Here is a 57,671-nt window from a genome sequence, read left to right as displayed (position 1 = left end):
CAGGTGTAGAGCGTTGCGCCGGCACGCTCCACCGAACCATCTGGCCCGCTGATTGCCAGCACTGGCCCGGTATACCCTGGCAGCGCGGGGAGAGTGCGCTGTTCGCCGGGGGCGAGTTCGAGCGGAAAGACGGGCAGCAGTTGCCGGAGGAGCAGCCAGGGTACGAGACCCGGTTGCGTCTGTGTCGGGTCGAGGTAGACGGGCCGCTGTTGCAGCGCCTGCGCCATGGCGAGGGCGACGGCTTTGCCTTCGGCGAGCGAGCCAGTGCGGATCACCAGGCCGCCCCTCGTAGCCTGGCTAAGCGCGAGCGCCTGGCGGTGGGCTTGTTGCTCGATCGCTGCGGGCAATTTGATTGGCGGGCCAGGCTCAAGGGTTGCCCCGGCCATCTCGGCATCGTGGTCGTGCAGCGCCAGACAGATCGCCAGCGGCACGCGCACCGGGCGCTCGGGCAGGGGCAGGTGCTCGTCGCCCATCACGAGCAGACCGCTGCGCATGGCTAGCCCGGTGACAAGGCTCGGGATAGGCGCGTGCTCAGGCGCGGAGTGCAGGGTCGCCAGCAGACTCATCGTAGGGCGACTGCCACCGATGGGGGCCTGCACATACGCGATGGTGCGGCCGATCATCATATCGTCTTCGACCGCTGCCGCCAGCGTGATCGCCAACATTTCGGCATCTGATAAAGCCATTGTTTTTGCTAGGCGCAACAGAGGCCAGTCTCCTCGCGCTGAGGCCTGGAAATATCCGGCCAGTTTGTCGCTCCAGCCCTCGCGGTGCGGATCGACCAGGTGCGAGGCGTAGAGCAACAAGCCATGCTCAGGCCGATCCGGCTGCGCTTCGAGCGCACCAAGCATGCGCGACGCAATGCCCGCCAGGGCGTAGGTGCGCAGCGTGACCGGGGGCAGTTCTTCACGCGGCCCGTGCTGCGTTTGTTGAGTTGTTGGTGCTTGAGTCATAGTTTAGCCGGCATACTTTTTGATGAAGAATTTTTCGCCCCCTCCCCAGCCCTCCCCCGCTGGGGGCGGGAGCCGGACGCCCCTTCCCCAGCCCTCCCCCGCTGGGGGCGGGTGTCTAGCCCCTCCCCCCAGCGGGGGGAGGTTGGGAGGGGGCAGCAAGGCCAGAAAACGGCGCTGACAGACTACTGATGGTCTTTACGCAATGAATCCGGTCTCGCCTGCCTGCGCGGGCTTCGCATCCCAGAGCCGAGCGCTTGAGCGCGGCGGTATCAAGCGGAGAGCGGAGAATATGTTCAAAGACCATAACGTAGCTCCTCCACGTTGGCATAATGAAAAGAGACGACTTTCCCTAACCACGGCACCCAGCCGGGATTGAAGTCGAGGCCGTGACGTCGCAGGCGCAGATCGGTCTGGCTGTGGTCGAAGGTGAGGTCGAGATGGGTTGCGGTGGTGCTGATCAGGGCGGGACGGGTGACGAGATCGTGGAGGCCGATATGGGCCGGGCTGCGCCGGAGCCAGCGACGGGTGGCGGTGAGCCAGGCGTGCGTTGGTGAGGGTAGGTTCGCCAGGGGTGTGCCCCGCCGCAGTTCTGTTGCCGCACGCAACTCGTGCAGGCCCGCCGGTCGCTGGTGTGACCACCGTGCGAGCAGCAGGCGTCCGGTGCGATCAATGATAACACGCTGCCCTGGCTGTTGCTCGACGCGATGGATCGTGGCGTATGGCAACGCCGCCGGGCCGTTGTGCCAGGTCGTGGGTGCAACGAAGGTGAGCGCGGGATTGTCGGGTGGTGCCTCGCCGAGAAGGTTGTGCAACGGGTCGCGCTCGGTGAGACCGAGGCGCGTAGCGACGATGCGCAGCAGCGCCCACCCCAGGTCGGCCTCGATCCAGTGTGGTTGGGCCGTCAGAAATGCTCGGATGCCGAGGCGCTCGAGCACAGGGAGCAAGAAGAAGAGGCCGCCAAGCCGGGTCACTGGTGGCATGGCGAGCGGTGGCGCCAGGGTGGACATTGGTTTGTCGGGTTGACCAGTGCGTGTCGGCGATGGCTGCGGCGTCACGGTCTGGTTGCCCTGCGGCCCTGGCCTGAGGTGCAACGAGCGCTCGATTGGTACACCGAGGGCCGAAACGGTCGTGCTGCCAGGCAGCGGCAGTTCATCTGAGGTTGCCTCGGCTGGATACGTCGCGGTGTGCGCGGCCTGAGCCTGGTGCCGGTCTTGGTCTAGTTCTGGGGAACTGCCAACTGGTGAAGGCTGTGTCGTTGGTGCGGCGGTCATCGTGCTGATGAGGAGCGCCGCACGTTGCGCCAGCGTCGGATCAAGCAAGCGGGGCGGATGGGTGGCAACAAGGGCACTGGTGGCGAGCCAGTGCGAGCGTGGATCGGCGCTGCCCCACTGCTTGAGCCAGCGTGTCAGCGGCACGCGCCACTTTGCGCTGAGCAGTGCGGTTGGCATTGTCGGCGACCCTGTGATGCTGTGTGTTGGCGCTGCCGCATTGAGGGGCAGCGCTGGCATGGCAGGCGCGGCTGGCGCAGGGCTAGGCCAATGACGCAGCGCTAGCAGCCGTGCGCCGTCAGTGGGTGTCAGGGTCGCCAGCAATGGATCGAGCGCCGTGCGATCAGCGAGTTCAGTGAGCACGCGCAGCAGCATTGCGGTGCCGACACTGGTGGCAGGGATCGCATAGAGCAGCGAACGCAACGGCGCACGCGGGTCGAGGGGCGGGACAACGAGCCGCCAGAACCAGGCGTTGATTGGCTGACGCGCCACGAGGCGCAGGGCCAGCATTGTGTAGGCCTCGGCTTCGTCGTGAAAATAGACCACCTGGGCCGTCGGTGCCCCTGCCGTCGCCGCATGCACCGCCGTTGTGCGCAACAGACGCATCCGTGCTTCGAGGGCCATCGCGAGCGCGACGGGATTGCGGGCAGGATCGATTGTGCCTACATGCAGATAGCGCACGAGCAGCAGACGCCCTGGCCCGGCCCCGGGCAGTGACGCGGTACGCAGGGCATCTTCAAGCAGGAACGCGCCCCGCTGCACTAGATGGGCAGCAGGGGCATGCAGACGAACGCGATGGACCAGACGTGACATAGGCTGCTATTTCCTATTTCCTTGTTTAAGTAGTCTGGGAAGTAAGTTTTCTGGTGTCGTTGGCCGACCACGAATGGGGGCCACGAATAAACGAATACGTGCGTCACCAAGCCCATATTCGTATATTCGTGATCAGTATTCGTGGTCGGCGGCGCGACCGGGACATGTACTTCACACACTACTACTAGTCTGTCAACAAAGTTTTCTGCTCTGCTGCCGAAGGTAGTGCCGACTTCAGTCGGCCCTCCCATATCTTGACGCCACGCGTGCGACGGATCGCTGTGCCAAAGGTGCATGGCGCTACAGATTTCTCAGCATCTGACTCGTCGCTTGACTCAACGCAAGCGTCGAAGGTTCGGCGAGTTGCACCCGTCCATTGACTTCGAGTTGCACCGTGGGTTGCATCGTCTTGATCACCTGTACCGACGCCACGCTGCCGGCGAGGTCATCAACGAGCGCCTGGGCGACCACGGTATTGCCCTGGTAGAGCAAGGCGATCATGCCGACATGCACCTTCGCCGGATCGATCTTCAGCCGCACACGACTTCCTTCGCTGGCTGTGGTGGCTTCTTCAATTGAGGCGGCAACCAGTTCATTGACGGGGGCGTGGCTCGCTAACAAAATGCAGACGCGCACAAGATCATTGATGAAACTGGTCGCCTCGGGCACCCGATCATCAACGCGCAGGAAGAGCCAGTCAGCCATCGTCTGCAACTCACGTCGTTCGAGCCGGTCGATCTCGCCCCAGCGCGGCAACGACGCAAGATTGCGCAGGTTCACCGGCTCATCGTACTGGCTCAGGCGTTCGGCCCAGGTCAGGCGCAGTGCTGGCAAGACCGCCGCAAAGCCGTTGTAGAGACAGGCAGCGACGTGCATGATCTGGTTGAGCGCAGTGGTGGCTTGATCAACAATGTCGCTGCGGCTATGCCTGGCATTGAGCAGATCGTTCAGCGTGACATGTTCTTCGGCGGTGACCCGGGTATGCTGCCAGCTTTTGCCGATCGTCGCTTGGTTTAGGTCGAGGCGGGCGGTTGCACTGCGCTGCTCGACCACGATCTGTTGTTGCGCGGTATAGACCCGACTGATCCCGCTCGCGAGCAGGTTTTGACTTTGGAAGGCCGGCTGGATGGCATATTGAGCCGGTTGGAAGAGTTGCGCCCGGTTGCGTGCCGTGAGGATCGTTTCGACCATTGTTTCGACTCGGTCGAGCCGCTGCAAGAGCGGGCGCAGATCGTTGAGCCACTTGAGCGGCGTTTCGCGCAAGAGTGCCACCATCTCGCGGAGCTCGGGGGCGATATAGGCGCGCCGGGCAAGGCAGGCCGGAATGGGTGCCGCGACCAGGCCATTATCAACGAAGCGTACCGGGACATCCTTGCGATGATCGCTGAGGCGTGGTCGGTAGTAGGCGAGAAAGGTGACGTGCTCGGCGATGATCTGATTGCGACGGTCGTTGATCGCCGCAATGCGGGCGGTCTCTTCTGCCAGCAGCGCCGTCGCTACGGCGACGTCGTGGCGCGCTTCGGCGAGCTCGTCGCCGATCAGCTTGAGCCGACGATCGGCCTGGGCCGCGAGATCGGTGATGGTCTTGAGCGTCTGCTCGCACCGGGTGATCACGGCCCGATAGGCGCGCATACGTCCTTCAACGAGGCGCAACACCGCGATGGTATGTTCCGTTTGCTGCACCGCAAGCGAGAAGAACTCGGCTTCGTCGGCGTCGGCGGGATCGGGGTCGCGCAGCAGATCGAGGAAATTGTTCGCGGCAAGATCGCGCAACGTGCGCGACTCGCGGCGGAGCCGTGTGCGCCCATCGCCTACCTCTTCGAAGACGGGACGGCCATCCTGGTAGACGGCGACACCCGGGACGCTGATCTCATCGAGGTTGAGGCCCATCTCGAGCAGTTTGTGGAAGCCGCTTGCAACATCAAACTTGGCCGCAATCGTCGCCTCTTTGGCCTCATTCGCCTCGGGTGCGCGCAGCCGTTCGGCAACGGTCATCGTGCGAAAATCGTAGCCTTTGCCCACCAGTTGGGCCTGGCCAATGATTGCTTCTTGGGGCGGCACGAGCGACGGTGTCGCAAAGAGTTTGCCGCCGCTGGCGGTGGTAGCCTGGCCGCGGACGCTGTCGAGGGCCAGTTCGCCGCGCCCCCCGCTGAGGTCGCGCCACCCAGCAGCGAGCTCGGCTGCAACCGTTGCGTCGGGGATGCTTCGCCCGGCCAGACTAGCGGTGAGCCGACTGACTTCGCCGGAGAGAAAGAGGTTGCGGGGCGTCGCGCCACTGAAGCCGGCGGGTGGCATCCCCGGGGTCGTTGTGGAACGGATCGTTGCCCCGGCCACGAGGCCGCGACCACCGAGATCACCTGGGGTCGGCGCATCGCCAATGATCGGCGTGCCCTGGGCTCGTTTCAAAACATCAGGCTGCACGACACTCCCCAGGTAGCGCCGAATCTCTTCGTTGGCAATAATGGCCGAGTCGCTTCGGGCAATCTCGGGGAGCGCGGTCGAGGTTGCGAGGCGCGTTGCGCCAACATTGCCCATCAGCAACTGGCGCAGGCGATACATATTAGTCTGCGCCTGAACAAAGCCCAGATCGATGCGGTCGTCGGCTTGCTTGACGCGTTCCTGCAGAAAGACAATGAAATTGCTGAGCCCCATCTGGTCAAACTGGGCCATTTCGGGCTCGCGTAGCAGGGCCTGTTCAGCCAGCCAGTCGCGTAACTCCTGACGTACGGTGACGACCGGCCCTCCGTCGGCCAGCGTTGTGCCATACGCCGCTTCGGGCTCGGCCAGCGCCGGATCATTCGCGTCGAGCAGGTCGTCCCCGGTGAGGATCGTCTCTTCGCCGACCGCATCGGGGTCGGGGTCAGGATAGACAAGGGCCTCGCCGGTGATCGCTTTGACGAGCGCACTGGTGATCTGGTGAACCTGGACGCGCCTTCCCAACCAGCGATTGCGCCGTAGCTCAAATGCAGCGAGCGTCGTTTGAAATTCGTCGTCAACCACCTCGACGCGCAGCAAATCGGGTTCGTACCAGACCTGGGGCACCGGCACGGCGACGCGCACCCGATCGGGGACGCGCAGATCAAATGGGTCGAGTGAGGCGCTTGCCTCAAGCACAACATCGAGTTGTTCGAGCACCACCGGCAGCGTCTCGACCACATAGCCCGGGGGAAAGAAATGGTTCTGGGCGCGCGTCGTGCCGTCGTCGGCAAGCAGACGCGGTTCCAGCGCACCTGCGGGCAAAATGCCTGCGGGAGGCATGAAGCGTACGCGGGCGGCGATCTGCTCAATCGGCATCTGCTCGAGACTCAACTCGGCCATGTAGGCGCTGAAGTGCTGCATCCGCGCTTGCCACAGAAACGGATTACCGTGTTCTGGTAGCAACGGTGTGCGACGACGCGGCTTGCCTCCCGCTCGCACGACGGCATAGCAGTCAACAAAGAGCGCGTTCCAGTTGGCGTCAAAACCGACCAGACCCACCGGAACGCCAAGGTGTTCCCAGGGCATGCGCTCTTCCGGCGCGAGCAACGCTTCGGCTGCAAAGATGGCGTGGGCCAGCTGATTCTGCCACTGGTTGGCATCGAAGGGGGGCAAGGGAAGCGCATGCAACGGCCAGATATACAAAGTCAGGGCAAGCCCATCGATCCACTGCCAATCAGCAAAGGCCTCGTCCTGCTCATCAAGGGCGCACGGATCAGTGCTGTCGGTCGCCGCGCTCAACGGGATGGTCACTGGTGTCAGCAGCAGAATGCATGCGCGTGGCAACGGCTCGGCGTCGGCGCTGGCGATCAGCGCGGCGAGCGAGCGCTGCGTATCGCCGCTGCCCAGGCCCGTCTCGGGCGGAATATAGACCTGCGGCGCGTGGATCGGTACCCGCAATGGTTGTGGCACGGTCACATCATTGCCATCGGGGGTTAGCCCGGTTCCAGGGTTGAGATGCAGAAACGTACCGCCTTCGCCGCGTTCAAGGCCGACCTCGAGACCCTCGATGACCCCGGACGAGACAACCTGACCGCGTAACGCAAGATGCGCCTCGCGGATCGTCTGTTCAGCCTCGAGTGCCCGGTGGCTCAACGAACGCCCGGTAAAAAAATTGAGCCGACGGCGCCAATCGCTGACGAGATCCGGACGTAGCTCGGGATCAACGGCGAGCAAGTGCTCATCGCGCTGCGGATTCCGTATGCTCTTGAGAATTCTCATAGTCTTCCTTTTTCGCTTACCTGGCGCAAACGGCACATCTCTGGCGTACCATGTTGCGCTGGCAGCGAGGGCGTCTCGCCCTCGCTGCCAGCGCAACAATTATTCCCCACGGCGCGGGAAGAAGGGAATCTCAGCCGGGTCAGTCCGTGTGACCCTGATCCCTGCCGCTTCTACTTGTTCAAGCATCGCCCGGAAGACCTCTTCGGGCGACAGATCGCCTTCGCGCAGGGACTGACCCATTTTGAGTAAGAATTCATTGATGGTTGCGAGGTCGTTCTGGTTGCTGAATTGCGTAATCAATTGATCGATCTCTGGAACAAGCAAGAAACGAGGCAACGTCGCGATCAATTCGGGGTGAAACCGAGTCAGCACGTCACCATCCTGGCGACGGATGATCGCGTAGCCATCGCCTACATTTTGATACCGGCGCGCCACAGTGCGCAGACCGGTGCGCTGCATCCCCTCCACAAGACTCATCTCGTGAAGACTGCCGGCGAGCAAGAACGCTTCACTGCGCCAGCGTGCATTGTCCAGCAGCGTGACGACACTCTCCCAGGTGCCGTTTTCGCGGGCAGCCGAGCGGAGCGCGGCAAAACGACGAAAATAGAAATTGGGCAGATCGCGTTCGCCAAGCGCATCAAGCAGGCGATTTTCGCTGATCAGGGTGCGATCGGGCACCTCGCCACCGCCGCCTTCGCCGCCGTCAACCGGTGGTTCGACCGGGAGCGGAATGACCGTGCCGACAAGCTCGGCTTTATAGTGAAAGTTGCGCCGCCGCACAAACCAGAGCTGCTCGGTACGTTGCAAAACCTCTTGCCATGCGCGATCGGCGAGACTCGCTGAATCAAGGATCGGCGGAGGCAGGCGTTGCGGCAGGCGTAGCGTGCGCAGGGCTTCGAGCGGTTTGCGTGCCGCAACGAGGCCGGGCGCAGCCGGGCGCAACAGGCGCGTTGTGCTTTCGAGTTGATTGATGCGCTGGCGTAACTCGCTGCGGGCGAGTGGAATAATGATCTGAATACTGGTGCTTGCGAGTTGATCGGCAGTGAGGGTCAAATCAAGCGGTGGCAGCACCAGACTCTCTTCGAGCAGGATATTCAATTCATCAACGGGCACCACCGCAAGATCGACCTCGATGCCAGGCGGGAAGTAGGTCTGGGTGAAATCATTGGGATTGACCGCCGAGCGAGGAAGGCGCCCAGCGGGCGGCAAAACGCGGAAATAGTCGCTCGCACTGAATGGACGCCCGCCCTGGCGCTCGAGCACGTCGCTGAGATGCTGATCGTACTGCAACAGATGCGCCTCGCGGGTTGCGCGGGTGGCAAAACCGAGCATTGGCCCCAGCCCGATCAGATCGGCATGTTCCGCCCCGATCTCGCGGCGCACCAAAAAGGGATCGATCCACTCGACTGCCCCCCGATTGAGCGCAACCATCGCCAGTGGGAGCGTGCCGACCGGCAGTTCGCGCTCGGCATGTTCAACAAACATCGCGTAGGCAACCTCGGCCCGGCGCTGGTCAAGCTCGATGCTCGTTGCACCGTCGCTGAAAGGAATCAGCGTCACCGCCGTCGCCTCGATGATGTCGCCATCCTCGACGCTGCGTTCGCCTTCAACCGCAGTTGGGTAGGAGACAATGGGATTCGCCGTATACTCGACCGCTCGGAGCGCCACAATGAAGAGTCCGGTCAGCGTGCGTGGCGGCACGGCGGGCACCCGTGACAACCCGAAGGTACGGTTGAGCCGCTCGATCTGTGGGATGTTGTTCAATTGCAAGGTCAGTTCACGCGGAATGATCACCATCTCGCCGAGCGAGGTGAGGCCAAAGCCGGGTTGGATGCGCAAGCCGCGTTGGTCAGCAACCACCTCGAGCCCGCGCACGACGCCGACCCCGCCAGCCTTGCCGAGATCGGCCTGCCGTGTGAGCACATAGTTCTGTTCGTTGGTCAGGTCGCGGGCAGCCAGAAAGCGCCCGTCGAACCACTGTGGGCGACGGCGGCGGTCGTCAACGACCATGATGCCATCGCGGGTCAGGCGGTCGGCATCATCCCGGTTAATGCGCAGCCGCATCAAGCGACGACCTGCATCAAGGTTGAGATCAAACATAGCCTGTCTCCTCTTTATAGACCCAACCATGCCAGCAGGGCTGCGGTCGTATAGGCAAAGAGCCGCCCACGATCACTTACGCTGACATCGCCGGGGGCGCGGGTCGCCGGTGGGCCAGCGGTGGCTGGAATGGTCACGCGAGCGAGAAACACCCCCGTGGGATCTTGCCCAAACACATATTCGGGCAAGCGATTCAGTTCATCCTGTGACGAAACGCGGGCGGCCACGTCCCACGCCGTGTAGATCGCCTCGCGCAGCGCCGCCGGGCGATCCGCCGGGTCAACGCCCTCAACGGCGCTGGCCCAGTGATCAAAGGGCAACGGCGCATCGGCGCGGTCGCGGACAATCAGATCAATGTCGTAGTAGTCACGTAGCCGCGAAGGCTGCACCGCATTGAGCGCGTCGTACGGCCCGGACGCCATCGCCGGGGTTTTGCCCTGCTCACAGGCGACATAGCGCAAATAGAGATCGACTTCAACCCGTGCGGGGCGTGGCGTACCGTCGCTGCTAGCATCGGCCACCAGGATCGGCAGGTCGGCGGCGTTGGCGGCGAACCAGCGCTGCACCCGCAGGCACACCGTACTCGGCACCTCGATCAAGCGTCCCAGCCGATCGACGGCGACTCCTGGATGCACCAGCAACCGCTCTTCGCGACCAGGGTTACCGTCAGCGGCAGGCACTTCAGCCTCGTAGACAACGCGCAGACCAGCCGCAGTCCCCGACCCATGCAAAAAATGAAGCGCCCTGGCTTGTCGCCCCCGGTGATAGGTCTGCTCATCAAGAAAATCCTGGGCATCCAGCAGCACGCCGGTCGCGTAGAAGAGGCGGTCGGTGGTGCGTCTGGACTGTGCCAGCGGATCTGGGTATGTGCTCATGTCTTTGTTCCTTCAGGGCTGCGCCCTGTCATCTGTTGCTTCGCTGGATTCCGTGTTTGCGTTGGGACATGCCAGCGTAGCTGGCGTGGTGTCCCAACGCAAACACTTCATATTCGCTGATCGAGGCGCGGATCAAGAGAGGGCGTTGCTTGGAGCAGATCCCGTACGCCAATCTGGCTTGCGCCAAGGCGGAGCGGCCCCGGTGGACGTTTCGGACTCAGATACGTGTCGATGCCAATCAGGGAACGTAAGGCGACCATGAGTGATCCAGTTGCGGTCTGTACATCGGTGATGATATGGGCCGGGGTTTCCAGCGCGGCGATGCGCTGGATCAACCCCTGCTCTTGCGGTTGCACATCGTTGTGAACCAGGATCGTCACGCGATAGGCCAACCGGTCGAAGAGCGCGGCGATGACGTCGGCCTCGGCTGCGGTAACATCGAGATCGGCGGCAAAGAGGGCCAAAAATTCCTTCTTCTCTTCGTCACCGAGTACAAGGGTGTCGCCAACATAGCTGTTGCCGCTGACTACCATCCCGGCCAGAAGCGGGTTTGTTTCGTCGGCAAGGTTGGCCCCCAGGATGGTGGCGACAACACGACGGAAGCGCCAGTTTTCAATGACGATGATCCGGCCATCGCGGACGCCGTCGCCCGTGGCAATGTCGAGCGCGAGCATGAGCCCGGCCAGCGTGCCGCGCTGCCGGTAGAGCGTCGGGGCCTCGGCGAGTAGGCGTCGGTGGCGCTCTTCGGGATAGGCTGCGTCGAGCGCGAGACCGATCCAGCTTGCCAGCCATTCCAACGCTTCGGGCGGGGTCGTCGCGGGCGCGGTGAGCAGATGCGCCGCAGCGACCCGGTCTTCCAGGATGGTCAGCACGCCTTCGAAATTGCCGACAAACCGTTCCAGAAAATCCGCCGGGGTGCTGCGTTCGCCAGGGGCTAGGTACGCATCAGCCTCAGGCCCAAAGACAGTCTCCTGGTAGAGTTCGGGCAGATAGTTTTCGACATAACTGAAGCGGCTGGCATAGACGCGAAGAGCCCAGACTTCTGGGGTGGTGCGACGATCGCCGTTGAGCACGATGCGGACGTGGAGATAGCGCCCGCGCAGGGTCTTCACTTTGCGCTGCGGGCGCTGGATCAGTGTCGTAAAGAGACCCGCTTTGCCAGGGGTACGGTCGCAGGTGAGCAGGCCTCGATGGTGCGGGATTTCGCTGGCGTGTGGTACCCACGCGCCGACCGGGATATTCTGTTCTCCCACAACGTTGAAGATCGGCCCAAACTGGTGCTCGTGCCATTCCAACTCGTCGGTCGGGGTTGCGCCTGTATCTTCGGCGGCCAGCAAGATCCGTACCCCACATGCGTCGGGCAGGTTGGCTTCGAGGTAGAGCCGGTGCCAGACGGTGCGTGCGCTGCCACTGTCGATGCTTGCCTGATTGCTTGCTTCGCCTTCGCTCGGGAAGCTGGGCAGCGAGAGGAAGTGTAACGGGAGGCTGCCCTCTTCGTCGCTGGTGGGATAGTGCGGCGGCAGCGTCAAGCCATGCACGAAGGGGCCGCCCCCAAAGCGATCAGGCCGCAAGGGGTAATAGTCACCCACCGGCATCACGCGCGCCGCGCCAGGGCTTGCCGAGTAGACCGGGGCTTCGTTGCTGAGATGGGGAACCAGCAGGGCGATGCGATCCAGGGTGACCCAGGCAAGGCTGAAGGGATGCACTACGCCTTGTAAGAGGCATGGCTCATACCATCCCCCGCGTGTGTCAAGATAACGCACAACGGCAGGTGCGCCGTCGGTTTGCCAGCAGAGCACGGCGACTTGCCCATCAGGGCTACACGCAAGGCTAACAGGTCTTGCGGTGGCGACGAAGGTGGCATGCGGATAGAGTTCCAGCCGGGGCGGGTTCGCGTTCTCTTCACAGGGACGCGGCGTATCCGGGTCATACTCAACCTGAACCCGCCTTCGCAATGGCAACCCTGTGACCCGCCCAAGCTGTGGCTGGTCGCGGTCAAGTACCCACACCCCGCCATCTGGCGCCGCTGCCAGTCGCCACGCCGCAAACCCTGGGAGGCTCAGGCTCACCGCATCCCATCGGTCGCGCAGATCGACCAGCGTGACGCCGCCGTTCACCGCAACATAGAGCACGCCGTCGGTGCCGACACAGAGATCCGTCGGCGCTTCAGCGGCGCTCGGGGCTGTCCAGATTGGCACCTGCCCAGCGAGGGCACCGGTTGCCATGATGCGCCCAGTTGCGGCATCCCACCTGGCCCTTGTTCCAAACGCATCGCGAGCTTGCGGAACGAGCTCCAGGCGGGCGGTCGCCTCGGCTTCGGTGCCAGCGGGCGCAACCGGCGGCAAGACCGCCGCCTGGCTGGTGAGCCGCAGCGCACGCCGCTCGCGATCATAGCGCAGCGCCGGTTGTTCCCCCGCCAGCACCCAGTCGTGGGCATCCGCGAGCATCCAGAATTTCAGACCATTGGCATCCATAGTCAGGTGCATACCTCCGGGACAAGCGGGATCGGCACCATCCCTCCGTCGCTCAGGAAGGGATTCGGTACGCCCCGTAGATCGTTCGGTGGTTCGTCATCGGCGACGGCAACAACCGAGAGTAGTTCGGGCAGTTGCCATTTGCTGAGCGGGATGTTGATCAGGGCATTCGTCGTGCTGCGCTCTTGTTTCACCCAATCGTCGCCCGTTGCATTGCGCAGAAAGATATTCAGCCGGTTGCCGAGCAAGCTTTGAACCCCTGGTACCCGTGCGGCGACCAGTTCGAGTTCGCGGTCTTCGACGGTTTTGCCAAGCGGCCAGCCGGTGCGTTGCGGCCCGCCGCCCATCAACGGCCACAAAAACTCGCGTAGCGCCAGGCGCACACTGCGCAGCGTCGCCTCGCGGTCGTAGCCATCGGCGATCTCGACCCCAACACTCAACCCGAGCGGCACGTAGTCAACGCCAATGACATACAATTCGGTGCCAAGGGGCCGCCGTGCTTCAAGGTGGGCATAGACGGTTTCGAGAAAGGGCCGGTCTGGCCGCGGATTCGGTGGGCCGGGTGGCGGGCGGAAGGGCAGCACCATGACCGAGACGATGCCCGGAACCTCTTCGCGCATCTGGTGCGGCTTGAAGCGTGGCAACAACTCGACCCGCGCCACCTGCACCCCTGGTGTCTCGGCGGCGATCGTACGGTAATCCTGGGCTGTGACTGCACGCTCGCGATGACGCAAGACCTGCGGAATCCGCACCTCGGCCTCGGCCAGCGTTTCGGCCTCGAGCCCGCCCTCGGCAGCCAGGGGTTGCGTAACGACGACCCCGGTTGCCCGGCGCCCATCAAGTTCAACCGCATCAAGATCGGTCAGAGACCCGGGCGGCAGGTTCCCCGCAATCCCACCACCGGCCCGCATCTGCGCGACCCGCACCCGCCGACCGGGGGCCGGCACACGGCCTCGTACCCCATTGCCAAACGTGATTGTCCCGGCCTCGGCATCGAGCGTGTAGACACGACTGTCGCGCCCAGCCAGGCTTGTCTCGCCACGTTCCCACGCGACATATCCGAGGCCCTCTTCTTCCACCTGCACCACCAGCGCCGCTGGCTCGACACTCGTGCCAGGCAGCGCCATTTGCTGGTCGCTGCTACCATTGCTTGTGCCGATAATGCGCCCGGTGATGGTTTGTCGTTGATCAACCTCGACCGCGTTGATCCCGACCCAGCTCAGGCGCAGGCTTTCGAGGCGGCGCGTGGGTCGCAACCGTAGCCACGCAACGAGCCGCGCCGCCTTCGCGGGATCGTCGAGGCGCGGTGGCATCGCGCCGGTGCCCGCATTGAGGTGCTGGCGCACGTCGTTGCCCGGGGCGCCAATAAATTGCGGCCCCGGCAAGACGAGCCGCTCGATGCCTCGTTGCGTCAGCCCTGCCGTTGTATCAACAATCTGATCAAGTTGCGTATAGGTCACCTGACCCCGCGCATCCAGGCCGGTAATCTCCCAGAGATGGGGCAGCGCAGCGCGTGGCCCGATCTGCTCATCATTCCAGGCCGGCACACTGATCGCTGGCAACAAGCCGATACTCAACAGTTGCTGACCTCCACCGACACTGGTACCAAGCGTCTGCCGCACCGCTTCGTTGTGGATCGGTTGCAGCGCTGGCTCCTCGGCCTCGGGGGCGAGCAGCGCGAGCCACAACGCCTGATCAATCGTCTCATTGATCAGATCAAAGCCCTCGGGATTGGCTGCGCCACCCGCAAAGACTGGCACCGTCACATAGCCCCGCGCCCGACTCGCATCTTGGGTGCCAAGATAGAGCACCCCGAGATTGTGGACGATCTCGCGATACGTACCCTGCTCGCTCTCGCTCAGCGGGCGTCGCGCATAGGCCTCGGCGGTCACCGGCAGCACCGTCACTTCGCTGGTCGTCTCGAAGGCGACGGGGCCGCTCACCTTCGCCAGGGGCCGCAGGATCGTCGCGCTCGTTTGCATCGGATCGTCAAGCGCTAGCGTCACCAGTGTCCGGGCCGGCATGGCGGGACGCATCGGGATGCCGAGCAACTTGAGAAAGACTAGGCGCTGTCGCTCGGGGATCAGATTGGCTCGATAGAGGATCGAGTCGGCCAGAAACGCAAAGAGCTCGATCAGCGTGCGCCCCGGATCGCCAGGCCGCACATCGGTCCATTCACGCGTGTGTGCCGGCACCCGGTTCAGCAGTTCGCGCACCAGGTCGTCGTAACTGCGATCATCAAGCGTTGGAGGAATGATCGGCATGGTATTCTAGCCTCCCAATTCCATTGATAGCCCCAGCTGGCGGATGACGCCCGTCCGGCGCAGGCGGTACACCACCTCGACCCTGATCCAGGTCGGACGCTCGGGCACCTCGTTGATCTCTACCCGCTCCACCTTGATCCGTGTCTCCCAACGCTCGAGCGCTTGCACAATCGTATCGTGAATGCGCCGATGGGTCGTGAGTGTATTCGGCTGGTGCAAAAAGACCTGCAAACCGCCCCCAAATGCTTGATGCTGTAGGCGTTCGCCGGGGCGTGTGCGCAAAATGATCTGGATCGATTGGCGCACACTCTCGTCAAGCGTCGGATAATGCAGCTGCCCATTGGCATCAGGCACAGCAAGCAGCGGCCAACTGATCGGCTCCTGAATCATAAGTTTTTACTCCTCTTCTGGAACCGGGATCGGCAAACAGATCCGAATAAAAATTAACCAGTTAAAGACGATATTGAGCAAAATAGCAAAAATGATTAAAATAATGAAAGCGATCATCATAATGATGTAAATGCTAAAACTACAGATCCAGAGAATGCCAATGCCGCCGCCGTTGCCTTTGGTCGCATTGCCTTCAAGGAACGCGTTGAGGCCATTGGCCGCCAGGAAGTTTTCGAGGCTTTCGGGGACTTCAAAGGCGACGTTGGGTTTCATCGCTTTCAAGGCCGCCCGCGAAGGCAGGTCGGGCAGTGGAATAATTGCCGGAGGCACGTCGGGATTGTGATCCCAGTGCTGGGCAATCTGAAACACTTCGCTATACTCGCTCCACCAGAGTTGCGGCGGGCACCCGGGTTCACGCTTCACCCGCACAAAGGCCCGGGCGACATAACGCCCCCGGCGCGGGTCAAAGCGCCGCTCGCCCGCGATGAGGTTGAATTCGGTGATCCGGCTCTGCATCCGGTCGGCCAGCGCCCCGAGTACGTCGTCACTCAGCGCGGTGGTCGGGATGCTCCAGGCCAGCGTTTGCCCACTGGCGACGGTGACTTGACTGGTGAGATCGATCTCGCTATCACGGAGGCGTGTGGCGGCATCGGCCACCAGATCGCCAAGGCGCACCTCAAGATAGTCGGCAATGATCTGATTGTTGCGTCCCCGCTGCGTGACCCGCGTGAACGGGGCCACAAGCGTCAGCCCCGGCGTTGTCGGGTCAAGCCCGAGTTGCACCGTTACGCCATTCAGGTGCGCGATCGCTTCCGGGTGCTCAAGGGCGTCCAGTTCAACAACCCAGCGCAAAAGCGACAGAAACCGATCCTGTTGCGTCAACTCGCGCTGTTTGAGTTGGTAAAAATCGACCCCAAGCGGATTCAGTTGCAACGGGATCGTCCGTTGCCCACCGGCTGGCGTCAGATAATCGGCAAAGAGATCGCGCAACTGCCCAATCTCCAGGCGCGGCGGGGCCAGTTGCTCAGTCGGGAGCTCGCTCTGTTCGAGGCTGACCGTCGGGATCATGCCAAACAAGAGCGTTCTGGCCGCACCGACACAGACATCAGGTGGCGCAACATAGAGCGGTTCAACGGCTTCGCTCAGGTGCTCGGCGGGAAGGCGGTGCAGCCCGAGTTGCTCGTCGAGTTCGCGGATCCCGGTACCCAGACGGCGCGGGCGGCGCTGTGGATCGGGATCGCTGTCGTCGTTCAACCCGTCCTCCTGAAGCGGGAACCAGCCGCGCAAGGCATTGCCGTCGCTCAACCACGCCTCGGTCAGGCCCGTCTCGCCATTGATCCGCCGAATCACCAACCCCGAACTCTCGATCTGGGTGCGGTCGAGCTTCGGTAGCCCGGCCTCGCCAAGTTCAGGCAAGAAGTCACAGACCGCTTCGAGCACAACAAACTGGAAGGTGCGATGCACCGGTTGATAGAGTTTGACGGGCGGCTGGAGCTCGCGCTTCGTGCGCTGCAGCACCATGCGGTCGGCCCGCCCAACTGGTCGCGCGGCAAGCTGGTTCTGCATCACGCCCTGGTTGATCGTGCCGCCCCTCAGCTTGGCAAACGCGCCGCCTTCGCTCATATCGGCGAGCAATCCATCAAGGAATTTGATGTCGCTACGGCGCACCAGGGTTGGCCGACTATCACCCGCCTCGTGCAGGCGCAGGCCGCGCAGCAACACCGCATGGTTATGGCTTACCATATGTTGCCAACTCCTACGCTATACGTACCGGCCGTAATCGACGGCGTCGTCGCTGACGGTATAATCGTCGTCGCCCCATTCACTGTCACCTGCGCTCCTTTGATCGTCACCCCACCCGCTGCCGTCAGATCAAGCTTGCCTCCAGCATTAATGGTGATATTCGACGGCGCATCAAGCGTAATGCCACTGCTATCAAGCGTAATCGTCGCATTATTCGCCTTGATCACCACCTGACCACCGCCTTCATCACTCAGCACCACGCTCACCTCGGTCTGATTGGCTGTCTTGAGCGTAATCGTCGGCGTTGCGGCCTCTTCGATCGCAATGCGGCTCTTCTTGGCACTCGTGATTGACCAGACATGCACCTTTTCGTCATCAACCTGTTCAGGCGGCGGCGCACTGTGACTCCAGACCCCCCCAAGCACAACGGGGTAGCGCGGGTCGCCCTGCACAAACCCAACCAGCACCTGATCGCCCTTTTTGGGAATCAGAAACGCCCCCATCTCTTTCCCCGCAAACGGGACTGCCACAGCCGCCCAGATCGGGCCATCCTGCTCGCCAACCCCATCGTGATGCAGCAGCCGCACCTGCACCCGCCCGAGGTTTTCGTCACTATCAACGGCCGAGACCACTTCTGCCAGGTACATCCCGACAAAACGCCCCGCCATTGGCAAATCATAGAGTTCGTGCTCTTGAAGCATGCGTCAATCCCTCTTTAGCCAGGTACTCATCTGCCGCCCCAATACGCGCTCTCGGCCTCAAAGTCAACCTGATAGCCCCGGGTCTCATCCCAGCGATGGCACGCCGAGGTGACATAGTAGGTATTTTCAAAACGCGGCCCCACCCCAACCAGATCGATGTGCGTTCCGACGCGCAGCTTTGGTTCACCGACCGCCGTGCCTTCGATGCAGACAAAGCGACGGGCGCGCTGGTCAAATGCCGCTTCGGCGATCGCCTGCGCTTCATCGCCCGTCGCCATCGCCAGATGGCCGATGTGATGCGTGCGCTGCCGCCCGATGCGCTCGAGCACATCCTTGCCGGTGGTGCCGCTCCCCGGGCCAGTCGCCGTCAGCCGACTGGCGGTACCAGTGATTTTGCGCCCCGCCAGCGCATCCCAACCACTCGTCGTCATCTCGGTCACCTGGTGCGCCAGGTCGGCGAGCATGCTCACCTGCACCAGCGCCTCATACATCGTCAGGGTCAACGGATCGCCGCGTCGCACGGCACCACGCGGCGAGACATGCAATTCAGTCCCGACGACCTGCAAATCAACATCGTAGCGTCGGCAGATGCGACGCACAAACGCGAGATCGCTCTCATTCAATTGCACCTGCGTACCAATATTTGTCTCAAGGCCATCGGCAATCACCGGCGTCAAACTCAACGTATCGGCGAGTTCCTCGGCAAGTCCTTTCACCGTCACTTCATCCTCATCAAAGGTGCGCGTCTTGCGCGTCATCCGCGCCAGCATCAACGCATCCTCGGCAAGCACAACCAGTTCGGGCGGGCCGTCTTCGGGCAAGCTCAACTCGAAGCCAGTAACCACGCCCCGAAAGATCTCCTCCGGCGCGCTCACATCACCTGCACCAACCAGAATTTCAGCCCCTAACTGATAAATTTCTTCATCTTCAAAAGCATAATCGGCATCGCCTTCCGTATCACTCGCCTTGCCACTGTACCGTAACTCCAGGGCCGCCAGACCACCCTCCTGCTCGGTCATCGTCATCCCAATCAGCAGTTCCTCAATTTTGGCATAGGCCTGCTCAGCGACCCGCACACTTGGCCGCATATACACCAGATCTGGAGGAGCTTCTGTCATCTATCAATACCCTTTGCGCCTTTGCGCCTTTGCGTCAAATCTAATCAGCCCGTAACCGCGCCTGCCGCCGCTGCATCCGCCGCAACGCCCGTGCCACCTGCTCAGGCGGCAACTCCAGCAGGCTCCTTGCCTCCTCCTGGTCAACCTCCCGCCCACCGGGTTCGGCCCGCTCTGCGCCGATAACGCCCTCGACCATATCAAAACGAACATCGTTACTGCTCATCGCTGCTTCACCGCCCCTCTCGACGCACTACGTTTCAAAGAAGCTCACATCAAGCCGCAAAGTGTGAGCACACCTACACTAAAACCTTTGCGCCTTTGCGCCTTTGCGTCAAAAAAACCTCTGCGCCTTTGCGCCTTTGCGTCAAAAAAACCGCGACGCAACCTCTCATCACGCATCAAACTGAAGCTTCGCGCTCAGATTGCCCTTCACCTTTGCACTCAGGCTCGCCGAGCCTTCCAGATGGGCCTGCCCGCCAACTTTGAAACTTGCTCCCTGATCCGTACTGATATTTGAAGAAATGCTGCCTTTAATAATATTATTCGTATTCAAAGACGTTGTCTTTTTAACACTCGTTGTATGATGGAGACCACTGAAAGCTCCTGCCGACGCCGTAACCCCTGCTGACGCCGTTGCACCAAACATCGCCCCGCCCCCGGCGCTGGCTCCGGCCCCGAACCCCGCCGCCGCGCTCGCGCCAAAGCCGGCGCTGGCTCCGGCCCCGAACCCCGCCGAGGCGCTCGCGCCAAAGCCGGCGCTGGCTCCGGCCCCGAACCCCGCCGAGGCGCTCGCGCCAAAGCCGGCGCTGGCTCCGGCCCCGAACCCCGCCGAGGCGCTCGCGCCGATCCCGGCGGAAACTCCTGCACTGAGGCCAAGCGAGGCCGATGCGCCTGCCGAGAAAGCGGCCGCAGCGCCGATACTTGCGCCTGCCCCGACTGCCAGTGCCCCCGCCGGAAAACGCAAACTCTCCAGGCCATTCGCCAGCGCCAGCATCCGGGCCGCCCCTGGATCACCGCCTTGCGCCGCCGTATCCGCCGGGCTCCCTGCCGTCGGGTTGTCTTCGCCGCCATCGGGGGCTGGTGCAACAACCGCACTATCAAGCCCACTCAAACCCTGACCCACATTCGCTGTATCACCGTCGTTCGCCGAACGCGTGTCAAACTGCTTGTCTTTGCTCGTAAAGGTCACGTTCAAGGTCGAACGTAGCGGTACACCACCAGCGGCAAAAAAGTCGATCGTCTCTTTGTATGACTCAACATACCCTTCAAAAACAAAAGTTCCCCATTCAAACCGAATCGTTGGCGGTATCTTTTTTGTATCATCGTACGGTTGCAAATACCGCGCAATCTTGACCGTCTCGATCCGCACATCCTGCCCGGTGTGCGTCGTATCAAAGATCAGCTCGGTCGCCAGCGTGGCGGTCGTCTGGCTCACATGCTGACGTGCCCGCGCCCCACGGCCCTTTTTCTCAATATTGTTACGCAGGTTATATTCGAGCGACGCCGGATTGAATTGCACCGTCACCGCTTCGAGCTCCTGCCCAGCCCCTTGCGAAATAGGAGTGATAATCGCCTGCTCAGGATTGCTTGTATCTGACATCACCCCTCCTTCGCGCCTTCGCGCCTAAGACATGGTTTCAGAATTGGGTATGCTTGCTTGACCGTTTGGAGTGCCGACTTCAGTCGGCTGCTAGCCTTTTACTCCATAGTTCGCTATGCGCGACACGGGCGAGACCTCACAGCCCATCTTCGTTTATTCGTTATCAGCATTCGTGGTCGGCGGTGCTGGCAGAAAACTTAGGTTACAGACTAATAAATTCCCCCCACCCCCCGCCTCTACACCACCTCGTACCTCAACCCCTCATGCGCCAGATGAATCTCTTCAATCCCCACATCGTCACCCGTCATGGCATTCAAATCAGGTGATTTGAAGCGGATTGGCATGGCTCGCTCCAATGTCCATTTCAATTGCGGTTCGCCACTATGATCTTGCAGCGTAATCGTCACCTGCAAGCGGTGTTTGTAGGCCCCACTCACATTCATCAGTTCAAACCACTGCCACAGGTGCCGCCGTGTCGTGATGCCCCGCCGCAGAATCACTGTCGCAAAACTGACCCGACCTGGACGCTGCACCACCCCATAGTTCATCCCGCCAACCTGGATCGTTTTCGCTTCCATCGTCGCATCTAAGCCCGAAACTTCGCTGAAATAGCCGTCAACCAGATTCACCGCCGAGCCGACGGCTTCATCAAGCGAGGCTTCTTGAAACTCGACTTTGAACCGAAAGATATGCAGCGGTATCTCTAGCGATAAACTGCTGTCAGTCACGACGACCTCCTACCAGCGAAACCTGCCCGCCCTCGGCAAGCGCTAGCACAACCTGAATCTGCTCAAGGCTGACCGTCGGGGTAAAGGTGACTTCGGCAATCAGGCGTCCCTGATCAAGATCCTGTTGCGTCATGGTGCTGCGATCACAACGCACCTGAAAAGCGTCACTTGCCGCGTCACCACGCAACGCCCCCTGCCGCCAGAGCCCACGCAACAACTGTTCCATCTGCTCCCTCAGCCGCCGCCAGAGCAAAGGGCCGCTCGGTTCAAAGACGAGGCTCTCCCCAAGCAGCCGGGCGGCCCGCACCAGCGTCGCAATCAGGCGATTGACACTTGCCAGCCGGTAGCTTTCATCCAGACTCGTCGTCACATCGCTGAGCAGCCGGAAGCCTGCCGGAGTCGGGCCGAGCAAGGTGACGCGCTCTTCGAGCATATGGCTTTGCGCACTTCGCCTTGCATTGTCCAGGACGGCCGCCTGCATCTGATCACGCCGCAGCCCCGGCACTACGTCATACACATCCCCCAACCTAAGCGTGGCGGCGCTCTGGTAGGTGCCTCGCGCCAGCGCATTGCGCGCCAGCAGGCCCACCACCACGGCATCAGGCGCCTCAAGGCGTTCTGGCAGGTGCGTCGATCCCGGCGTCTTGACCCACGGATACACCAGTTGCACAAAGGCGCTCGCAATGCCGGTCGCCCGATCATTCAGATGATGCGCCAACGGGCCTTCCCCGTTCGCCACCAGTGCGCCAAGCGGATGCTGCTGCATAGCATGACCCGCTTCCGGCAACGGAATTGCGGCAACCAGTTGCGTCTCGCGCTGGTACCGCGCTAGCAGATCGCCCACCAGACGCACCGCTCGCGCCCACGCCTCATATCCTTCGTCATCGCAGCGCGGCGCACGGATCGCAACCTCTTCACGATCGGCGGGTGGCGCAACCGGCTCTGAACAGATCACAAACCGCTCCTCGGGCACCGGCAAGGGCAGCGGCAACTCGAGCGCAACCCGGCCCGCACTGACAATCTCGGGGAGATCGGGCAGGCAGACAAAGGAAACATCAGTCAACCCCAGCACATGCGCAACGCCCTTCCATGTCGTCTGGTCAAGCGGGTCAACCTCGATCCGGTCTGGATACCCCGGAATCACCTGGTTCATCAAGGCGTGCAGGCGTTCGTGGCGCGTCTGACCTGCCGCTGGTTCCAACAACGGCGGATCACCAACCCGCACCACATAACACTTGCGCCCGCCTTGTGCAAAAAACGAGCGTACTGCCGCACCAAGATAGCTCGTTCCAGTTCTCCCCTGCGCATCAAACACGCGCTCTTCCCAGGCAAAGAGTTGATCAAACATATCCCAGGTATCAATCGGAATTGGCAAATTCGTCAGGTCAGGGATCGTCGTGATGCGCAGCGTCTCGCCCGCCACCAGCGTATCAAGCGCAAACCCGAGCGCCGGATTGCGCCGCACCTGCACCGACGCCCGCACGCCCTGGGTATCACTGCCAATCACCAGGCGTCCCTGCGCATCGGTGTAGGCGTATCCCCCCGCCATCAGACTGTTGAGCGTCTGCACCAGTCTTGTTGGCGACATTGGCTCCACCGGCAAGACAAGCGTCTGCGTTCTGCTATCAAGCGTGACCGTGAACCGGTTCGCCGGTGCCACCAGGGTCAACGAAGCAGGCAGCGCATCACGCGCCGTCGCCTCGACCGGCGGCACCGCCGTCTCAAACGGCCAACCCCTGGCCGCCAGCCAGCGCAGCACCTCGCCGCCAGTGCTTATCCGGCGCTGCGCCACAAACCCGACAAAACAGGCCAGATCCGCCCGCTGCGGGTCGCTCGTCACCACCGGAATGTCATCAACAAAACTCAGCCCACGTACCATATCCCCATCTCATCCTTTCTGGATGCCGCCGGGCTCATTAGTAGTCTGTAACGTGAGTTTTCTGGGGTCGTTCGCCGACCACGCATGGGGCCACGAAGCAACGAAGAGCGCACCGCACCGCCCCTATTCGTTTTTTCGTTCTCAATATTCGTGGTCGGCGGCGCGACCAGAAAACCTAGTTCCCAGACCAAGGAGTAGTCTGTAACGTGAGTTTTCTGATCCACTTCTGACACACCCATTCGTCGCACATTTGGTGTCTCGATGTACTTTGAACACCCTTTGCGCCTTCGCGCCTTTGCGTCAAATGATCGGGCGGCCCGCCCTCCCTTCAGCATGCTTTGCGCCTTTGCGCCTTTGCGTCAAATCATCAGCGTGCGGTTCATTACTCGATCGTGAACGACTCGCACGCCAACACCAACTCCTCAATCGCAACCTCGCTCCCCCCGCGCGCATTCAGCGACGGGCCGTTGTACCGCATCGGGAAGACCCCCGTCAATGACCAGGTCTGCACATCGTTGTGCGCCTCGTCTTGCAAGGTGATCGAGATGTTCTTCTTTGCAACTGGCCCGGTGCGCCGCGTATCGTCAAGCCACGTCCAGAGATCCGCCGAACTAATGATGCCCCGCCGCAAGGTGATATCGCTCACCGTCGTCATCCCAGGGATTTTGCGCGGGTGATTCTCGGCTTCGTTCCCCGTCCGATATTGGGCGACCCCGATCTCCATCCCCAGGCCCGAAACTTCCGAGAAGCCACCGAAGAGTTCGTTGCCATCGAATTTGACCAGATAATTGAAATCCCCGTAGGGAACACTGCGCTCTGCCATGCTTCACGTTCCTCCTCGCTACCCGCGTGCATCCGCTGTCTTCTGCCCGATCCGGAAGATGACAAATTCGGCGGGCTTGACCACCGCCACCCCGATCTCGCAGATCAGCCGCCCTAGATCAAGATCCTGCTGGGTCATCGTGCTTCGGTCGCAGCGCACAAAGAAGGCTTCCTCGCGGCTGGCTCCAAGCAGTGCCCCGGTCAGCCATTCGGCGTAGAGGAAGTTGCTCACGGTTTCGCGAATATTGGCCCATAGGTCTGGTCCGTTTGGCTCAAATACCGCCCACTGGGTGCTCACGTCAATCGATCGTTCGAGATAGATGAAGTAGCGCCGCACGCTCACATAAAGCCATTCCAGATCCGAGGTGGCTGTCCGTGCGCCCCAGACACGATAGCCCCGCCCGCTTAGGTAGCGTAGGCAGTTGATGCCCTCGGGATTCAAGACATCCTGCTGCCGTTTGTTGACGTCAACCTCGAAGCGCAGCGCGTCACGCACAACCTCGTTCGCCGGGGCCTTCCAGACGCCGCGTTGCACGTCGGTACGCGCATAGATGCCCGACATTGCGCCCGACGGCGGGATGTTGATCTCTTTGGGAATCAGGTCGTTGCCCGGTCGCGCCAGCGGGTTGGCGATCGTGATCCACGGGTAGTAGACCGCCGCATACGTGCTGTCAATCAAGCCCCGCGCCTCGCGGACTTCCCCAACCGTCAGGCCCGGTTTGGTGTCCAGCACCGCAATCCGGTATTTCATCCGCTCGGCATGGCTGATCAGCCGGTTTTGCACGTCCCGATAGAGGATGTCGGCTGTATCGTTCGGGTCGAAGCCACTTGACCCCGGTGCTGCGATGATCGAAATATCTTCGATAATCTCCAAAACTTCCAGGCCCCGTTCGTACGAGACCGCCCCCGCCGTCATCGAGCTCGAAACCGGTGTGCCGCCGTCATTGCCCCCCGCCACCGGGATCGTATTCTCGGTTCCCCCACCAAGCAAGCCGTTAAAGAGGGCAAAGGGTTCATTGGTGCCACTCGTCTGCAACCAGTAGAGATTTTGCAGCGCATCGGCTTTGCGCGAGGGTCTTTGTGGCAGAATAGCCCCGATATACCGCGGATGGGTCGTGGCAAAGCCTAGATTTTCATAGGCCATCAGGTTGCCATCGCCATCCTCGGTCTCAAGGTTGACGCTCACGAGATGGGCCGTGGTCGTCAAGGGCTGACTTGTATCGGGCGCCGGAATGTTGACGCCCCCGACCAACGCCCAACTTCCGTTCGTTTTGAGGAAGTAGCTCGGATTCGCCCCATCCTCGCCCGTCGCCACGGCACTCGGCAAACCAAGCGCCGTCCGACCCGCCGCATCCTGTGCCTGCAGCGTCGCCGCTGTGCCCGTCGCAACCGTCGCAAAGGTGAGTTGCCCCGTACTCGGCGGCATCGTCACCCGCACCGTATTGGGCCGGGCTGTTTCCAGCAACGCCTGAATCTCAGCAATCGTCACATGCTCCAGATCCGCCACATTGCCGCCACCACTGCTACTCGTCCCACCGGCAAACCCAAGCAGATCATTCGCCTGCACCGCCAGCGCAGCACTCGTGCCGCGCCGATCCGTGCCCAGACTAATCTGATCACCATTCTCGATCCAGGCCCGCCCATACCTGATCGACCGATTGATCGCATCAACCAGCGCCACAATGCTCTGGTCGCCCGCCGGCAGAGTGATCGTCTGCTCCATACTATCCACCGTCACCACCAGCGTCGTATCATCAGGCACCGTCACCGGCTCGGCCAGCGCCGTCCCTGTCACCACCGCCGACGTGCCCTGAAACTGGATCGTGACATCTGTCCCCGTGGCGGTCAACGTCAACTGATCATTATGGGTAAGGAAGAACGTCGGCCCCGTACTCCCCCGAAGCGTAGCGGAACGGGCGATCACCTCACCGCCGATCCGCAAGAGCGAGCCATCCGGTGCCGCCGCCATCGTCGCCACATTCGCTGGCGACAACCGCTCGCTCACCCGAATCTCCCCGTTATACCCCGAGCCCGGTTCGCGTGAGCGAAACTGCGCCGTAAAACCGCCCGCCGTCGTCACAAACTGCGCCGATTGCGCCAGGCCACTGCTCGTCACCGTTCCTCCCGCATCAATCCGGGGCTGGAAGGTGCGTGCAATATAGACCCGTGCGCCCCCATTCTCAAAGAAACTGCGCACCGCATGCGCAAGATAGTTCGTCATCTCAGGGGCCGCATCAGTCCCCGAAGCAAACGATAGATTGCTCAACCCGCCGTACATCCGCGTGAACTCACCAAAACTGGTCATCACCTCGGGCGTCCCGGTCAGCGGGCCTTTCCGGGTCGGGCCGACAAAGGCCGTCGTGCTCGTGCTCACCCCCTCAATCGATTTTGGGCGAAAGCTTGTCTCTTCAACATAGACACCAGGCGCCAGATATTCAGGCATAGCACCTCTTCCTTTCGCAACGAACCACTACGTCGTCACAAAACAACATGGATCACCTCTCCCGCACGAATCACCCGGTTGACCACCCCCGACGCCACCACAAAATCACTTAGTGCATCAGGATCAGGTGCCGCTACCAGGATCTGCCGTCGGGCTTCAAGATCGTCAGGGTCAGGCAGGGTTCTCTCAGGGTCAAACCCGGGATGGTGGAACGCTTGGATCGTGATCGCGATCCCCTGGCTGATCACCGGTCCCGTTCCATTCGTCGCCACACTGGTCGTTGGGATCTTCGCAATCTGCACCAGCGCCTCGCCACGACCACGTCCTCGCCATTCCGTAATCCCTTCCCCCATCAGATTGGTGGCATCATCAGCCGCCACCACCCGCACCAGCGCCCCCGGCACCGGTCTCCCCGCACTATCTCGCACCGTCACCCGTACCGCCCCCCACCCAGCCGGTGGCATTGCCGTCGGCGCACGGTACAGCCTCAGATCAAGCGGCGTAAACAAACTATTCACCGCCGCCGGATCAGGATCGCGGGGCAACGCAATGGTTGCCACCCGCGGCAGGTAATTCCCTGTCGAAGGCACAACCTCCACCGCAAAACTCAGGCTACCGATCGCCGGCAGCGCCGGCGGCGCCTCAAACTGATCATGGTGCGTGCGCAAGAGCGGGTGCGAACTACGGTGAAGCACATAGTAATTGCGCCGATTGCGCCGAAACGTCAATTCCGCCGCCCTGATCGTCACTGGCTCAGTCACCACAAGCTGGCGACTCACCCCCTCAAGCTGCGCCACCGTCGCATCAACCAACCGCACCGCCCCCAGCACCCGATGCACAACACGATCAACCACGGTACCACCCCTGTAACGGCTTCACCCGTATCCTGGAATCGAGGGCATCGTGCCCTCGTCGCACGGCTCAACAGTCTGTAAGCTACGTTTCTTGATGCCAGCGGGGGCTTCGACAGGCTCAGCCTCCGCCCATTCGCAACGCCCATCGTCCGCCGTTGGCTGAGCTTGTCGAAGTCAATACCGAGAGCAGAAAACGTAGGTTACACACTACTCAATAGTGTGTGAACTACGTTTCCTGGCGTCCTCAGCCTTCCACGAATGGGGGCACAAATAAACGAATATCGCACCGCACCGCCCCTATTCGTTTCTTCGTGATCAGCATTCGTGGTCGGCGGCGCTACCCGAAAACTTCATTCACAGACTACTAATCATCCAGCGTCTCATACCTGAAATCCGTCACCACCACCGGACGATGCTCCTCTTCTTCATCAGGATCAATCCGCACAACGCGTGCAATATAGCCCGAACTCAAACGATACGTCGGCTCCAACGCATCCCAGATCCGCATCAAACTCTCAATCGTCAACTCCTCCGGGATCACCTGAATCAAATCATCAGGCTGCCACCCAGCCTCCGCCGAGAGTTGCGTCCGGCCAAACGTTGGCTCCTGCGCAAGCTGACTCATCGCCCACGCCACAATATTGTGCTCAGCCATCGCACTCTCAGCCCACACCGTCAACAGATAATGCAGATTCAACGAAAGCGGCAACGGACGACGGGCGTTATCACTTGCCCGCGGCGCATTCCGCCGATGCTCATTAATCGTCACCCGATACAAATAGAGCGACAGCGTCGCCGTCGAGTCAGTCTGAATACTCGTCGGATCAGCCAGTTCCCCACTCGAGATCAAGCGAAACGCGCAAGGATGCTGATCCCTGAGGCTACTCGTGCGATAGGCCTGCCGCAAATAACCGATCAACGAATAACCAACCGAATGGATTGCCAGTACATTTGCCATAACAATCACTTCCGCCTGGGCGCACGCTTCAGAAAACCAGGGGCGAGCAAACGGAACAACCAGTAACTATGGCCCGGATACACCCCAAGCCGGATAAGGTAGATCGCAAGAAAGAGGCTCACTTCTTCCAGACGACGAAACGACTGACGCGTATCATCCTGAACATGCACAATCTGCCCTCGCCAGCCATCGCGCCCATTGCGACCCACTCTACGTTCACGCCACACTCGCACCACAAACGAGTGCGTTGATCGCTCGCGTGGATCCATAGCAAGACTCCTACCTTGCAGTCGGTCGATCAGGGCACCAGGTATCGCTTGCCAAGCCTCACCCGCAGCTACACAACAGCTCTGATGGGCCAGAAACAAGCCAACCTTACGCCAGCAGATCCTGGCTTGAAACAACAATGGGTATGCGGCCCAGTGTACAACCCCGGCGATCCACCCGCGATCCACCCGCGATCCGCCCGCGATCCGCCCCCCCGTAGGGGCGCAGCAGCCCCCCGCCCCCCGTGCGAGAACGGCACGCCGCGTCAGTAGGGGCGCAGCAGCCCCCCCGCCCGCCCCGCGCGCGCAGCAACCCCCCGCCCGCTGCTGCGCCCGCCCGGGTTACGCGCGCAGCGGCGGGCATAGGGCCGATCCCCCGCGCATCGTAGGGGCGCAGCAACCCCCCGCCCGCTGCTGCGCCCGCCCGGGTTACGCGAGCAGCGGCGGGCATAGGGCCGATCCCCCGCGCATCGTAGGGGCGCAGCAACCCCCCGCCCGCCCCCGGGTTACGCGAGCAGCGGCGGGCATAGGGCCGATCCCCCGCGCATCGTAGGGGCGCAGCAACCCCCCGCCCGCTGCTGCGCCCCCCGGGTTACGCGAGCAGCGGCGGGCATAGGGCCGCGCCCGCTTTACGCTTTACGCTTTACGCTTTACGCTTTACGCTTTACGCTTTACGCTTTACGCTTTACGCTTTACGCTTTACGCTTTACGCTTTACGCTTTACGCTTTACGCTTTACGCTTTACGCTTTACGCTTTACGCTTCCTACATCCGAAACACCCCAAATTTCGTCGGCTCCACTGGGGCGTTCGCCGTCGCCGCGAGGCCCAGCGCCAGAACTTTGCGGGTGTCGGGTGGTACCAGGATGCCGTCGTCCCAGAGCCGTGCGGTGGCATAGTAGGGGCTGCCTTCATGGTCGTACCGCGCCAGAATCGGTGCCATAAAAGCCTCCTGCTCTTCTGGCGTCAGATCCTGGCCCCGCGCCTGCAACGCTTCACGCCGCACGGTCAACAGCACCATCGCCGCCTGCTGCCCACCCATCACGCTGATGCGCGCATTCGGCCACATCCAGAGTTGCCGCGGTTGGTAGGCGCGTCCACACATGCCGTAGTTGCCCGCGCCAAATGAACCCCCAACAACCACGGTGAATTTAGGTACATTTGCACAGCTTACCGCAGTGACGAGCTTGGCTCCATCTTTGGCAATGCCACCATTTTCGTATTGCCTTCCCACCATAAAGCCGGTGATATTCTGCAGAAAGAGGAGCGGAATATTCCGTGAGGCACACAGCTCGATGAAATGCGCCCCTTTCAATGAGCTTTCGCTAAAGAGAATCCCGTTATTGGCGAGAATGCCGACTGGGATGCCCTCAATATGGGCAAACCCACAGACGAGCGTTGTCCCATAACGGGTCTTGAATTCGTGCAAGCGACTGCCATCAACCAGGCGCGCAATGACCTCGCGGATGTCGTAGCTCTTGCGGCTATCGCGGGGCAGAAGACCATAGAGCTCTTCGGGATCGTAACGTGGCGGCTCAGGGCTGCGCAGATCCCACGGCGGGCTGCGTCGTGCGCCAAGATGCGCTACGATATCGCGCACAATGCCCAGTGCCTCGCGGTCGTCGGCGGCAAAATGATCCGCAACCCCCGACAGACGGGTATGCACATCGGCCCCACCTAGTTCTTCGGCAGTGACTGTTTCACCCGTCGCCGCCTTGACCAGCGGCGGCCCCCCTAGAAAGATCGTCCCCGTATTTTTGACAATCACCACCTCATCGCTCATCGCCGGCACATATGCCCCGCCCGCTGTACACGATCCCATCACACAGGCGATTTGCGCAATGCCCCGCGCCGAAAGCTGCGCCTGATTGTAAAAAATCCGCCCAAAATGGTCACGGTCAGGGAAAACATCCGCCTGCATCGGCAGAAAAGCCCCGCCGCTGTCCACCAGATAGATGCACGGCAAATGATTCTCGAGCGCGATCTCCTGCGCCCGCAAATGCTTCTTAACGGTCAACGGGTAATAGGTCCCCCCCTTCACCGTCGCATCATTCGCCACAATCATCACCTCGCGCCCAGCAACCCGCCCAATCCCCGCTACGACCCCCGCCCCCGGGACAGGATCGGGATAAACCTCATACGCCGCCAGGGGACTGATCTCTAGCCACGCCGTTCCAGGGTCAAGCAGAAGATCGATGCGCTCACGCGCCAGCAATTTGCCCCGTTCTGTGTGTTTACGGCGCGCCTCTTCGCTGCCGCCCTGCGCCGCCTCGGCCAGACGCGCCCGCAGTTCCTCCGCCAGACCACGATGATACTCGGCATTCTCACGAAATTCGGCACTGTGCGCCTGCACATGACTATGAATGAGTGACATAAGCGTGTAGGGGGTCTTTCATCATTGATCCATCCCAGAAGCAAGCATGTCTTACTGTAGCAGACTTTTCGCCTTCAGCCAACATGGAGATCGGTCGGTCCGTGCTGCGTGTGGCGGATGCTAGCAAAGCTAGCATCCGCCACACGCATAACCTGCAACTTTTCGCAAGCACCCAACGTCATACAGACCGTGAAGTGAAAAGACAGATGCTTGAAAGGATGTTGACAATGGCAGCGCAAACGGTCTATCAAACCGAGCGCGGGGTTAACCTCGTGTTGCGGATACTCTATTTCTTTTTCTTTGGTCTTTGGTTTAGTGCCATCTGGGCCTCAATCGCATGGGTTTTAAGTGTTACAATTCTTGGTCTGCCACTTGGTCTCTGGATGCTCAACCGGCTCCCGCAAGTCACTACCTTGCGCCCGCAACGCAGCAATCTGGTTGTGGCTGAGAATGGCTCAATCTACCATACCGATGTCAAGCAGCGCCCCTTCTTGATCCGGGCGCTCTGGTTCCTGCTCATTGGTTGGTGGTTCAGTGCCCTCTGGCTTGCGGCAGCATGGGCGCTCTGTACGGTCATTATTGGTATGCCCATCGGGTTCTTGATGTTCGACCGCGTACCTGCGGTGATCACCCTGGCGCGCAGCTAAGCCAGCCCTCCGTCCATACGCAAACCAATTGCCTGGCTCGACCAGGCAATTGGTTTATCACGCTTCTGTCATTGACGACGCCTAGAGCCCATGTTATGCTCGCTAAGCCGTCACGGTGTTGATGGCAAGGCAAGCAGACAATGCGAGCCGATTGTTTGGTAACACTCAAAGAGGAGCGCCCAGATCTGGGCGCTCCTCTTCTTTTTTATCTGGAGGATCCATTATGCCAACTATTGCGTTAATTGCCCACGATGGCAAAAAGGCCGATATGGTTGCCTTTGCAACCTACAACCGCGAACGCTTGAAAACCTATAACTTAGTCGCCACCGCTAGCACTGGCAAGCTGCTCAGTGAAAAGGTGGGCCTGCCAGTACGCTGTATGGCGAGCGGGCCGTATGGCGGCGATGCTCAGATTGGTGCCCTCGTCGTCACCGGCGAAATCGATGCGGTGATCTTTCTTGTCGATCCGCTCGACAAACACCCGCACGATCCCGATATCCAGATGCTCATGCGGCTCTGCAACGTCCATAACGTGCCCCTGGCAACCAACGTCGCAACCGCCGATTGCCTCATCACCGTCGGCGATCTGCTGCCGGTTATGGGCAAACCGTTAAGCCTCCTCGATCTATCCCAGTCATAAATGCCTCTCTGCCGACTGATGAAGCTGACCACGAATATGGGCGTTGCGGTATTCGTTTCTTCGTGGCCCCATTCGTGGTCGGCGAACGACCCCAGAAACTTAGTTGACACACTACTCATGGTCTTCCAGGAAATAATCCGGTATGTGCGACACCGGCGCGACCTCACAGGTCTCGCCGACCTGTGAGGTCTGGTCTAGCGGATCATTTACTGGAACACCATCATCCCGACGGCGCTCCCGTCAGGTGGACTTTGCACCAGCCCTGCCAGCAACTCACTGCGGACTTCTGGAACGCTGTACTAGTGGTATACTGAATCCTTAGAGGGCTGCGTTGCTGCGCGACAATATCCGCTGGCAGCACGGCGAGCTTGGCAAACATTGATTCTCTTATGCAACAGATTATGCTGGTGGAAGATGAAGCCGCGCTTGTCACCGCGATCCGTGAGCGCTTCGAAGCCGAGGGTTTTGCGGTGACGACGGCGGCTTCCGGCGAAGTGGCGTTGCATCTGCTCGACACGGTGACGCCCGAGCTTTTTGTGATCGATGTAGGCTTGCCCGGTATAGATGGGTTCGAGTTGTTGCGCCAGTTGCGTACCCGCCTCATTGATGCGCCCGTGATTATTCTGACGGCGCGTGGCGACGAGATCGACCGAGTCGTTGGCCTCGAACTCGGGGCTGATGACTATATGGTCAAGCCCTTTTCGCTGCGTGAATTGGTCGCCCGTGTGCGCGTGCTCTTTCGGCGGATGGCAGCGGTCGCCGCGCTGCGTGCCCAGGTCGCCGAGCAACCCACTGCACCCGCCGCACACACTGATCTCAGCCTCGATCCGGTGCGGCGTAGCATTGCCCTGCACGACCAGCACCTTGTCTTGCGCCCCCGCGAGTTTGCTCTGTTTGAACTGCTCTTTCGGCATCCCGGCCAGGTCTTTACCCGCGAGGCTCTCTTGCGCCAGGTCTGGGGGCAGGGCGCTTTTTTTGATACGCGCACCGTTGATGTGCATATCCGACGCCTCCGTACCCGCCTCGCCACGCTTGACCCTGACCTCGCCGAACGCTTGCAGACCGAATGGGGGGTGGGGTATCGTTTTATTTAGGGCTGTCGCCCTAAAAAACCAGGGGTATGCTGGCGAACGATACCAGCTTTGCTGGTATCGTTCGCCAGCATACCCTTTTACGTGGGGGCCGCAGGCCCCCACTTACCCATCATCGTCGGCGATGTAGCGGTCGGCGATCTGTTCGATCTCGGCGAGGCTTTTGCCGCAGGCTGCTTCGACCCGAGCGAGGCGTTTCTGGAATTGGCCCAGCGCGTAGGTGCTGAAGGTTTCCAGTTCTAGGCCAAAGGGCATCGTGTCGTAGCTCGCAAAGATTTCGTCAATGACGCCCATGGCGTACATCACGAGGTCGTTCATCCGCGTTTCGATGTAGGGCCAGATGTCGTTGTTGGCCGCAATCAGCCGTGAGAGCAGGTAGACCCCGTAGGCGATGTGGCGCGCTTCGTCTTGCTTGAGCAGATAGATGCCCTGGCGGGTGCCTGGCATCAGGTCGTTGGCTTCGAGCATCGTGAAGTAGGCGTGGTACCCTGTTTCGGCCAGCACGCCTTCGACAATCATGTTGTAGGTCAGCGACGCGTCGGCTTGTGCAAAGGGTGAGGGATCGTCAATCAAGCGTCCCATCGCCGTAGGCAAGGCTTCGTAGACCAGGGCGCGGTAACTCGGTGAGTGATAGCGGCTCAGATCGTGGTCACTCTGCGCAACCTCATCGAGAAAACGGGCAAAGAAGTCGGTATGTTTCGCTTCTTCAAAGAGAAATGTGGTCAAAAAGAGTTCTTCTTCGACCCGGCCTTCACGGGCGATGATCTGGATCAGCGGCAAGAGGTCGAGCGTTACCGCCTCTTCGCCCGCTTGGAAGAGCGCCGTCAGACGTAGCAAGAGATCTTGCTCGGGGGCGCTCAAGGTTTGCCAATCAGCGGCATCGCGGGTCAGATCAAGTGTACTCGGGTTCCAGATGCCCAGCCGTTTCGCTTTTTCAAAGAGCCGCATCGGTGGGCTGTCACGGCGCAGGCCACGGGTGGTAGTGACAAAGTTTTGATGGTTCATAGGATGCTCCTTTAGCATCTCGCACAGAGTGGCGAAAACGGCAAGCGAAGCTTGCCGTTTTCGCCACTCTGTGCGAGATTGCTCACCAACGCACGGTGACGGGGGTGCCGGTGGGGGCCCATTCGTAGACCCAGGCGGCTGCGTTGAGGGGCAGGTTGATGCAGCCGTGACTCCGCCGTACGCCGGTGCCAAACTGGTTGTGCCAGTAGGTGCCGTGCAGCGCGACGCCGCCGACGATGTACATAGCGTGGGGGACATTCGGGACGTTCCAGCATTCGCCGGCAATGCAGCCAGACATTGTTTGTGACCGGACTTTCGCGTAGATCGCATAGCGTCCAACTGGTGTGTTGAAGCCGTCGCGTCCGGTGGAGACCGGGGCATCAAAGACCATCCGGTCGCCTTCGTAGGCATAGAGCCACTGGTCACTCAGGTCAACAATGATGGCTTTGCCGCCACGCGGCGCTGCCACCGGCGCAGCGGGGGCCGGGATTGCCGTAGGAGCCGGGGCGCTTGCGGGGGCTGGGGCCGGGGCTGCGGGTACGGCCGTCGGTGGGATGGCCGTCGGTGGAACCGCTGTCGGTGGCGGCGGGGTTGGGATCGGCAGAGGCTGACCGTAGTGATCAACCACGCTTGCCCCCGCCGGATCGACCGCCGCCGTCGGAAGGCCACGCAAGAGCGCCAGGTCGCGCCCAAGGCTCCCGATCTGGATCAACGTTCCTGCTTCACTGGCGCCGGGATAAGCTTCGAGGCGTGCTCGTTCAAAGTACTGCACCAGCGCCATCTGCGTGCCAATATATTCCCAGGCCGGATTGCTGATCGGCAACCCAAAAACATCTAGCCCGCCCATTGTCTCCCAGAAAGCCAAAAAGGGCTCGCCAACGGCATACCCAGTCGCGGGAAACAGACGAGCCTCGGGAAGTCCAAGCACGACCGGGTCAGGCGGCGCAAACTCTTTCCACAAGGCTTCGGCATACTCGGCCCCAAGCCGACCGCGCAGGATGGCCCCCTCATACGCAGGATGCTGCTCGAGCCGTCCATACTCGAAGTATTGCACCATCAACCCTTGCTGCTCGAAGGGCTCGGTCAGCGGCGAGCCCAGGGTCTGTGAACCATTGCTGCTGCGCCAGTGGTTCAGAAACCCATACGCATTGCTCAAGCGGTGCCCCGTAGTCGCAAAATAGAGCACATCTTCCTGGGCGCGTCCTGCCGTGGGAAGGGCAAACATCCCGACGGCGACACCGGCACATATGCTGAGCAAACAGACAACAAGAAACGATCGGGTAAGCCGTGGCAACATAGGGTGACTCCTGCGAGGGGAAGACATACGTCAGGTGTGTGGCGGGGGTGTCCTGCTCCTTCGATTATAGCCGCTGGCCGATAGTTGTCAAGGGTTTTGCCGGCGGCGCGTGGTTGGCCCTGCGGCCCGCGCTTGGGCAAGGCTGCGCTTGCATCGCTTGACAAAACGCCCGCGTCGCGGGCGTTTTGGCGAGCGAAAGAAAGTTTCCTTAGTAGTCTGTAACTTAAGTTTCCCGGTCGCGCCGCCGACGCCAGTACGTTACACACTACTGAGTAGATCACAGTGTGGTAATAGCGATATGCTACAGTATAGCTAGGATACACAAAGATCTGGAGAGTGGAGCATGGCACAGCGCATCCTGGTGGTTGATGATAGTATGATGAACCTCAAGACCATTGAGTTGGCTCTGGTGTCGGGTGGTTTTGAGGTCATTCTGGCCCCGGATGGCCGTGAGGGTCTGCGTCTGGCTGAGTCAATCCGCCCTGATTTGATCATTCTCGATGTTGAAATGCCAGGGATGGATGGCTACGAAGTCTGTCGGCGTATCCGCCGCTCGTCTGCCCTCGCGACGCTTCCGGTGATGATGTTGACGGCAAATACGTCGTTGCACGAGAAGATCCAGGGTCTTGAGGCGGGTGCCGATGATTATATGGGCAAGCCGTTTGAGACCGAGGAGTTGCTTGCGCGGGCGCGGGCGCTTCTGCGCCGCTCGGTGATCAGCATTCAACCGCAAGAGCAGTCCAGTGGCAAGGTGATCGCGTTCTTTTCTCTCCGCGGTGGCGTGGGGGTCTCGACGCTAGCCGTGAATCTCTCGGCTGGCCTGGCGCAACTCTGGAATGGGGGCGTGGCCCTCGTTGATATGGTCTTTACGGGTGGGCATAGTGGCTTGATGTTGAACCTGCCGTTGCGGTATAGTTGGGGCGATCTTGCTACGAAGAATAGTGAAGAAATTGACGCCGATACGCTCGATCATATGATGCTGAGCCATGCGTGTGGTCTGCGGGTCTTGCCTTCGGCCCCGCGTCCCGAAGATAATGAGCCGATTAATGGCGAACTTGTCTCGCGGGTGCTGAAGGTGCTGCGCTCTTGTTACAACTATGTCGTGCTCGATATGCCCCATAGTTTTAGTGAACCTTCGCTTGCGGCGCTTGATGCGGCGGATGAGATTATTCTGCTCATTGCCCCCGAAATTGGTTCGGTTGTGGCCGCAACCTGTGCGATGGATGTCTTTGCCCAGTTGGGCTATGATCCCGAAAAGATTAAATTGCTGATCAATGTGACCTTTGAGCGCGGTGGTTTGCCACGCAAAGATATCGAAAAGGCACTCGGTCGTAGCCTTGATACGGCCATCCCCTTTGCCCACGATCTCTTTGTGAGTGCCCTCAACCGCGGTGCACCTCCGGTTCTGGAAATGCCGACCAAGCCGCTCGGTATTCTGCTCGAAGACTGGGCTTTTCATTTGAGTACCGAAGCTGACCGTCATCGCCCGGCGGCGACTGGTTCGCCCGCCCATAAACGTGTTCATCAGCGCCAACTTCAGCGGCAGGGGGCAAAAGCCTGAGGTCTGGCTGTGCTACGGAGCCGTCTTATGTCAGAGTCTTCCCATGGTATCTTCCGTGTTCCCCGTGGGCGTGTTCATCGCCTTTATCGTAAGCTTGAGGTGCTGGAACAGCGCTATGAAGAACTAGACGCACGGGTCAGGCGGAACAAAGAGGATCAGAATCGTCTCACTCGTGCACGTACGCGCATCGGTGCCGCTGATGGCCTTGATGGGATCCTTCAGACCTTTGCGACCACGGTCTTTGAGGTCGGAGGTTTTGATGGGGTGGCACTCTATATGCATCAGGCTCAGACCCTTGCCGTCAAACATCGTCTCGGTGCCGATGTGAGTTGCTGGGACGATAGCCTCGCCGAGAGTCCGATTGGTGCGGTGGTGCGCACTGGCGAGCCGTTGCTGATTCCTGATGCCTGTCAATGGCGTGCGGCACCTTCCCCTGATCCACTCTCGTTGGCCGTGCTGCCGATCAAGGGCATTGATCGGCTCGTTGGTGTCCTTGCGGTGGTGCGCCACGAGGCTGATACCTTGACCGACGGCGATCTCCGCTTTCTGAATACGCTCTGCGACGATGTGGGCAAGGCGATTGAGCGCACCCGCTTCCGCGGCGATCAGCAGCGTGTCGTACGCGAAACCTTGTTGCTCAACCGGATGATGAGTGTAATCGCGACGGCCCCCGATATGCGGCAGGCGCTCCAACGCATCTGTGTCGATCTCGCCAATGCCTTCGATGTCCCCCAGGCGCTCTGTGCCCTGTTGAATGAAGACCGGACAGCGCAGACGGTGGTGGCCGAGTATCGTGATGAGACCGGGCCTTCGGTGATTGGTTCGGTGATTCCGATTCGTGGCAATCTCTTGACGCAGGATCTGATCGCTCGCCGCGAGACGGTTGCAATTGCCGACATCTATCTTAGTTCCCAACGTGAACCTAATGCAAATGGCGCAAAAATACGCCGCAAGGTTTCGTTGCTGATCGTGCCGGTCTTGATTAACGATACGGTCATTGGCACGATCGGACTCTCTTCGCCCCAGACGCGGGTCTTCAACGCCGATGAAATTGCGCTGGCCGAGCGCGTCGCCACCGCTGTGGGCCAGGCCCTGACCAACCTGCAACTCAAAGAGGCCGCCGAGGCTGCGGCTCAGGCCCGCAGCGAGTTCCTCACCAATATGAGCCACGAGATCCGGACGCCGCTGAATGCGGTGATCGGGATGGCTGGCATGCTCGCTTCGACCCCGCTCAACGAGGCGCAGCGTGAGTACGTTACGACGATCCGCAATGGCGGCGAGACGTTGCTCAGTTTGATCAACGATATCCTTGACTTTTCCAAGATTGAGTCGGGCAAGCTTGAACTCGAACAGATGCCGTTTGATCTCGAAGAGTGTGTCGAAACGGTGCTCGATATGGTTGCGGCCACCGCTGCGACCAAGAAACTGGATCTTACCTGCCTGATCCAACCAGGTGTGCCACGGATGCTGTCGGGTGATATTGCCCGGATTCGCCAGATCCTTTTGAATCTGCTTGGCAATGCGGTCAAATTTACGGCGCAAGGGTGGGTCACCCTGACGGTGCGCGCTGCCGAGCATCTGCCGAATACCATTGATTGGTCAGGTGACTGGTCTCAACCGACGCCAACCGAGATGCAGTTGACGTTTGAGATCCAGGATACCGGCATCGGCATTCCTCCCGAGACGATCGACCGGCTTTTCCAGGCGTTCATCCAGGCCGATGCCAGTACGACCCGGCGCTATGGCGGCACGGGCCTCGGCCTCGCGATCTCCAAACGGCTCTGTGAATTGATGCACGGCCAGATTGGTGTGTCGAGCGAGGTTGGGGTCGGCAGTACCTTCTGGTTTACCCTTACGCTCCCCCTTGTGCTTGATGCGCGTCAGGCTGGGCTTGACCAGGATGGGCCGAGTCTCTTTGGGCGTGAGGCGCTGATTGTTGAACGCAATCCGGCGGCACGTCAGATGCTGATGTACCATTGCGAGCATTGGGGTGTGGTCGCGCACTCACTCGCTTCCGTGTCAGAAGTCCACACCTGGCTGGTCGAGGGACATCCCGTTGATGTCGCCCTGATTGGGACTATCTGTGAAGAACCCGAGCGTACCAGGGTGCTCCAAAAGCTCTGCCACCATCTGGAAGCAACCAAGACAGCTTTAATCCTGATGGTTGCCCCTGGCTCGCAGGCCTTGCCAACACAGCATGCATATCTCTTCTTGCGTCGCCCCATCAAACGGGCCGCCCTGCATCGTACCTTGCTTGAAGCCCTGGGTCTGGTGTCACCCCAAGAGCAGACGCACGAGCTTGATGCGCTTGAAATTCCCAGGCAGCAGGTACGTGCCCGTGTCCGGTTGCTCTTGGTCGAAGATAATGCCGTCAACCAACTGGTGGCTGTGCGCATGCTTGACCGCCTCGGCTACCATGCCGATCTGGCGGCCAATGGCCTCGAGGCCCTCGATGCGTTAGCGCGCCAGCCCTATGATGTCGTCTTGATGGATCTGCAAATGCCCGAGCTCGACGGGATCGAGACAACAAAACGCATTGTCAGCCGGATGGAACCTTCGCAGCGCCCGTATATCATTGCCATGACCGCGAATGCGATGAGCGGCGACCGCGAGCTTTGCCTCTCGGTTGGCATGGACGACTACATTAGCAAGCCAGTACGGATCGAAGCGCTCGACGCCGCCCTGATGCGGCACGAAGCGTTGCATACCCCCGCAACTCAGTCTGGCCCTGGCCCCGTTGCGGAACCAGAGAGCGATTGGCAACTCTTGCCTGATCCTGACAGTGACTCCTCGTATGCGTCACTGGGTGACTCCTCGTATGCGTCACTAGACGACTCCTCGTATGCGTCCCTGGCGGGCTCCTCGTATGAGCCAGTTGCCGAGTCGGTGGCCGTGCCAGTGCCTGTTATGCCATCGGCTTCGGTCTATATCAACCGCGCAACGCTCGAGCTGCTCGGCACTATTCAGGGGGGCAGTGATACTGCAATGATCGTCCAGTTCATCACGCTCTTCCTCTCGGAAGCGAGCAGCCTGATCGCGCAATTGCGCCAGGCGATTGTAGATGACGATCTGGCCCGCATTCGCCGGGCGGCCCATACATTGAAATCAACCAGCAAACTGGTTGGTGCCGAACCCCTGGCGGAAGCATCGCGCATCCTGGAAGAAGAGGCCCGCGCCGACGCGATCAACGATATTCAGGGGCACCTCGCCAGGATCGAGCAATTGCATACCCTGACAATCCCCGTCTTGGAAGAGATTCGCGTTTCGCTGTAGGGGCACGGCTTGCCCGTGCCCTTCTTCCATGGGCACGGCATCTGTCGGGGCACGGCAGCGCCGTGCCCTTTCTTCCATGGGGCACGGGCTTGCACGGCGCGGGGCACGGCGGTCGGGGGCACGGCGGTCGGGGCACGGCAGCGCCGTGTCCCTACGGGGGGCGCGGCGGTCGGGGCACGGCGGGGCACGGCGCGGCACGGCGCGGCGGGGCACGGCGCGGCGGGGCGCGGCGGCTGTAGGGGCACGGCTTGCCCGTGCCCTTCCTTGCACGGCGGGGGCACGGCGGTCGGGGGCACGGCGCTGCCGTGCCCTTTCTTCCATGGGGCACGGCGCCGCCGTGCCCTTCTTCCATGGGGCACGGGCAAGCCGTGCCCCTACGGCATCCGATCGTACCGCATAAATTGTTCTCGCCCCAACAGGCCAAATTGCATCTCGTACGGTGTCCCTGCGTTGGCCGGGTGGTGTTCGATGCGGGCGCGCTCAAAGTATTGGACGCGGTAAGTTCCCCCGGTCACGGCGGTGGCAAAGAAGGCGTCGGTTAGCGGCAGCCCCGCGAGATCAAGCCCGCCTGCCTGTTGCCACGCTTCAAGGAACGGGGGGCAGAGTTGCTTGCCGGTTTCGGGAAACCATTGGCACGCCGGGTCGGGATTCTCGATGCTTGGCAGGCTGCGCCAGTCGAGACCCTGGCGTTGCAGCGCTGTGTCGCCGAGCCGCGCCAGTTGCACTTCGTAGGCGCTCCCCCGTAGCTCGGGGAAGTATTCGAAACGGGCGCGCTCGAAATACTGAACGGTGCGCGGTCGTCCGGTGCCAGGTTCGGGTTCGATCACTTCTTCCGTCAACGGGTAGCCGAACCGCGCTAAGCCGCCCCGCCGCTCCCAGAAGGTGCGGAAGGCTCCCCCAAGGCTGTGTCCTGTTGCCTCGAAGATGGCAGGATGCCGCGGTGGTTGGTCGTACTCGACATAGAGCGGCGCTCCCAGGGCGTCAGGATGTAACGTCAGGATGCCCGCCGTACTGGCGAGAATGTGTTGTACCTGGCCGTTCCAACTGCGTACGAGCGCCTGGCGACATCCACACGCGACCTCCAGCGCCGGGATGCTATTGCCGGTACGCCAGATGACATCCACTCGTCGCCCGTTGCCGCTGTAACGGTGCCAGTAGATGCCCTCGTCGCCATGTCGGATCACTTCCCGTAGACTCAGCCCGCCCAGCATTTCGGTCATCGTTCGGTACGCGACAAAGGCTGGTTTGCGCAGATCCGCCCGATTCGGGTCGAGAGGATAGCTGCGACGTAACAGGCCGTAGTGGAATTCTGCTTCGTCCTCGTTGTAGACTGGCTGATCATACGGGGCCTCGGGCTGGGTGTCGTTCCGGAAATCGTACCAGAAGACCTTTTCGATGCTTGGATGGGCAATGGCGTGCAGGTACGCACGTACTAGAAAAAACGCTTGTGTATCCTCATTAACACCTTGCCAACTGCGCGTGCTTGACCAACCCCATTCGGTCAGCCAGACCGGTTTGGCCCCGTAGGTGCGCAGAATACCGTCGAGCCGCTGCATCTCTTGTCCAAAGGTCAGCGATTGATCGCGCCGCCAGGCGTCACCTTCCGGTGCATCGGGCCGATACGGGTGGATCGCGATAATGTCAACATGCTTCCACCCACCAAGCTGACCGACACGGTCGAGATAATCAAAATAGTCGTAGTAATGCTCAGAGGGCGGCACGCTCCAGATGCTCGAGAGCCCACCCATCACGATCTTCGCCCGCGGATCGGCCGCCAGCGCCGCTGCTCGCCCGACCTCCAGAATGCGCACAAAATCGGCAACTGTGTAAAGTCCGCTCTCGTAGCCAGAGGCGGCGAGATTCGGTTCGTTCCAGAGCTCCCAGTAGGTGATCTGGTTGCGTTCGCGTCCATAACGGGCGACGGTCTGGTAGACATAATCGCCCCAGTCGGTGATCCACTCGTCGGGGGTGGGATTCTTGCCTTTGAACCAGGCGGGATTGTAGGTGAGTAACCCGAGGATGTTGATGCCGGCCCGCGCCTGGGCGCTGATAGCCAGATCGTAATTGTACATCCCCTGCTCATTGCCGTCCCAGCGATAAGGGCCGCCAGGCTCTTGCTGCACCTCGTGCCAGAAGATCTCCTCGCGTTGCCACTGAACCCCTGCCTCACGCATAAGCGCAACAGCAGCAGGGATTTCATCGCTACGCACCCGGTTGCCCAACGCGGCCACTACGCCAAAGGGCGTGCTCTTATCTTGCCAGGGCAAGCCCTGGGCGGTCGTAGGTCGAGGGAGGGAAAGCACTGGTACAATGAGGAGCAGAACGAGGAGGAGCAGGAGATAGAATTTACGCATACATTACTTTACACTCTCAGAGGGATGCACGTGGGTGCCAACGCAGTTGGCACCCACGTGCATCCCCCTCAATTTACGCTTCGCCGATCAAGCGTTCCGCAATGATCGCCGACGAAAGCACCCCGGGCAGGCCAGCCCCGGGATGGGTGCCAGCACCAACAAAGTAGAGGTTCGGGATATCTTCCGAGCGGTTGTGTGGGCGGAACCAAGCCGACTGGGTGAGCAGCGGCTGCATCGAGAAGCCTGAGCCAAGGTGGGTGTTGAGGGCGTCACGGTAGTACCGTGGGTCAACCATATGCTCGACGACGATATGCTTGCTGAGTTCGGGCATATAGTTCTCTTCGAGGAAATTGATGATCGCGTTCCGGTAGCCTTTTGCGGCCTTGGACCAATCGGTGCGTGCCCCGAGGTGCGGCACTGGCGAGAGCACATAGACCGCCTCGCCGCCTGCCGGTGCCATGCTCGGGTCGGCGTGCGAAGAGCGGTGAAGATAGAGCGAGAAGTCGCGACTGAGGTGCCTGCGGTTGAAGATGTCGTTGAGCAGGCCCTTGTAGCGCTTGCCAAAGATAATATTGTGCTGCACCAGACCGTGATCATCGTAGCGACGATTCAGCCCCAGATAGATCACCACCAGCGACATACTATACTTCTTGCTGAGCAAGCGGCGATCCGTATTGAACTTCCGGTGCTCGGGGGCGATCAGCTTCTGATACGTATAGGGCACATCGGCATTCGAGACCACCGTATCGGCCTTGAAGATCCGCCCGTCCACCAGCCGCACCCCGACGGTGCGCCCGTTCTCCACCATGATCTCGCTTGCCTCGGCATTGAATTCGAGCTTGCCCCCGATCTCCTTGAACAACTTCACCATCGCCGCGACAATCGTCCCCGTGCCACCCATCGCGTGATGAACCCCCCACTCGCGTTCGAGATAGTGAACCATCGCATAGATCGACGATGAATCAAACGGATTGCCGCCGATAAAGAGCGGGTGGAACGAGAAACAGCGGCGCAGGAAGTCGTGCTTGATAAAGCGCGAAACATAGCGATAGGTACTGAGGTACGATTGCATCCGAATAAGATCGGGTGCCACGCGCACCATATCGGTAAAGTGGAGGAAGGGCTGATCGGCGAGTTCGACAAAACCCTTCTGGAAGATCGCCCGGGTCGAAGCCATAAACTTCTTGTAGCCCTCGACATCACTAGGGTTCCAGCGCCGGATCTCCTCTAGAATTGCCGCCGGATCATCGCCATATTCAAAATGGCGACCCTTGGCATCAAAGAGGCGATAGTAGGGCTTGCATGGCTGCAGTTCGAAATAATCCTCACGGCGCTTGCCTGCCGCCTGCCAGATATCATCGAACATAAACGGGGCCGTGATCACCGTTGGCCCGCTGTCAAAGGTAAAGCCCTGGGTCTTGTAGACATAGGCCCGCCCGCCGGGCTTATCACGCTTTTCAAGAAGGGTTACCTGATGGCCTTTAGCGGCAAGCCTAATTGCTGCGCTCAAACCGCCAAAGCCACTACCAATCACCACAATCTGCTGTTGCATAGGGACGTATCCATCCAAACTAGGGTTCACCCCGGCTCAGTGCGCATTGCACCGCAAGATGAGGCTGCCAGAAGGGGTGCCAAGATCCATGATAGCCTGAGGTAGTTGCTGGTATAGATGAGAGAGTTGTACCCATAGTGAAGGGTTTATTACTGTTAGTCGGGGCACGGCGGTGCCGTGCCCGCAGTCGGGGCACGGCAGTAGCGGCACGGCGGTGCCGTGCCCCAACATATCAAGCCGACAGTCGGGGCACGGCACCGCCGTGCCCGGCAGTCGTCGGGGCACGGCACCGCCGTGCCCCAACTCGCATCAAGCCGACAGTCGGGGCACGGCACCGCCGTGCCCCAACCCATCAGAAGGAATCTGGATCATCAGAGGTCAGCATATAGCCCGCACCACGAACCGAGATGAGCAAACAAGGCAGATCCGGATCGGGTTCTACCTTACGACGGACACGATAGACCATCGCTTTGACGATTTGCCGTGCCTCGTCGGTGGTACAGCCATGGTATGCTAGGACTTCGCGGGCGATCTTCTCGACGGGTACCACGCAGTTGCTGTGGCGAGCGAGGTAGAGTATCAGATCGAATTCACCATGCGAAAGACGAACAGGTTGCTGATCAACTGCGACCCGGCGGCGCATAGGATCAATTTCGAGGCGGCCAACACGCAAACGCTGCTCGGGGGGCGTAGCCACATAGGATGTCTCAGCAGGATCGGCCAGATGCAATAACTGAGTACCAAGTTGACGCAGGGCCTTCAGGTGATCGAGCCGTAGACGACGCTTTGCAATAACTACTTTTACCTGCGCAACCAGGTCATTCAGGCTGGCTGGTTTACGCAGATAGCCGGCCGCCCCTAGGTTGATGGCCGCTATCGCCGACTCAAGGCTGGCTGCTCCGGTCAACACGATCACTTCGAGATCCGGATCCAGGGCTTTTGCCTCACGCAGAAGGGTTAAACCGTCCATCTGGAGCAACAGAAGATCGGTGATCATCAAGGGGAACCGCTCGTGATGGAGTAACCCGAGCGCTGCTTCCGCACTCTCAACCGTCGTAACCAGAAAGCCAGCCGTGCGCAACTGTGCATCAAGCATCATGCGCGTGACTGGCTCATCCTCCACCACTAGTAGTCTGTGATCCTCCATACACCCACTCCTTGTTCTTGTACGTATGACTTACATGCTGCTACTTCTCTGTATGCTTCCCCTTCCTTGTGAGCCTTGGAAGATCTTGATGCACGCATAACAACACGCTTGCCACGATGCATGTTTGTGCCTTCACGCGTGCTCTAGGCTTACCATATAATTTCGACATTGAATAGTCGTAAAGATACCCATTCATGTCAGAAAAGGTTAGGGGACAAAGTACTATCCTGGAGTAGCCCTTTGGTACCATCCTAGTACTGTTACCAGAGTACTATCTTTGTTGGTACGCTTGTTACCTCCCCGTCACAGGGATAGCGATGGTGATGAGGCGGTGGCTCATATCTACCACTTCGTTCTGGACGATCACCTGGTCGCCGATGCACGAGACGAGGGTGAGCAGTTCTTGTTGTTGCGGCAGGATGTATTGCACTTCTTCCGGTTTGACCCAGATCTGGCGGCTGACAATATAGTCGAAGCGCTGGCCGGTGCTGGTGTACAGGGTGATGCTATCCCCAGGGACGAGGTCTTTGATGCGGGCGAAGGGGGCTGGAATTGATGGTGCGTCGCGGAAGCGCAGCACGTGTCCCCAGAGCACGATGTTTTCGCCTTCGCCGGGCGTGGCGCTCAGGTTGTACCAGCCGACGTCGTGCTTGGGTACGATGGGCACGCCTTGGGGATCAAGGCCAACCGAGACGATGGGGCTGTCAATGCCTTGCGCCGGGGCGACGATCCGCTGCGGTACGGCGCGTACGGCCCGCGGTGCGGCTTGGGCCTGTGGCTTTAGTTCGGCCCCCAGTAACCCACCTAGCACCCGAAACTGCGCCGGTTGCTCGGGGTGGATTTCGAGCCGCGCTCGCTCGAACCATTGCACGACGTATTCGCGTCCGTCGGCCAGGGTTTCCGGGCGGGCTTCGGTAACTGGCAGCCCCCAGAGCGCAAGACTTTCGGCGACGCTGTACCCGGCGCGCCCGTCGTTTTCGATGCCGTTCGCTGCCCAGGCGCGCAGGATGTCGCCGCAGACGTTGAGGCCTGTGTCGCCAAAGAAGCGGCACCCCGCTGCTGGTTGCCCCGCAACCGGTAGTATCGGGCTGCGCCCGTCACGGGCGAGCCGTTCGCTGCCCAGGCGTCCCAGTTGCACCGTGTACGGCCAGGCAAGCTCGGGGTGCAGTTCGAGCCGGTGTCGCTCAAACCACTGCACCTGTACGCGCCGCCCCTCGATCACCTCGGTCTGCAATGGCGTCAAGGGGTACCCAAAGACCGCCAGGCCACCATGCTGCTCCCAGTACCGCTGAATCGGCCCGGCAATGCAATAGCCCGTCGCCGCGAAACAGCGTTCGCGTTGCTGCGCCTGCGCCGGCATTGCCCCAAACGCCGCCAGCAGCGCGAGCAATGCCATGACGCTTACGTACATATGTTTCATCATGAACCCCCCTCGAATTTCTGGGTTGCTTAACTTTTACTTAATATATGGAAAAGATGTGGAGAAGATGGATGAGTTTGTTTGCACTTTGTGAAGCATGGTACGATTTTCTGGTATAATGCTTTTCGGATATTGTAGCATAGTAAGCTTTTGGCTAGGGGCTTGGGTGGTCGCAGACCCTAGGGCGATTTGATGCACTTGCCCTATTTCCTATTTTCTACTTCCTATTTCCTATTTCCTATTTCCTACTTCTTCTATGCCTGATACCTTGCGTCTGTGGATGTTTGGACAATGGCGGGTCGAACTCGATGGCGAGTTGGTTCAGGTTCCGACCCGTATGGCGAAGGTTCTGCTGGCGCGTTTGGTCTGTGCGTTCCCTTCCCCGATCCCTCTGACGTTACTTGGTGACGATCTCTTTCCGACGCTGGAACCGGCCCAGGTTCAGCGTCGCCTGCGCTCAGCACGCCATTACCTTCGCCAGGCGCTTGGCCCGATCCTGGTCACTTCCGAGCGCCACCTCGGCCTTGATCCGCGCCTGGTGGTGCTCAGTGATTACCATGCCTTTATGCACCAGAGCCGCCCCGATGCGACCCAGGCCGAGCTTGAGCACGCCATGACGCTCTATACCGGGCCGTTCCTTGGTTCGCTCGCTGATGCCTGGGCCGCCCACGAGGCGAGTGTGACGCAAGTCCGTTACCTCGAGGTGCTCCATCGTCTGGTGACGCTCGCTCGTGCCAGTGGTTCGGCGATGCTTTTGCTGCGCACCGCTCGCCGCTGGGTGATTGAGGAGCCATGGGAGGAGCAGGCCCACGTTGCGGCGGTGCAGGCGTTGCTTGATCTCGGTGAGCACGAGGCTGCCCTGGATCAGGTGAGTCAGGCCCGCTCGATGCTGCGTGCCGAGTGGCAACAGCATACCTGGCCTGCGCTGGATGAATTGGCTCGCTTGCTGGCGCGGACGCCGCCCCCGGTGGCTTCTGCCCCGATAGCTCCCCTTGCTGAACTGCCGACGTTGCCGCTGGCGTTGCCTGTTGAGGTCGAGAGTGGTCTCGCGGCGGCGTTGCCTTTGATCGGTCGGGTGCGCGAGCTTGAGGGGTTGGCTGAGGTCTGGCAGCAGGCGCTGGCCCGTCGCCCCACAGCGGTGTTGATCGAGGGGGCGAGCGGGCTGGGCAAGACGCGTCTGGTGCAGGAGTTTGCCGCCCAGGTGCGCCTGCGCGCTTCGTGGACCGTCCTTTGGTTGACGCCTCGTTCGGGGGCGCACGATGTCTGGGAACTCTTTGAGGATGGGGTGCTCGGCGCTGGCCGTACGGCGCGTGTCTATCTGCGGGCTGCCTGCGCGAGCCTTGATGACCAGCAGTGGCATCTGCTCTGTCGCCAGATGCCCCGTCTGCGTGAGGTGCTGCCCGAGCGCGCACCGCAGCCGCTGCGTCGTGCGCAACGCCTTCGCTTTGATCCGCTGCAGGCCCTGGTCGCGTTGCTCGATCGCGTGGCTGCGCAGGGTGCCTTGCTGCTCGTGATCGATGATTTTCCTGGCGATCATCAGGCGCTGCGGCAACTCGTGATCCGCTTGCTCGCCGGCCCACGCGCCCTCTGTGTGGTCTTGACGGCGCCCCCCGGTGAGGCGAATTTCCCTGTGGCGACGCTGCGCCGACCGATCCTTTTGCCCCTGCGCCTGCTGGCCCTTGAGCCGCTTGACCCCCAGGCGACGCTACACCTGGCCCAGGCGGCCGTAGGCGGCCGCATTGCCCCTGCATTGCGCGACCGCTTGCTCACGAGCAGTGGTGGTCATTCCGGCTTGCTCCTTGGCCTGATCCACGTTCTCTATGAACATCAGGTGCTCTGGTATGACCCACCGACGGGATGGGGCCTGATCAGGCCGGATGTTTCCCTCCCCACAACGATGCCCGCGTTGATGCGCTGGCAAGTCGCACGGCTTGCGCCTGCGGCATGGATGATGGCGTGTACCTTTGCGCTGCTTGGGCGCCCTGCCGATGAGGGCCTGATCGAGGCGCTCTGGCCTGAGCCAGGGCAGCGGGTGGCCCTGCTGTCTGACCTGCTGATCGCCGGGGTGCTGATCGAACGGGGCCAGTATCTGCGCCTGGCCCACCCTGACCTGGGGGTGTACCTGCTTGAGCGACTTGACCCTGAAACGCGGCGTACCTTGCACGCCCAACTCGCCACTGCGCTTGGCCGTGCGCTGGATCGTCCTGTGACGCTGCGGTTCGAACGACTTGCGCATGGGGCCCTGGGCCACCTGTGGGATGCCGTGCTTGACGAGGCGCTCGACGCAACGTATGAGGCCCTTGCCGCTGGCACGTTGCCCCTGGCCCAACGCAGCCTTGGCTTTGCCAGCGCCGCCGTGCAAGCGCTGAACCTCCCCGTCGGCCATGCCCTGCGCTGGGAGGTTGTGCGCTTGATGGCCTTTTCCCCCTCACCCCCCCTGCCCCCCCTCTCCCACGAGGGGAGAGGGGGGGAGCCACGCCCCTCCCCCCTGGTGGGGGAGGGGTTGGGGGTGGGGGGGCAAGGATGGCACCAGCCTAAAACGCTATCGTTGAGAGCGGTGGGGGCGGGTGGGGCCAGGCCTGCCTCGGCACCAGACCTGCTCCTTGAAGAGGCACAGGCTGCTGGGCGGGAGGATTGGCAGATCGAGGCGTTGATCTGCGTCGGGTTGGCTCGCGGGACGCTGGTTGATCCTGCGGAGGGCGAGCGGGTGCTGCGTGAGGCGTTGGCCCAGGCGCACTGCGCCGGGTTGACGCGGCTTGAGGCGCAGGCGTCGCTGGCGCTGGCTGAGGTGCTGGCGATCAGTGAGGCGTATGATGAGGGCGTGCTCTATGCGCAGCGGGCTGTTGAGCTTGCGGCGATGGAGGTTGGATGCGGGGCCAGGGTGCGTTCCCATAGCGGCAAACATGCTCAATCCACTGTCTTGACCGAAGCACGGTTGAACCTTGTTGCCGCTTTGCTTGCTGCACACCGGTGTGAAGCGGCGGCTGCGGTGATGGCGCACCTGGTTGATGATGCTGCGCTGACGACGATGCCACTGCTGGCGGCGCGGGCGTTGCTGGTGGAGGCATTGGTTTGTCTGAGTCAGCGTCGGTATGGCGAGGCGCTGGCGCTGCTGCGTGCGGCGCTCTTCCAGGCGCAACTGGACGGTGATCAGCGCACTGAGCTTGAGGTGCGGGTGCGCCTTGTGCATACCCTCGGCCTGGTTGGGGCGTTTGAAGAGAGCCGCTTGCTTGGGGCGACGACGCTGCCCTTGGTTCGCGAGGCGGGCCTGCTGGCCCCACTCAAGTTGGTGCTTGTCAGCATGACCCTGACCCTCCTGGCCTTGCACGAGTATGAGCAAGCCCTGGCGCTCGCTCGCGAGGGGGTTGCGTTGACCCGTCGCCTGGCTAGCTTGCCTGGCGCGGCATTCCAGGAGACCCTGGTCGCGGCGGCACAACTCGGGCTGGGCCAAACACCCGAAGCCTATGCGACCTTGCTGCCGCTTGAGGCATCTGGTATCCCGGCGCTGCCCGTCGAGGGCAGCGTGCTGGCTGCCGAAGTCTATGCCGCAGCAGGTGAGCCTGACCGCGCCCTTGCCTATGCTCGCGCTGCAGCCACCCTCGTTGAGCCGAGCCTGCCGCACTGGTCTCCGGCAATGACCCGCTGGCGGATCGCCGACGTGCTCGCCGCGTGCCAAGCCTCCACCGAGGCAGCAACCGTGCGCACCCATGCCCTTGACGCATTGCTCGCCGAATTGGGGTATAATAAAGAGCCTGAGGTTCGTCGTACATTGCTTGCCCTGCAACCATTTGCCCTGGAGCCAGACTGCCAGCCATTTGTCCAGCGCCCGCGCTGTCTCGCCTGGCTCCCCCTGCGCCATGCACCAACCGGACGGCCCCTGCAACCTGATGAGTTGCACCCGGTCGTCTGGACAATTGAGGCCCCGGATGATCCTGTTGACCGCATTGCCCGCCGCCATATCTGCCTGCTCCGCCTCTCTGGTGAGGCCATCGCTCAAGGATGTCTTGCGACCCTTGAGGAGCTTGCGCGTGTCCTGGAGGTCAATGTACGCACGATCAAACGTGACCTCGCGCTGTTGCGTGAACAAGGCATTGTGGTTGTAACGCGGGGCGGTGACCTCAAGGCGAACGCACGGGTCAGCGGACGGTAGGTGTTCAGACGGTGGCTATGTCCCCACGGTTATCAGGGGATTGCCGGGTAACGTGACGGTCTCCTGCTAGGATAGCGCTTGTCTCGGCATCGCAGGGCGATGTCGAAATGGCGGAGCGTGCCCAGTACTATGGATCGGGTCGCGAGGCGCACGCGCCGCAAGGTACCTATAGGGCGATTGCATCTTCCGTGTATGCACCCCACCAGGGCACCCGCAAGGGCACCCGCAAGGGCACCCGCAAGGGGTGCCCCTACGGGGCGGGGCCGGTGTACGGGCACCCCTTGCGGGTGCCCCACCCCGGTACGGGCACCCCTTGCGGGTGCCCCACCCCGGTACGGGCACCCCTTGCGGGTGCCCCACCCCGGTACGGGTATCCCTTGCGGGTGCCCCGTTGTATCCGGTTTCGTATGATGCAATCGCCCTAAACGTACCTACGCATGCATAGGGCCACTCGTCGCACGCGCCGCAAGGTACCTACGCATAGGGTTGCGCGGCGCACGCGCCGCAAGGTACCTACGCATAGGGTTGCGCGGCGCACGCGCCGCAAGGTACCTACGCATAGGGTCGCGCGGCGCGCACGCCGCAAGGTACCTATGCATAGGGTTGCGGCGCGCTTGCGCGCCGCAACCCTATAAACCAAAACCACGCAAGGGATAACTCATGGCACAGTTGCGCTGGCTGTTGCTCATGCAGAGGTCGGAAGATGAGGAGACCGGGGGGCCACAGTTTGTATTGTGGCTGGTTGATCCCGAAGGGAAAGCCCCCCCAGTCCGGTGTACGACGGTGGACGATTTGATGGCGACGCTGATCCAGTCGTGGAATCAGCGGGTCAACCACGCGCTACCCGAAGACGGTCATCCGAACGATGACACCGAGTTGGCGTGTGGCGGGGTGTAGGTGGCAAGAGGTCTATGGCAGCACACTGGTACGCATTGCAGACAAAGGCCCGCAAAGAGGCGCTGATCACCGAGCAGCTTGAGCAGCGGGGCGTGCCGGTCTTTTACCCGCACCTGGTGGTAAAGCCGGTGAATCCGCGTTCGCGCACGATCCGCCCCTTCTTTCCCTCGTATGTCTTTGTCAAGGCTGATCTTGGCAAGTTTGGCCCTTCGGCCTTTCGCTATCTGCCCTTTGCCGTTGGCCTCGTCAGCTTTGGCGGCGAGCCGGCGGTCGTTGATGATGCGTTGCTCCAACTGATTGATCAACGCCTCACTGAGATCAACGCCGCCGGCGGCGAGACCTTTTTTCAACTGCGCCCCGGCGATCGCGTCGTCATTGAACACGGCCCGTTTGCCCAGTACGAAGCGATCTTTGACGCCCGCCTCCGCGATAGCGACCGCGTCCGCGTCTTAATTGATCTGCTTGGCGATCGCCAACTGCGCGTTGAGCTCAAGGTGAATCAGATCAGGCCGTTGTAAGATTTTCATTGTATGACTTCACAACCCGTGCTCCTTCAAGCCTTTCTCGAACGTGTTCATCGTCGCGACGTCAGCGTTGCCATCGTCGGCCTTGGTTATGTTGGTCTGCCCCTGGCGGTGGTGTTTGCCGAGGCGGGCTTGACCGTCGTCGGGATCGATCTTGATCCGCGCAAGGTAGAGTTGCTGAATGCTGGTGAGTCCTATATTGAGGATGTGCCTACCTCAAGATTGGCCCCGCTGGTGCAGGCTGGCCTGCTGCGGGCGACTACTGATGTGGCAGTGCTGGCCGAGTGCGATGCGGTGAGCATCTGTGTGCCGACGCCGCTGCGCAAGACGGGTGATCCCGATATTTCGTATATTGTTGATGCGACCGAGCAGATTGCCCGGTATCTGCACCGCGGGATGTTGGTGGTGCTTGAGAGTACGACCTACCCTGGGACAACAAGTGAGGTGATCCTGCCCCGTTTGAGTGAACATCAGGATGGTCTGCGCGTTGGCACGGATTTCTTCCTCTGCTTTTCGCCCGAGCGCGTTGATCCCGGTCGTACCGACTGGACAACCAGGAATACGCCGAAGGTGATGGGCGGCCAGACGCCCGCCTGTCTTGAGGCAGGCCAGGCGCTCTATGGCGTTGCGATTGAGACGGTGGTGCCGGTCTCGTCGCCCGCCGCCGCCGAGATGACCAAGTTGCTCGAAAATACCTTCCGCTCGGTCAATATCGGTCTGGTCAACGAAGTGCTCTTGATGTGCGAAAAGCTTGGCCTTGATGCGTGGGAAGTGATCGAAGCCGCGGCAAGCAAGCCCTTCGGCTTTATGAAATTCACCCCCGGCCCCGGCCTCGGGGGGCACTGCATTCCCATTGACCCCCTCTACCTTTCGTGGAAGCTGCGCACGCTTGATTACACGGCACGCTTTATTGAATTGGCAAGCGAAATCAATACCGGCATGCCGCGCTATTGGGTGCAAAAAGTGCAGGACGCGCTCAACGAGGTTGGCAAAGCGCTCAAGGGCAGCAAGGTGCTGGTGATTGGCATTGCCTACAAAAAAGATGTCAGCGACATGCGCGAATCGCCCGCGCTCGACATCATCCACCTGCTGCAAGACAAAGGGGCCAGCGTCACCTACCACGACCCCTATGTGCCCGACGTTGACCACGACGGCATTACGATGACCAGCGTGCCCAACCTGCACGCAGCCCTCGCCGACGCCGACTGCGCCATCATCGTCACCGACCACAGCACCTACGACTGGCCAACGATCCACGCCACCGCCCGCGTCATCGTTGACACCCGCCGTACTCTACGTTAATCGTTGCAAAGCTTGCTTATTCTTCTGCGAGCAGGGTTTTCTGGTATCCCTGGGAGCGAGGGCGTCCCGCCCTCGAATGCTCTCCGAGGGCGGGACGCCCTCGCTCCCAGTCCCAGGACTCGCAACCGTGACATGCTGCGTATCACATGGCCCACGGGCCAGTGGTGTGGAGCGAAACCAGTGCCGGTGCGTAGCCTGCCCTGTCACCCCGAACGGAGTGAGGGGTCTTCCATGCGGATCAGTGCAGATTCCTCACTGCGCTCCGCTCCGTTCGGAATGACTGTGGCGCCTTTGCGTCAAATCATCAGCCGTTGCTATAGCACAGCCCTCAACACATAATATGCATACATATTTGATCACCGGCGGGGCCGGCTTCATTGGCTCACATCTGGCTGAGTATTTGCTGGCGCAGGGGCAGCGCGTGCTGGCAATTGATAATCTCTCGACGGGGGCGATGGCGAATATTGCCCATCTCTTGCCCAACGAGCATTTTCGTTTTGCCAGGGCTGATGTCAATGATCTGGTCGTGCTCGATCGATTGGCGTCAGAGGCACAGGTGATTATTCATCTCGCCGCAGCCGTTGGGGTGCAACTGGTCGTTGAGCGCCCGGTGCATACGATTGAGACCAATGTGCGTGGTACCGAGACGGTGCTGCGGGCGGCGCTCAGGTATGGCTCGCGGGTGCTGGTGGCGAGCACGTCGGAGGTCTATGGCAAGGCGACGCGGGTGCCTTTTGCCGAGGAAGACGATATTCTGCTGGGGGCAACAAGCAAGAGCCGCTGGAGCTATGCGGCCAGCAAGATGCTCGATGAGTTCCTGGCCCTCGCCTATCACCGTGAGTTCGGGCTGGACGCGCTGGTGATGCGCTTCTTCAATACGATTGGCCCTCGCCAGAGTGGACGGTATGGCATGGTGGTGCCCCGTTTTGTCCGCCAGGCGCTCTCGAACGAACCATTGACGATCTATGGTGACGGGCAGCAGGCGCGCTGCTTTTGCGATGTGCGCGACATTGTGCGTGCCGTTGTTGCGCTGTCCGATCACCACCTGGTTGGCCCCGAGCGCGTCTTTAACCTGGGCAACACCCGCGAAATTACGATCACAGCCCTGGCCCAACTTGTCAAAACCCTGACCGGCAGCAGCGCCGAGCTTGCCTATGTCCCCTACGCCGAAGCCTACGCCCCCGGCTTTGAAGACATGCACCGGCGCGTCCCCGACACCACCCGCATCCATCGCCTGCTCGGTTGGAGCCCGACGATCGCGCTTGAAGAGACGATTGGGGATATTGCAGCGGCGCTGCAATAAAATTGGTACGGAAACCTGCCAGGTTTGACGGCGCAGGCAAGCCTGGGAGCGAGGGCGGGACGCCCTCGAAGGTATTCCGAGGGCGTCCCGCCCTCGCTCCCAGGAGAGTTGCCCGTCCATGGCGATTGCACCATACGAAACCGGATACAACGGGGCACCCGTACCAGGGCGGGGCACCCCGCAAGGCGTGCCCGTCCCGGGGGCGTGCCCGTCCCGGGGGCGTGCCCGGTGTAGGGGCACCCCTTGCGGGTGCCCTGGCGGGTGCCCGTCCCGGGGGCGGGCCCGGTGTAGGGGCACCCCTCGCGGGTGCCCTGGCGGGTGCCCGTCCCGGGGGCGGGCCCGGTGTAGGGGCACCCCTTGCGGGTGCCCTTGCGGGGGCGGGCCCGGTGTAGGGGCACCCCTTGCGGGTGCCCTTGCGGGGGCGGGCCCGGTGTAGGGGCACCCCTTGCGGGTGCCCTTGCGGGTGCCCTTGCGGGTGCCCTGGCGGGTGCCCTGGTTGCCCGTCCCGCAATAGTTGCTAAAATGCAATTATCAGGTACAATGAAGAGCCTACCTGACATTCCGTGCATTCTGTCACATTCATTGCATCTCAGTGAACCAGAGGCTGAGGGTCGTGCGCAGGTGGTGATGAGACTGTTCTTCCATAGTTAAGGTGTTTCTGCATGGAAAACGACTCGGTCGAGATCGACCTGCTCCGTTATTTCTTTATTCTCCGTCGCTGGGCTTGGTTGCTGATCCTTGGCGCGTTGCTTGCTGGTGGTGCTGCCTTTCTGATTAGTCGCCAGATCACCCCGATCTACCAGACGTCAACCACGCTGCTGATCAACCAGGCGTCGAGTGGCGGCAGTTCTTCCGCTGAGTATCAATCGATCCTGACCAGTGAGCGGCTTGCGCAGACGTATGCCACTGTGATGGTGAGTCGACCGATCCTCGAGCAGGCAATTGACTCGCTCGGGTTGTCAATGTCGCCTGCTCAACTCGCGGGGCGTGTGACGGCAACCCCCGTGCGTAGTACGCAGTTGTTGCAACTGACCGTCACCGGCGAAGATCCGGCCCAGATTGCGGCGATTGCCAATGAGATTGTGACGATCTTTGTGCAGCAGAATGCCGCGTTGCAGAGTAGCCGCTTTGATGCGACCCGCGAGAGCCTTGAGACAGAGTTGGCGAAGATCCAGGGGGAGATTGACGCAACGCAGGCGTTGCTTGACCAGGCGACCGGTGCGGCGAATGCCGGTGAGCGGGCACGCCTCCAGGAGTTGCTGGCACTCTATCGTACGAGCTATGCGTCGCTGCTGCGCAGCATCGAAGAGATCCGGCTGACCGAGGTGCGCCAGAGTGATAGTGTGATCATGATCGAACCTGCCCTTGCGCCAGTCAGCCCGATCAGCCCCCGTGTGATGCAGAATGCCCTCATTGCGGCGGTGGTTGGCCTGATGCTTATGTTTGGCCTGGTCTTGCTGCTTGAGTTCTTCAATGACCGCGTTGGTTCGAGCGATAAAGCTGGCGAGATGCTTGGCACGACAGTGCTTGCGACAGTCGGTGACATTGAAGGCGAGCGGGCACCCGAGAAGTTGGTGACGCTGACAACGCCCTATGCCAATATCTCTGAGGCCTATCAGATGCTGCGGGTGCGGCTTGATGTATCTGCCTATGGGCATGGGCTGCGCACCGTGCTGGTGACCAGTAGCAACCAAAGCGAGGGCAAGAGTACGACGGCAGCCAACCTTGCCGTCGTGTTGGCGCGTGCAGGCAAGCGCGTGATCTTGGTTGATGCCGACCTGCGCCGCCCGACGATGCACACCTATTTCAGCCACCACAACCTGCGTGGCGTAACGACCGCCATGGTACGTGACCCTGGCTCGAGCATTGATTTCCACTTTCAGTCAACCAAACTCGAAAACCTGCTGCTGCTCCCCAGTGGCCCGCTGCCCTCGGACCCGATGGCAATGCTGAGCTCGCAGCGTTTTGCCGACCTTGTCGAGACGCTGAAAGAGATGGCTGACATCGTGATCTTTGACAGCCCGCCAATCTTGCAGGTCGCCGACTCCACCGTGCTGCTCAACTTCTGTGATGCGGTCGTGCTAGTCGCCATGGCAGGCAAAACCCGCACCAGTGCCCTGCGCCAGGCCAAAGCCCTGCTTGACCAGTCGGGCGCAAAACTCGCCGGACTTGTGCTCAACCGGGTCTCGAAGCGTAGTTATGGCTATGGCTATGGCTATGGGTACGGCTACGGCTACGGCTACGGCTATGCCCCCGACGATCCCAACAAGACCAAACAATCGTGGCTCAAAACCCAATGGCAGCGCCTGACCGGTGGCAAACGCAAGCACAAGCACGCAAGCAGCGAAGCCACACCGACAAGCACCATTGACAGCACAGCCACACCACCACAAGAACCAGCGACAACCCCGGTTGCCATCAATGGCTCCTATGATGCCGACCTCGACGACGCAGCCGAGCCAGCGATTGTCGCCGCTGGCAGCGGCAGTCCTGAACGAAGCAAACGAAGGCGCAGGTAAAGAAACGAACCTGCAAATAAGGTGGGTGATTTGACGCAAAGGCGCAGAGGCGCAAAGGTTTGAGGGAAGCGCGTGCGCGTCTTGGTGGCAAGACGGGTCAACCCTGCCAATACGGTGGGTTATTTGACGCAAAGGCGCAGAGGCGCAAAGGTTTGATGGTAGAGTATGCGC

General features: G+C 61.1%; 38 protein-coding genes (1 of these 38 running past the window's edge). 11 read left to right on the top strand and 27 right to left on the bottom strand.

Annotated features, from left to right (window positions below; genetic code table 11):
• The 21 genes from EKD05_RS16375 to EKD05_RS16275 all read right to left on the bottom strand — a co-directional run.
• Positions 1-953 carry the 5' portion of an ATP-binding protein gene (locus tag EKD05_RS16375; protein WP_129674656.1) on the bottom strand. The gene continues 1,027 nt to the left of window position 1, outside the view, so the window shows 953 of its 1,980 coding nt (coding positions 1-953); it begins with the start codon at positions 951-953; the stop codon falls past the left edge of the window.
• Between the two features lie 293 nt (positions 954-1,246).
• On the bottom strand, positions 1,247-3,034 hold the full coding sequence (locus tag EKD05_RS16370) for a hypothetical protein (protein ID WP_129674654.1): 1,788 nt from the start codon (positions 3,032-3,034) through the stop codon (positions 1,247-1,249).
• A 300-nt stretch (positions 3,035-3,334) separates the two neighbouring features.
• Positions 3,335-7,231: a hypothetical protein gene (locus EKD05_RS16365; protein ID WP_129674652.1), complete on the bottom strand. Its 3,897-nt coding sequence runs from the start codon at positions 7,229-7,231 to the stop codon at positions 3,335-3,337.
• Between the two features lie 99 nt (positions 7,232-7,330).
• Complete coding sequence (locus EKD05_RS16360; protein WP_129674650.1) at positions 7,331-9,331, bottom strand: hypothetical protein; 2,001 nt, start codon at positions 9,329-9,331, stop codon at positions 7,331-7,333.
• Positions 9,332-9,345: 14 nt separating this feature from the next.
• Positions 9,346-10,206, bottom strand: a complete 861-nt coding sequence (locus EKD05_RS16355) for a hypothetical protein (protein ID WP_129674648.1) — start codon at positions 10,204-10,206, stop codon at positions 9,346-9,348.
• Between the two features lie 107 nt (positions 10,207-10,313).
• Positions 10,314-12,680, bottom strand: coding sequence for a phage tail protein (locus tag EKD05_RS16350; RefSeq protein ID WP_165360767.1), 2,367 nt, complete (start codon positions 12,678-12,680; stop codon positions 10,314-10,316).
• Between the two features lie 2 nt (positions 12,681-12,682).
• A complete protein-coding gene (locus EKD05_RS16345; protein ID WP_129674644.1) occupies positions 12,683-14,944 on the bottom strand; it encodes a putative baseplate assembly protein in 2,262 nt (753 codons plus the stop codon).
• Between the two features lie 6 nt (positions 14,945-14,950).
• Positions 14,951-15,334: a GPW/gp25 family protein gene (locus EKD05_RS16340; RefSeq protein ID WP_129674642.1), complete on the bottom strand. Its 384-nt coding sequence runs from the start codon at positions 15,332-15,334 to the stop codon at positions 14,951-14,953.
• Positions 15,335-15,340: 6 nt separating this feature from the next.
• The gene (locus EKD05_RS16335; RefSeq protein ID WP_129674640.1) at positions 15,341-17,077 is read right to left on the bottom strand and encodes a hypothetical protein; all 1,737 of its coding nucleotides are present in this window, start codon (positions 17,075-17,077) and stop codon (positions 15,341-15,343) included.
• Positions 17,071-17,778, bottom strand: coding sequence for a phage baseplate assembly protein V (locus EKD05_RS16330; protein WP_129674638.1), 708 nt, complete (start codon positions 17,776-17,778; stop codon positions 17,071-17,073). The genes EKD05_RS16335 and EKD05_RS16330 overlap by 7 nt, the downstream gene beginning before the upstream one ends.
• Before the next feature lie 26 nt (positions 17,779-17,804).
• Positions 17,805-18,896, bottom strand: a complete 1,092-nt coding sequence (locus EKD05_RS16325) for a phage late control D family protein (protein ID WP_129674636.1) — start codon at positions 18,894-18,896, stop codon at positions 17,805-17,807.
• Between the two features lie 40 nt (positions 18,897-18,936).
• Entirely contained in the window at positions 18,937-19,119 is a 183-nt protein-coding gene (locus tag EKD05_RS16320; RefSeq protein WP_129674634.1) for a hypothetical protein, read from the bottom strand.
• A gap of 168 nt (positions 19,120-19,287) precedes the next feature.
• Positions 19,288-20,496: a hypothetical protein gene (locus EKD05_RS16315; protein ID WP_129674632.1), complete on the bottom strand. Its 1,209-nt coding sequence runs from the start codon at positions 20,494-20,496 to the stop codon at positions 19,288-19,290.
• 236 nt (positions 20,497-20,732) lie between these two features.
• Positions 20,733-21,224, bottom strand: coding sequence for a phage tail protein (locus EKD05_RS16310; protein WP_129674630.1), 492 nt, complete (start codon positions 21,222-21,224; stop codon positions 20,733-20,735).
• Positions 21,217-23,103 carry a phage tail sheath family protein gene (locus EKD05_RS16305; RefSeq protein WP_129674628.1) on the bottom strand — a complete coding sequence of 629 codons (1,887 nt, stop codon included), beginning with the start codon at positions 23,101-23,103 and terminating at the stop codon, positions 21,217-21,219. The genes EKD05_RS16310 and EKD05_RS16305 overlap by 8 nt, the downstream gene beginning before the upstream one ends.
• Positions 23,104-23,485: 382 nt before the next feature.
• On the bottom strand, positions 23,486-23,926 hold the full coding sequence (locus tag EKD05_RS16300) for a phage tail protein (RefSeq protein ID WP_129674626.1): 441 nt from the start codon (positions 23,924-23,926) through the stop codon (positions 23,486-23,488).
• Positions 23,927-23,944: 18 nt separating this feature from the next.
• Positions 23,945-26,368 (bottom strand): phage tail sheath subtilisin-like domain-containing protein, encoded by a 2,424-nt coding sequence (locus tag EKD05_RS16295; RefSeq protein ID WP_129674624.1) that lies wholly within the window; start codon positions 26,366-26,368, stop codon positions 23,945-23,947.
• Between the two features lie 35 nt (positions 26,369-26,403).
• Complete coding sequence (locus tag EKD05_RS16290) at positions 26,404-27,222, bottom strand: hypothetical protein (RefSeq protein WP_129674622.1); 819 nt, start codon at positions 27,220-27,222, stop codon at positions 26,404-26,406.
• 364 nt (positions 27,223-27,586) lie between these two features.
• Entirely contained in the window at positions 27,587-28,180 is a 594-nt protein-coding gene (locus EKD05_RS16285) for a DUF4255 domain-containing protein (protein ID WP_129674620.1), read from the bottom strand.
• 5 nt (positions 28,181-28,185) lie between these two features.
• Positions 28,186-28,449, bottom strand: a complete 264-nt coding sequence (locus EKD05_RS16280; protein WP_129674618.1) for a hypothetical protein — start codon at positions 28,447-28,449, stop codon at positions 28,186-28,188.
• 761 nt (positions 28,450-29,210) lie between these two features.
• Positions 29,211-30,818 carry a carboxyl transferase domain-containing protein gene (locus EKD05_RS16275; RefSeq protein WP_129674616.1) on the bottom strand — a complete coding sequence of 536 codons (1,608 nt, stop codon included), beginning with the start codon at positions 30,816-30,818 and terminating at the stop codon, positions 29,211-29,213.
• A 227-nt stretch (positions 30,819-31,045) separates the two neighbouring features.
• On the opposite strand from EKD05_RS16275, the gene EKD05_RS16270 reads away from it, so the two are divergent.
• From EKD05_RS16270 to EKD05_RS16260, 3 genes are all read left to right on the top strand, one after another.
• Positions 31,046-31,465, top strand: coding sequence for a YccF domain-containing protein (locus EKD05_RS16270; RefSeq protein WP_129674614.1), 420 nt, complete (start codon positions 31,046-31,048; stop codon positions 31,463-31,465).
• 223 nt (positions 31,466-31,688) lie between these two features.
• Complete coding sequence (locus EKD05_RS16265) at positions 31,689-32,105, top strand: methylglyoxal synthase (protein WP_129674611.1); 417 nt, start codon at positions 31,689-31,691, stop codon at positions 32,103-32,105.
• A 389-nt stretch (positions 32,106-32,494) separates the two neighbouring features.
• Complete coding sequence (locus EKD05_RS16260; RefSeq protein WP_129674609.1) at positions 32,495-33,199, top strand: response regulator transcription factor; 705 nt, start codon at positions 32,495-32,497, stop codon at positions 33,197-33,199.
• A gap of 102 nt (positions 33,200-33,301) precedes the next feature.
• On the opposite strand, the gene EKD05_RS16255 is transcribed toward EKD05_RS16260, so the two are convergent.
• Together EKD05_RS16255 and EKD05_RS16250 are read right to left on the bottom strand one after the other, a co-directional pair.
• On the bottom strand, positions 33,302-34,219 hold the full coding sequence (locus EKD05_RS16255) for a R2-like ligand-binding oxidase (RefSeq protein ID WP_129674607.1): 918 nt from the start codon (positions 34,217-34,219) through the stop codon (positions 33,302-33,304).
• Between the two features lie 64 nt (positions 34,220-34,283).
• Entirely contained in the window at positions 34,284-35,498 is a 1,215-nt protein-coding gene (locus tag EKD05_RS16250; RefSeq protein WP_129674605.1) for a L,D-transpeptidase, read from the bottom strand.
• Between the two features lie 343 nt (positions 35,499-35,841).
• Here EKD05_RS16250 and EKD05_RS16245 point away from each other — a divergent pair, with 343 nt between their 5' ends.
• Together EKD05_RS16245 and EKD05_RS16240 are read left to right on the top strand one after the other, a co-directional pair.
• Positions 35,842-37,059 carry a CpaE family protein gene (locus EKD05_RS16245; RefSeq protein WP_129674603.1) on the top strand — a complete coding sequence of 406 codons (1,218 nt, stop codon included), beginning with the start codon at positions 35,842-35,844 and terminating at the stop codon, positions 37,057-37,059.
• A gap of 27 nt (positions 37,060-37,086) precedes the next feature.
• Entirely contained in the window at positions 37,087-40,332 is a 3,246-nt protein-coding gene (locus tag EKD05_RS16240; protein ID WP_129674601.1) for an ATP-binding protein, read from the top strand.
• Positions 40,333-40,706: 374 nt separating this feature from the next.
• Here EKD05_RS16240 and EKD05_RS16235 read toward each other — a convergent pair whose 3' ends face one another.
• The 4 genes from EKD05_RS16235 to EKD05_RS16220 all read right to left on the bottom strand — a co-directional run bounded on the left by EKD05_RS16235 (position 40,707) and on the right by EKD05_RS16220 (position 46,808).
• Positions 40,707-42,686 carry a glycosyl hydrolase gene (locus EKD05_RS16235; RefSeq protein WP_129674599.1) on the bottom strand — a complete coding sequence of 660 codons (1,980 nt, stop codon included), beginning with the start codon at positions 42,684-42,686 and terminating at the stop codon, positions 40,707-40,709.
• Between the two features lie 73 nt (positions 42,687-42,759).
• Positions 42,760-44,238 carry a phytoene desaturase gene (locus EKD05_RS16230; RefSeq protein ID WP_129674597.1) on the bottom strand — a complete coding sequence of 493 codons (1,479 nt, stop codon included), beginning with the start codon at positions 44,236-44,238 and terminating at the stop codon, positions 42,760-42,762.
• A gap of 352 nt (positions 44,239-44,590) precedes the next feature.
• Positions 44,591-45,385, bottom strand: a complete 795-nt coding sequence (locus EKD05_RS16225; protein WP_129674595.1) for a response regulator transcription factor — start codon at positions 45,383-45,385, stop codon at positions 44,591-44,593.
• A 292-nt stretch (positions 45,386-45,677) separates the two neighbouring features.
• Entirely contained in the window at positions 45,678-46,808 is a 1,131-nt protein-coding gene (locus EKD05_RS16220) for a sortase (RefSeq protein ID WP_240695820.1), read from the bottom strand.
• A 253-nt stretch (positions 46,809-47,061) separates the two neighbouring features.
• Between EKD05_RS16220 and EKD05_RS16215 the strand changes: the two genes are divergently transcribed.
• From EKD05_RS16215 to EKD05_RS16185, 6 genes are all read left to right on the top strand, one after another.
• A complete protein-coding gene (locus EKD05_RS16215; RefSeq protein WP_129674593.1) occupies positions 47,062-50,955 on the top strand; it encodes an AAA family ATPase in 3,894 nt (1,297 codons plus the stop codon).
• Between the two features lie 660 nt (positions 50,956-51,615).
• Complete coding sequence (locus EKD05_RS16210; RefSeq protein ID WP_129674591.1) at positions 51,616-51,852, top strand: hypothetical protein; 237 nt, start codon at positions 51,616-51,618, stop codon at positions 51,850-51,852.
• A gap of 14 nt (positions 51,853-51,866) precedes the next feature.
• On the top strand, positions 51,867-52,370 hold the full coding sequence (locus EKD05_RS16205; RefSeq protein ID WP_129674589.1) for a transcription termination/antitermination protein NusG: 504 nt from the start codon (positions 51,867-51,869) through the stop codon (positions 52,368-52,370).
• A 12-nt stretch (positions 52,371-52,382) separates the two neighbouring features.
• A complete protein-coding gene (locus EKD05_RS16200) occupies positions 52,383-53,678 on the top strand; it encodes a nucleotide sugar dehydrogenase (protein ID WP_129674587.1) in 1,296 nt (431 codons plus the stop codon).
• A gap of 340 nt (positions 53,679-54,018) precedes the next feature.
• Positions 54,019-54,981, top strand: a complete 963-nt coding sequence (locus EKD05_RS16195; RefSeq protein ID WP_129674585.1) for an NAD-dependent epimerase/dehydratase family protein — start codon at positions 54,019-54,021, stop codon at positions 54,979-54,981.
• A 662-nt stretch (positions 54,982-55,643) separates the two neighbouring features.
• On the top strand, positions 55,644-57,500 hold the full coding sequence (locus tag EKD05_RS16185) for a polysaccharide biosynthesis tyrosine autokinase (RefSeq protein WP_129674583.1): 1,857 nt from the start codon (positions 55,644-55,646) through the stop codon (positions 57,498-57,500).
• The last annotated feature ends 171 nt before the right edge of the window (positions 57,501-57,671 follow it).

It is taken from the genome of Candidatus Chloroploca sp. Khr17 (assembly GCF_004138165.1).
GTDB lineage: Bacteria > Chloroflexota > Chloroflexia > Chloroflexales > Chloroflexaceae > Chloroploca.
This window is presented reverse-complemented; position numbering and strand designations above follow the sequence as displayed.

Coding starts and splice junctions, on each gene's coding strand:
- EKD05_RS16355 (WP_129674648.1), bottom strand. CDS start 10,206: ATGAGCACATACCCAGATCCGCTGGCACAGTCCAGACGCACCACCGAC.
- EKD05_RS16245 (WP_129674603.1), top strand. CDS start 35,842: ATGGCACAGCGCATCCTGGTGGTTGATGATAGTATGATGAACCTCAAG.
- EKD05_RS16345 (WP_129674644.1), bottom strand. CDS start 14,944: ATGCCGATCATTCCTCCAACGCTTGATGATCGCAGTTACGACGACCTG.
- EKD05_RS16250 (WP_129674605.1), bottom strand. CDS start 35,498: ATGTTGCCACGGCTTACCCGATCGTTTCTTGTTGTCTGTTTGCTCAGC.
- EKD05_RS16300 (WP_129674626.1), bottom strand. CDS start 23,926: ATGGCAGAGCGCAGTGTTCCCTACGGGGATTTCAATTATCTGGTCAAA.
- EKD05_RS16330 (WP_129674638.1), bottom strand. CDS start 17,778: ATGCTTCAAGAGCACGAACTCTATGATTTGCCAATGGCGGGGCGTTTT.
- EKD05_RS16240 (WP_129674601.1), top strand. CDS start 37,087: ATGTCAGAGTCTTCCCATGGTATCTTCCGTGTTCCCCGTGGGCGTGTT.
- EKD05_RS16365 (WP_129674652.1), bottom strand. CDS start 7,231: ATGAGAATTCTCAAGAGCATACGGAATCCGCAGCGCGATGAGCACTTG.
- EKD05_RS16200 (WP_129674587.1), top strand. CDS start 52,383: ATGACTTCACAACCCGTGCTCCTTCAAGCCTTTCTCGAACGTGTTCAT.
- EKD05_RS16235 (WP_129674599.1), bottom strand. CDS start 42,686: ATGCGTAAATTCTATCTCCTGCTCCTCCTCGTTCTGCTCCTCATTGTA.
- EKD05_RS16370 (WP_129674654.1), bottom strand. CDS start 3,034: ATGTCACGTCTGGTCCATCGCGTTCGTCTGCATGCCCCTGCTGCCCAT.
- EKD05_RS16275 (WP_129674616.1), bottom strand. CDS start 30,818: ATGTCACTCATTCATAGTCATGTGCAGGCGCACAGTGCCGAATTTCGT.
- EKD05_RS16325 (WP_129674636.1), bottom strand. CDS start 18,896: ATGACAGAAGCTCCTCCAGATCTGGTGTATATGCGGCCAAGTGTGCGG.
- EKD05_RS16185 (WP_129674583.1), top strand. CDS start 55,644: ATGGAAAACGACTCGGTCGAGATCGACCTGCTCCGTTATTTCTTTATT.
- EKD05_RS16230 (WP_129674597.1), bottom strand. CDS start 44,238: ATGCAACAGCAGATTGTGGTGATTGGTAGTGGCTTTGGCGGTTTGAGC.
- EKD05_RS16270 (WP_129674614.1), top strand. CDS start 31,046: ATGGCAGCGCAAACGGTCTATCAAACCGAGCGCGGGGTTAACCTCGTG.
- EKD05_RS16340 (WP_129674642.1), bottom strand. CDS start 15,334: ATGATTCAGGAGCCGATCAGTTGGCCGCTGCTTGCTGTGCCTGATGCC.
- EKD05_RS16295 (WP_129674624.1), bottom strand. CDS start 26,368: ATGCCTGAATATCTGGCGCCTGGTGTCTATGTTGAAGAGACAAGCTTT.
- EKD05_RS16335 (WP_129674640.1), bottom strand. CDS start 17,077: ATGGTAAGCCATAACCATGCGGTGTTGCTGCGCGGCCTGCGCCTGCAC.
- EKD05_RS16280 (WP_129674618.1), bottom strand. CDS start 28,449: ATGGATCCACGCGAGCGATCAACGCACTCGTTTGTGGTGCGAGTGTGG.
- EKD05_RS16305 (WP_129674628.1), bottom strand. CDS start 23,103: ATGGTACGTGGGCTGAGTTTTGTTGATGACATTCCGGTGGTGACGAGC.
- EKD05_RS16360 (WP_129674650.1), bottom strand. CDS start 9,331: ATGTTTGATCTCAACCTTGATGCAGGTCGTCGCTTGATGCGGCTGCGC.
- EKD05_RS16265 (WP_129674611.1), top strand. CDS start 31,689: ATGCCAACTATTGCGTTAATTGCCCACGATGGCAAAAAGGCCGATATG.
- EKD05_RS16320 (WP_129674634.1), bottom strand. CDS start 19,119: ATGAGCAGTAACGATGTTCGTTTTGATATGGTCGAGGGCGTTATCGGC.
- EKD05_RS16205 (WP_129674589.1), top strand. CDS start 51,867: ATGGCAGCACACTGGTACGCATTGCAGACAAAGGCCCGCAAAGAGGCG.
- EKD05_RS16285 (WP_129674620.1), bottom strand. CDS start 28,180: ATGGCAAATGTACTGGCAATCCATTCGGTTGGTTATTCGTTGATCGGT.
- EKD05_RS16255 (WP_129674607.1), bottom strand. CDS start 34,219: ATGCTAAAGGAGCATCCTATGAACCATCAAAACTTTGTCACTACCACC.
- EKD05_RS16215 (WP_129674593.1), top strand. CDS start 47,062: ATGCCTGATACCTTGCGTCTGTGGATGTTTGGACAATGGCGGGTCGAA.
- EKD05_RS16260 (WP_129674609.1), top strand. CDS start 32,495: ATGCAACAGATTATGCTGGTGGAAGATGAAGCCGCGCTTGTCACCGCG.
- EKD05_RS16350 (WP_165360767.1), bottom strand. CDS start 12,680: ATGGATGCCAATGGTCTGAAATTCTGGATGCTCGCGGATGCCCACGAC.
- EKD05_RS16220 (WP_240695820.1), bottom strand. CDS start 46,808: ATGATGAAACATATGTACGTAAGCGTCATGGCATTGCTCGCGCTGCTG.
- EKD05_RS16225 (WP_129674595.1), bottom strand. CDS start 45,385: ATGGAGGATCACAGACTACTAGTGGTGGAGGATGAGCCAGTCACGCGC.
- EKD05_RS16210 (WP_129674591.1), top strand. CDS start 51,616: ATGGCACAGTTGCGCTGGCTGTTGCTCATGCAGAGGTCGGAAGATGAG.
- EKD05_RS16315 (WP_129674632.1), bottom strand. CDS start 20,496: ATGTCAGATACAAGCAATCCTGAGCAGGCGATTATCACTCCTATTTCG.
- EKD05_RS16195 (WP_129674585.1), top strand. CDS start 54,019: ATGCATACATATTTGATCACCGGCGGGGCCGGCTTCATTGGCTCACAT.